Source organism: Bradyrhizobium iriomotense, from assembly GCF_018129405.1.
In the GTDB taxonomy this organism is placed as follows: domain Bacteria; phylum Pseudomonadota; class Alphaproteobacteria; order Rhizobiales; family Xanthobacteraceae; genus Bradyrhizobium; species Bradyrhizobium iriomotense_B.
In genome coordinates this window covers 171,336-229,006 of the sequence record NZ_JAFCLP010000010.1, presented here as the reverse complement: position 1 = coordinate 229,006, position 57,671 = coordinate 171,336, and the positions used below count along the sequence as shown (strand labels likewise).

General features: G+C 60.8%; 49 protein-coding genes, 3 pseudogenes and 1 other annotated feature (2 of these 53 cut by a window edge). Of the genes and pseudogenes, 20 read left to right on the top strand and 32 right to left on the bottom strand.

From position 1 onward, the window contains the following. A protein-coding gene (locus JQ592_RS21880) for an AAA family ATPase (RefSeq protein WP_211404840.1) crosses the window boundary here: on the top strand, positions 1-2,243 show its 3' portion. 220 nt of this gene lie to the left of the window's left edge; 2,243 of the gene's 2,463 nt are visible here — the last part of the coding sequence; its start codon lies off the left edge, out of view; the stop codon is at positions 2,241-2,243. A 761-nt stretch (positions 2,244-3,004) separates the two neighbouring features. Here JQ592_RS21880 and ribB read toward each other — a convergent pair. From ribB to JQ592_RS21865, 3 genes are all read right to left on the bottom strand, one after another. Continuing rightward, a complete protein-coding gene (gene ribB / locus JQ592_RS21875) occupies positions 3,005-4,081 on the bottom strand; it encodes a 3,4-dihydroxy-2-butanone-4-phosphate synthase (protein ID WP_211404839.1) in 1,077 nt (358 codons plus the stop codon). 180 nt (positions 4,082-4,261) lie between these two features. Then, positions 4,262-5,044, bottom strand: coding sequence for an SDR family oxidoreductase (locus JQ592_RS21870; RefSeq protein ID WP_211404838.1), 783 nt, complete (start codon positions 5,042-5,044; stop codon positions 4,262-4,264). A gap of 12 nt (positions 5,045-5,056) precedes the next feature. After that, a complete protein-coding gene (locus tag JQ592_RS21865) occupies positions 5,057-6,013 on the bottom strand; it encodes a sugar-binding transcriptional regulator (protein ID WP_211404837.1) in 957 nt (318 codons plus the stop codon). A gap of 772 nt (positions 6,014-6,785) precedes the next feature. Between JQ592_RS21865 and JQ592_RS21860 the strand changes: the two genes are divergently transcribed. The 8 genes from JQ592_RS21860 to JQ592_RS21825 all read left to right on the top strand — a co-directional run bounded on the left by JQ592_RS21860 (position 6,786) and on the right by JQ592_RS21825 (position 14,634). Then, complete coding sequence (locus JQ592_RS21860) at positions 6,786-7,574, top strand: transketolase (RefSeq protein ID WP_246820585.1); 789 nt, start codon at positions 6,786-6,788, stop codon at positions 7,572-7,574. Further along, positions 7,574-8,530, top strand: coding sequence for a transketolase family protein (locus JQ592_RS21855; RefSeq protein ID WP_211404835.1), 957 nt, complete (start codon positions 7,574-7,576; stop codon positions 8,528-8,530). Before JQ592_RS21860 ends, JQ592_RS21855 begins: the two co-directional genes overlap by 1 nt. A 2-nt stretch (positions 8,531-8,532) precedes the next feature. Continuing rightward, positions 8,533-10,056 (top strand): FGGY-family carbohydrate kinase, encoded by a 1,524-nt coding sequence (locus JQ592_RS21850; RefSeq protein ID WP_211404834.1) that lies wholly within the window; start codon positions 8,533-8,535, stop codon positions 10,054-10,056. A 25-nt stretch (positions 10,057-10,081) separates the two neighbouring features. Then, entirely contained in the window at positions 10,082-11,047 is a 966-nt protein-coding gene (locus JQ592_RS21845) for an ABC transporter permease (protein ID WP_211404876.1), read from the top strand. Positions 11,048-11,187: 140 nt separating this feature from the next. After that, a complete protein-coding gene (locus JQ592_RS21840; RefSeq protein WP_211404833.1) occupies positions 11,188-12,123 on the top strand; it encodes a sugar ABC transporter substrate-binding protein in 936 nt (311 codons plus the stop codon). A 58-nt stretch (positions 12,124-12,181) separates the two neighbouring features. Continuing rightward, positions 12,182-13,696 (top strand): sugar ABC transporter ATP-binding protein, encoded by a 1,515-nt coding sequence (locus tag JQ592_RS21835; protein WP_211404875.1) that lies wholly within the window; start codon positions 12,182-12,184, stop codon positions 13,694-13,696. Positions 13,697-13,715: 19 nt separating this feature from the next. Beyond that, positions 13,716-14,480, top strand: coding sequence for an SDR family oxidoreductase (locus tag JQ592_RS21830; protein ID WP_211404832.1), 765 nt, complete (start codon positions 13,716-13,718; stop codon positions 14,478-14,480). Then, positions 14,467-14,634, top strand: a complete 168-nt coding sequence (locus tag JQ592_RS21825) for a hypothetical protein (RefSeq protein ID WP_211404831.1) — start codon at positions 14,467-14,469, stop codon at positions 14,632-14,634. Before JQ592_RS21830 ends, JQ592_RS21825 begins: the two co-directional genes overlap by 14 nt. A 357-nt stretch (positions 14,635-14,991) precedes the next feature. On the opposite strand, the gene JQ592_RS21820 is transcribed toward JQ592_RS21825, so the two are convergent. Next, complete coding sequence (locus JQ592_RS21820) at positions 14,992-15,582, bottom strand: PIN domain-containing protein (protein ID WP_211404830.1); 591 nt, start codon at positions 15,580-15,582, stop codon at positions 14,992-14,994. 2 nt (positions 15,583-15,584) lie between these two features. After that, positions 15,585-16,043, bottom strand: a complete 459-nt coding sequence (locus JQ592_RS21815; RefSeq protein WP_211404829.1) for a helix-turn-helix domain-containing protein — start codon at positions 16,041-16,043, stop codon at positions 15,585-15,587. 363 nt (positions 16,044-16,406) lie between these two features. Between JQ592_RS21815 and JQ592_RS21810 the strand changes: the two genes are divergently transcribed. Continuing rightward, on the top strand, positions 16,407-16,808 hold the full coding sequence (locus JQ592_RS21810) for a BlaI/MecI/CopY family transcriptional regulator (protein WP_211404828.1): 402 nt from the start codon (positions 16,407-16,409) through the stop codon (positions 16,806-16,808). Further along, a pseudogene (locus tag JQ592_RS38325) lies at positions 16,809-17,095 on the top strand (DNA -binding domain-containing protein). A gap of 682 nt (positions 17,096-17,777) precedes the next feature. Here JQ592_RS38325 and JQ592_RS21805 read toward each other — a convergent pair. From JQ592_RS21805 to JQ592_RS21760, 10 genes are all read right to left on the bottom strand, one after another. Continuing rightward, on the bottom strand, positions 17,778-18,425 hold the full coding sequence (locus tag JQ592_RS21805) for a glutathione S-transferase family protein (RefSeq protein WP_211404827.1): 648 nt from the start codon (positions 18,423-18,425) through the stop codon (positions 17,778-17,780). Further along, positions 18,425-19,168 carry an SDR family NAD(P)-dependent oxidoreductase gene (locus tag JQ592_RS21800; RefSeq protein ID WP_211404826.1) on the bottom strand — a complete coding sequence of 248 codons (744 nt, stop codon included), beginning with the start codon at positions 19,166-19,168 and terminating at the stop codon, positions 18,425-18,427. The genes JQ592_RS21805 and JQ592_RS21800 overlap by 1 nt, the downstream gene beginning before the upstream one ends. A gap of 23 nt (positions 19,169-19,191) precedes the next feature. After that, entirely contained in the window at positions 19,192-20,394 is a 1,203-nt protein-coding gene (locus tag JQ592_RS21795) for a CaiB/BaiF CoA transferase family protein (RefSeq protein WP_211404825.1), read from the bottom strand. A 41-nt stretch (positions 20,395-20,435) separates the two neighbouring features. Next, complete coding sequence (locus JQ592_RS21790; RefSeq protein WP_211404824.1) at positions 20,436-21,137, bottom strand: ABC transporter ATP-binding protein; 702 nt, start codon at positions 21,135-21,137, stop codon at positions 20,436-20,438. After that, positions 21,130-21,876: an ABC transporter ATP-binding protein gene (locus tag JQ592_RS21785; RefSeq protein WP_211404823.1), complete on the bottom strand. Its 747-nt coding sequence runs from the start codon at positions 21,874-21,876 to the stop codon at positions 21,130-21,132. Before JQ592_RS21785 ends, JQ592_RS21790 begins: the two co-directional genes overlap by 8 nt. Then, positions 21,873-22,877, bottom strand: coding sequence for a branched-chain amino acid ABC transporter permease (locus JQ592_RS21780; protein ID WP_211404822.1), 1,005 nt, complete (start codon positions 22,875-22,877; stop codon positions 21,873-21,875). Before JQ592_RS21780 ends, JQ592_RS21785 begins: the two co-directional genes overlap by 4 nt. Further along, a complete protein-coding gene (locus JQ592_RS21775; RefSeq protein ID WP_211404821.1) occupies positions 22,874-23,752 on the bottom strand; it encodes a branched-chain amino acid ABC transporter permease in 879 nt (292 codons plus the stop codon). The genes JQ592_RS21780 and JQ592_RS21775 overlap by 4 nt, the downstream gene beginning before the upstream one ends. Before the next feature lie 53 nt (positions 23,753-23,805). Next, positions 23,806-25,011: an ABC transporter substrate-binding protein gene (locus JQ592_RS21770; protein WP_283816159.1), complete on the bottom strand. Its 1,206-nt coding sequence runs from the start codon at positions 25,009-25,011 to the stop codon at positions 23,806-23,808. A gap of 193 nt (positions 25,012-25,204) precedes the next feature. Next, a complete protein-coding gene (locus tag JQ592_RS21765; RefSeq protein WP_211404819.1) occupies positions 25,205-26,074 on the bottom strand; it encodes an AraC family transcriptional regulator in 870 nt (289 codons plus the stop codon). 529 nt (positions 26,075-26,603) lie between these two features. Next, positions 26,604-27,491: a helix-turn-helix domain-containing protein gene (locus tag JQ592_RS21760; RefSeq protein WP_211404818.1), complete on the bottom strand. Its 888-nt coding sequence runs from the start codon at positions 27,489-27,491 to the stop codon at positions 26,604-26,606. A gap of 179 nt (positions 27,492-27,670) precedes the next feature. Between JQ592_RS21760 and JQ592_RS21755 the strand changes: the two genes are divergently transcribed. Together JQ592_RS21755 and JQ592_RS21750 are read left to right on the top strand one after the other, a co-directional pair. Continuing rightward, the gene (locus tag JQ592_RS21755) at positions 27,671-28,660 is read left to right on the top strand and encodes a helix-turn-helix transcriptional regulator (RefSeq protein WP_211404817.1); all 990 of its coding nucleotides are present in this window, start codon (positions 27,671-27,673) and stop codon (positions 28,658-28,660) included. 140 nt (positions 28,661-28,800) lie between these two features. Next, a complete protein-coding gene (locus tag JQ592_RS21750; protein ID WP_211404816.1) occupies positions 28,801-30,579 on the top strand; it encodes a tannase/feruloyl esterase family alpha/beta hydrolase in 1,779 nt (592 codons plus the stop codon). 304 nt (positions 30,580-30,883) lie between these two features. On the opposite strand, the gene JQ592_RS21745 is transcribed toward JQ592_RS21750, so the two are convergent. The 4 genes and pseudogenes from JQ592_RS21745 to JQ592_RS21725 form a co-directional block, all read right to left on the bottom strand. Then, a protein-coding gene (locus tag JQ592_RS21745; RefSeq protein ID WP_211404815.1) for an IS3 family transposase occupies positions 30,884-32,115 on the bottom strand; the annotation gives its coding sequence in 2 pieces (ribosomal slippage) (positions 30,884-31,824 and positions 31,824-32,115; 1,233 coding nt in all). Next, positions 31,715-31,831: a sequence feature (AL1L pseudoknot), on the bottom strand. Its footprint overlaps the gene before it by 117 nt. A 619-nt stretch (positions 32,116-32,734) precedes the next feature. Then, the gene (locus JQ592_RS21740) at positions 32,735-33,082 is read right to left on the bottom strand and encodes a transposase (RefSeq protein WP_246820597.1); all 348 of its coding nucleotides are present in this window, start codon (positions 33,080-33,082) and stop codon (positions 32,735-32,737) included. Between the two features lie 37 nt (positions 33,083-33,119). Continuing rightward, positions 33,120-34,222, bottom strand: a pseudogene (locus JQ592_RS21735) (IS256 family transposase); the annotation flags it as partial. Between the two features lie 318 nt (positions 34,223-34,540). Further along, a complete protein-coding gene (locus tag JQ592_RS21725) occupies positions 34,541-36,136 on the bottom strand; it encodes a sensor histidine kinase (protein ID WP_246820596.1) in 1,596 nt (531 codons plus the stop codon). 827 nt (positions 36,137-36,963) lie between these two features. Between JQ592_RS21725 and JQ592_RS21720 the strand changes: the two genes are divergently transcribed. Both JQ592_RS21720 and JQ592_RS38315 read left to right on the top strand, forming a co-directional pair. Next, positions 36,964-37,164, top strand: a complete 201-nt coding sequence (locus JQ592_RS21720) for a hypothetical protein (protein WP_211404813.1) — start codon at positions 36,964-36,966, stop codon at positions 37,162-37,164. A gap of 75 nt (positions 37,165-37,239) precedes the next feature. Beyond that, positions 37,240-37,588 (top strand): annotated as a pseudogene (locus tag JQ592_RS38315) (hypothetical protein). A 1,154-nt stretch (positions 37,589-38,742) separates the two neighbouring features. Here JQ592_RS38315 and panC read toward each other — a convergent pair. The 11 genes from panC to JQ592_RS21665 form a co-directional block, all read right to left on the bottom strand. Beyond that, complete coding sequence (panC, locus tag JQ592_RS21715; RefSeq protein ID WP_211404812.1) at positions 38,743-39,591, bottom strand: pantoate--beta-alanine ligase; 849 nt, start codon at positions 39,589-39,591, stop codon at positions 38,743-38,745. Positions 39,592-39,593: 2 nt separating this feature from the next. Beyond that, entirely contained in the window at positions 39,594-40,478 is an 885-nt protein-coding gene (panB, locus tag JQ592_RS21710) for a 3-methyl-2-oxobutanoate hydroxymethyltransferase (RefSeq protein ID WP_211404811.1), read from the bottom strand. 17 nt (positions 40,479-40,495) lie between these two features. Beyond that, entirely contained in the window at positions 40,496-40,948 is a 453-nt protein-coding gene (gene panD / locus JQ592_RS21705) for an aspartate 1-decarboxylase (protein WP_211404810.1), read from the bottom strand. A 725-nt stretch (positions 40,949-41,673) separates the two neighbouring features. Continuing rightward, entirely contained in the window at positions 41,674-42,189 is a 516-nt protein-coding gene (locus JQ592_RS21700; protein ID WP_211404809.1) for a 3-hydroxyacyl-CoA dehydrogenase family protein, read from the bottom strand. Between the two features lie 130 nt (positions 42,190-42,319). After that, positions 42,320-43,339, bottom strand: a complete 1,020-nt coding sequence (locus JQ592_RS21695; RefSeq protein WP_211404808.1) for a branched-chain amino acid ABC transporter permease — start codon at positions 43,337-43,339, stop codon at positions 42,320-42,322. A gap of 2 nt (positions 43,340-43,341) precedes the next feature. Continuing rightward, positions 43,342-44,220 carry a branched-chain amino acid ABC transporter permease gene (locus JQ592_RS21690; RefSeq protein WP_211404807.1) on the bottom strand — a complete coding sequence of 293 codons (879 nt, stop codon included), beginning with the start codon at positions 44,218-44,220 and terminating at the stop codon, positions 43,342-43,344. Between the two features lie 13 nt (positions 44,221-44,233). Next, positions 44,234-44,947: an ABC transporter ATP-binding protein gene (locus JQ592_RS21685; protein ID WP_008135694.1), complete on the bottom strand. Its 714-nt coding sequence runs from the start codon at positions 44,945-44,947 to the stop codon at positions 44,234-44,236. Beyond that, a complete protein-coding gene (locus JQ592_RS21680) occupies positions 44,944-45,741 on the bottom strand; it encodes an ABC transporter ATP-binding protein (RefSeq protein ID WP_211404806.1) in 798 nt (265 codons plus the stop codon). The genes JQ592_RS21685 and JQ592_RS21680 overlap by 4 nt, the downstream gene beginning before the upstream one ends. 194 nt (positions 45,742-45,935) lie before the next feature. Then, a complete protein-coding gene (locus JQ592_RS21675) occupies positions 45,936-47,036 on the bottom strand; it encodes an NADH:flavin oxidoreductase (protein WP_211404805.1) in 1,101 nt (366 codons plus the stop codon). A 413-nt stretch (positions 47,037-47,449) separates the two neighbouring features. Then, positions 47,450-48,250 carry an SDR family NAD(P)-dependent oxidoreductase gene (locus JQ592_RS21670; protein WP_211404804.1) on the bottom strand — a complete coding sequence of 267 codons (801 nt, stop codon included), beginning with the start codon at positions 48,248-48,250 and terminating at the stop codon, positions 47,450-47,452. Positions 48,251-48,326: 76 nt separating this feature from the next. Continuing rightward, positions 48,327-48,905, bottom strand: a complete 579-nt coding sequence (locus JQ592_RS21665; RefSeq protein ID WP_211404803.1) for a TetR/AcrR family transcriptional regulator — start codon at positions 48,903-48,905, stop codon at positions 48,327-48,329. 215 nt (positions 48,906-49,120) lie between these two features. Between JQ592_RS21665 and JQ592_RS21660 the strand changes: the two genes are divergently transcribed. From JQ592_RS21660 to JQ592_RS21640, 5 genes are all read left to right on the top strand, one after another. Then, complete coding sequence (locus JQ592_RS21660; protein WP_211404874.1) at positions 49,121-50,224, top strand: efflux RND transporter periplasmic adaptor subunit; 1,104 nt, start codon at positions 49,121-49,123, stop codon at positions 50,222-50,224. Beyond that, on the top strand, positions 50,224-53,391 hold the full coding sequence (locus JQ592_RS21655; protein WP_246820582.1) for an efflux RND transporter permease subunit: 3,168 nt from the start codon (positions 50,224-50,226) through the stop codon (positions 53,389-53,391). The genes JQ592_RS21660 and JQ592_RS21655 overlap by 1 nt, the downstream gene beginning before the upstream one ends. Continuing rightward, positions 53,392-53,649 (top strand): DUF3551 domain-containing protein, encoded by a 258-nt coding sequence (locus tag JQ592_RS21650; RefSeq protein ID WP_349630483.1) that lies wholly within the window; start codon positions 53,392-53,394, stop codon positions 53,647-53,649. It abuts the gene before it with no gap. Between the two features lie 304 nt (positions 53,650-53,953). Beyond that, entirely contained in the window at positions 53,954-55,114 is a 1,161-nt protein-coding gene (locus JQ592_RS21645) for an iron-containing alcohol dehydrogenase (protein WP_211404802.1), read from the top strand. Between the two features lie 148 nt (positions 55,115-55,262). After that, on the top strand, positions 55,263-56,141 hold the full coding sequence (locus JQ592_RS21640) for an alpha/beta fold hydrolase (protein ID WP_211404872.1): 879 nt from the start codon (positions 55,263-55,265) through the stop codon (positions 56,139-56,141). Here the strand turns inward: JQ592_RS21640 and JQ592_RS21635 are convergent, their stop codons facing one another. Continuing rightward, complete coding sequence (locus JQ592_RS21635; RefSeq protein WP_349630482.1) at positions 56,142-57,305, bottom strand: lactate 2-monooxygenase; 1,164 nt, start codon at positions 57,303-57,305, stop codon at positions 56,142-56,144. Between the two features lie 19 nt (positions 57,306-57,324). Beyond that, positions 57,325-57,671 carry the 3' portion of a ketopantoate reductase family protein gene (locus JQ592_RS21630; protein WP_211404800.1) on the bottom strand. The gene runs 598 nt beyond the window's last position, so the window shows 347 of its 945 coding nt (coding positions 599-945); its start codon lies off the right edge, out of view; its stop codon occupies positions 57,325-57,327.

Sequence of the window (57,671 nt, the reverse complement as noted above, 5' to 3'; positions counted from 1 at the left end):
ATTACCTGAACCGCTTCCACACGAAGAACACGGGCACAATCCGGTTGACCGTGCGGCCGGATGGAGGAGGGCCGCCTGTGGCGCTCACCATAACCCGGAACGCCGCTGGCGTCAGGAAGGTGACCGCCCCGGCGAATGTTGATGGCGAGAAGCTTCTGGACTCCCTTAACCGCGATTTCGTCCTGCTCGATCACAAGACGCTGCAGTCCTTCATCGATGACAAGGCCCTCGAGAGGGGACGAGCCTTCGCGGGCTTGCTGGGGCTTGCCTCATACTCGACCCTCCGTCAGGAACTGCAAGGGCTTGCCAACACACGGGCCTTCAACAACCACTTCGAGGTCAAGGTCCTAACGCAGCAGGAGACCTCGCTGAAGGCCTCCATCGCCAAGCAACAGGCGGAGGCGGTCGCGGCGTTTCAATTGCTGACGCAGACCTCCCTCCATGAGCAGAAGAATCACGCGGCAGCGGTCGCAAAGGCACATGACGCCTTGCATCAGATCGCGGTTCTCATGCCGCACTGCGCCGGCAAGGACTTTGCCGATATCGCACTCGACGATTGTGTGGAGTCGATAAAGAAGGCTGAAGGAGGCGATGGCCCGGCGCGGTTGGCCACCTTGCGGCGCCAGGAGACCACGTACACAGGCCAAATCTCCACCGGGCCGACCGACGAGGACTATCAGCAATTGCTCGCCCTCGCGCAACAGCGGGACGTTGCACTGTCGAAGACCACCGGCCGACTGCTGAAGGATCTCTATGTTGCAAGCCGCGCCGTCCTCACTGATGACGGGTGGGCCAACAAAAACAAGTGCCCGGCTTGCGAGCATGAGGGCTCTGGACCTCTGCTGCCCGAGTTGGATGTACGCCTGGCCGCATTCCAAGAGCTCGAAGACTGCACAGTCAACTTCGATGGCGAATGGAAGGCCAAGTCCTGGGCGGATCTCCGCAAGCTGGAGGAGGCTCATGCCGTCGGGGATGAGAAACGTCTCTTCGCAACGTTTGCGCCCAAGGCTGAATTGGCCCTGACCGCGGCCGACGTTGTCGAGCTTTGGGTTTGGCGAAATAGGTTGGTCGGCCGAGCATCGGCCGCGCTCCACGATACAAAGACCAAGCGCGAGGCCTTGGAGAAGGAGCTTCCGGCGTCCCTCGTTGCGGTCACGACCGCGGTTGAGGCCGCCAGGCGCCTGCAGAAGGCGTGGAAGGAGATCGACAGTGCACAGGCATCGCTCGCGGAGGTCAGCAGCAAGCTTACGGTCATAGCGCGGATCAAGAGCTTCCTGGACCGGGCAAGCGAGACCTTCGCCACTGCGGAGGCTGATCTTTCCAAGCGTCGGTTGGCCGCGGTCGAGCCGCTCTGTCAGAAGTTTTTCGGTTCGATCATGTACCAGCCCGTCAAGCCGTCACTGGCCAAAGCCGACGGTTCCGAGTCCCTTTCTATCGGCTTGTCTGAGTTTTTCACCCTCAAGGACGTGTCAGCACAGGCTCTCCTCTCGGAGAGCTTCCGCAATGCGTTTGCCGTGTCAGTCTATCTTGCCGCCGCGACGCTCTATGGAGGCGAGCCGCGGTTCGTGGTTCTTGACGACGTGACGTCCAGCTTCGACGCCGGACACCAGTTTCATCTGATGGAGCTCATCCGCACGCAATTCGCGCGCCCCATGCAGGTTGACGGCCCGCAAGTCATTCTGCTGAGCCACGATACTCTGCTCAAGAAACTCTTCAACCGCCACAACGGGCAGGGGTGGCGACACCAGCGGTTGGAAGGAACGGCGCGCACGGCCGTCTTACCGCAATCCGACGCCGTCAATCGCGTTCGTGACGCCACTGTGCGTTTCCTGCAGGCCGGTCAGATCGACAACGCCGCGCCGCGCCTCAGGCAGTATCTCGAGCATCGGTTGCTGGAAATTATTCAGAAGGTGAAGATCCCCGTCCCAATCGACTTTGCGCTTGACGATAATAACAAGCAGGTGGGCAATGCGGTGGGCGCGATTGAGGCCGCCGTGAAGCTGCACAAGGCCGCCGGCGATCTGGTCCTCGATGCAGCGCAGCAGACAGGCCTGCAAATCCAAATGGCGAGCATCACGGGCAATTTCGTGGCCCACTACGCGACGGGGACGACCAACGCGTTCTCCAGCGCTTCTTTGCAGGGCGTGATACAAGCGATCGACAACTATGCCGAATGCTTCATGTGCGAGGATCCGCCAGGCAGCGGCAATACGCGGTTCTATCGCTCGCTGAGTCGCCGTTGATATTGAAGCAGCCGGATCTTGCGATTCGGCTGCTCTCGTTTATAGACGCCCGGCCAACCGGATGCCCTGCGTCGTGAAGGAGGCAAACGCCTCAACCACTTCTTGAGTTGATGGGCTTCACGGGACGTATTGACAGGCTCGGCATCAAGCTCCCAAAATGCTGCGAAGCTCTTGCCACGTTGATGGTGTGCATCGAAGTCGTCGCAGAGATTTCCTCGCCAGCGAGCGGCTGCATGTTCGGATGGACAGGCGAGACCCGGCCATCAATTGTTTTCATAGATACTCCCCAAGGGGAACCCATGGCGACCACGATAGCTATTTCGGATATTCCATAATCTATAATACGCGAGCAGGAGTACGCTGCTGGCGTGCCCGTCTACAACGCGTCAGAGCCTATGAAGCGCGGACGATGTCGCCTGCAGCTGGCAAAGTGGTGGCTCTTCTTGTGCTCGGCCATTGTCGAGCACGCGGCTCGAATGACGGACTTGTTCTTGAAAAGGGGTTCGGCGTCTCCCACTTGCGCGGCTACGAAGGCGGGTGGCGTGTGATCATAGGCTTCGACATCCCGAGATCCCGGAGGCCAGACCAATCAAGATCACCAGATATCAGGCCGTGTCGATCGAGGACAACGAAGCTGGCTCGATCCACTATCGTGTAGTCGAGTTGTGCACCGGACAGCTAGTTTAGAAGGCCGGTAAGACGAGAAAGGCGGAGCGGGCAAAGCACCCGCGCCGCCTAAGCTCACGACGATCGACCAGCCATCATCCGTCGAAAGGTTCGGTTCCGGTAATTTCGATGCCGAAGCCCGATAGTCCCTTGTAGTCGTGGACGGATGAGGACAAGTTGCAAATCGAGGAAACGCCAAGGTCCCGCAAGATCTGTGCGCCTACGCCTACCTCGCGCCACTGCTTGTTTCGCTCGGCATCGGCGGAATTCTGTTCGGCGATGGGGGCCACGGGCACGCCAGCAGCACCATCTCGAAGGTACACAAGCACGCCGGACTTGCGCTTCTTGAAGTGCTCCAGAGCCTGCAACACCTTTTGCGGACCACCAAAGAGGTCCTTCACGATGTTTGGCTTGTAGAAGCGCGTCAGGACGTTCGTACCGTCGCCGATGTTTCCGTAAACGAGAGCCAAGTGATAGATCTCATCGAATGGAGACCGGTACGCATGCGCTTGCAGCGGGCCGATCGGACTATCGATCGTGAAGGAAGAAACCCGCTCGATCAACTTCTCCCGCGCCTGGCGATACGCAATCATGTCGGCGATCGTGACATGCTTGAGATTGTGCTTCTCTGCGAACGCCGAAACCTGAGGACCTTTCATGACGGTGCCGTCGTCGTTCATCAGCTCGCTGAGAACGGCGACCAACGGCAGACCCGACAGCCGACAAAGATCGATCCCGGCTTCAGTGTGGCCGGAGCGCATCAGGACGCCGCCGTCACGCGCGATCAGGGGGAAGATGTGCCCGGGGCGCGCGAGGTCGTTCGGGCCGACGTTCGAATTGACGAGAGCGCGGCAAGTCGCGGTGCGCTCTTCGGCCGAGATGCCGGTCGTCATGCCCGGCTTGTAGTCGATCGAGACGGTGAATGCCGTCGAATAGTTGGAGTCGTTGTGTGCGACCATCGGATCAAGCCGGAGCCGGCGGGCGTCTTCAGTCGTGACAGGTGCGCATACGATCCCGGAGGTGTGGCGGACGATGAACGCCATCTTCTCGGGCGTGCAGAGGGACGCGGCCACGATCAAGTCGCCTTCGCCTTCGCGATTGTCGTCGTCGGTAACGACCACCAGCTCGCCAGCGGCAAAAGCCTTCAGAACTTCCGGAATGGAGTGTGCCATCGTCGTAGAGTCCGTTTGTTGCGATAGGAGCGTGCCGTATGGCCCAGATCGCCGGGGGGTGCAATGGGCAAGCTCCCCCAGAGCTGATTGCCGGTCCGGACCATGGATTCCGTTCGCGTTTCGATGAATCGGGAGCAGAGATTTTCCGTGGGGCGGCAGTTCGGAGCAACATTTTATCCGTCAGGACATGATGAGGCCGCCGTCGACATTGATAGTTTGGCCCGTGATGTAGGCGGCGTCGTCGCTCGCGAGAAACGTCACCAAACCGGCGACGTCCTCTCCGGAGCCCGCGCGAGCCATGGGAATGTTGCGGACCCACTCGGCCATCAGTTCACCGGGCTTGTAGTCTCCCAACAGCTTCCCCCACGCCTCGTCATTGTAAGCCCACATGTCGGTCTCGATGATGCCTGGGCAGAAGGCGTTGACGGTGATCCCTTCTTTGGCGACCTCCTTGGCAAGGCTTTGCGTGATGCCAACGACGCCGAACTTCGAGGCGGCGTAGTGCGGTGTGAAGACGAAGCCCTGCCGCGCCTGGCCCGAAGCCGTATTGATCAGTCTTCCGCCATGCCCGTGTTTGCGCATGCGAGCTATCGCTTCCTGACAGCAGAGGAAAACGCCTTTGGTGTTGACCTCTATCACCTTGTCCCATTCGCCCTCGGTCATCGTCTCGATGCGAGCGATCGTGATGACGCCGGCGTTCTGTACCGAAACGTCGACGCCCCCGAATGCGCGCTCGGCCGCATCGTAGAGCGCGACGACATCGGGCTTCTTGGTCACGTCCGCGACCTGCGCGATCGCCTTGCCGCCTGCCGCGGTGATTTCGGCGGCGACACGTTCGCAGGCCGGTTCGTTTGCCGAGACGACGACCGCACCGCCCTCACGAGCAAAGCGACGGGCGAGGGCCGCGCCTATACCGCGGCTGGCCCCAGTGATCACGACGGTCTTGCCGGCAAAGCGATTCATTTTCGTCCCTTCCTAGGCGGGCTTCAGAAGCCTTTCGGCGGTGAACTTGTCGGTTATAAGCACGTTGATGAGGCCGCCCTTCAGGCAGGCGCGGATCGCTTCGACTTTGCGTTCGCCGCCAGCCACGCCGATGACGCGCGGGGTCTGCTTAAGCTCTTCCAGGGTGACCCCAATCACTCGATCATCCAGCGGCCCGTGAACGGGCTTTCCGTCGCGATCGAAAAACCGCACGCATATGTCACCGATGGCGCCGCTTCGTGCGAGTTCCTGCAATTCGGCGTCCGTGAACGAATTGCCGGAATTGGCCAACATGACGGAGGGTTGAAGCGCGCCGATGCCCACGAGCGCTACGGTCATGCGGCGAAATTGATCCATGGCAGCACGCACATAGGTGTCGCCGAGCATCACAAGCCTTGCTGCCGATGAATTGACGACGCCTTGCGCCGGCAGCAGTTGCGCCTCAGCTCCCGTCAGCGCTGCGAGCCGTCCGGTCAATTGAGTGGCGTGGGTTTGAACCGACGGATTGCCGATGCCGCCGAGGATCTGTACGACGCGCTCGGCGCGGGGCCTTTTGATCGGATGGATCGCGTCGACCATTCGCAGGAGCGAGGCGCTCCACGAAGAAATTCCGATCACATCGCCCTCGCTGAGGGTCGTCTCGAGGTAGTGCGCGGCCGCCGCGCCGATCGCGGAGAGGATGGGCTCTTCCCGATCCTCGAAGCATTCCGCCACGATGGCTTCGGTGACGTCATATTGCTGCCGCAAGGCGCCTTCGAACTGCGGGTATGTCCCTCGTGGGGCAACGATGGTGACGCGTACGACGCCCTCATCTTCGGCGCGCTTCAGCAGTCGTGATATCGTGGCTTGCGAGACATGAAGCCGCTGCGAGATCTCGGCCTGCTTCAACCGATCCTCGTGATAGAGCTGCGAAACACGAAGCATCATTCTCAGTTCGTCTGTTCTGCTCATCGGTCGCTTCGCTTTCGTTCAGCCGCTCGGTCGAGACCTAGAGTGAGCTGAATATTTGTTCAATCTCCGCGAAATGACTGACGGGCCCTTCGCACGCTTGCGAGCTCATCGGCTCGACAATCATCGCAGCGCGACAGAAGACTGAAAAGAGATACATGAATGAATAATTATACAGATGATAAAGCAGGCATTCAAGCATGTGCGTTCGCCCCGCCGTAAACTCCAATCAGCAGGGACTTCGGTCGCCGAGACGCAAGTGCGCCTCGTACACTCAAGGTGTCCCGATCGACGACCGGCCGCGCGACGAAGCGAGGTCAAAAAGCAAATTCAAGAAAGGGAGGAAAACGTCGTCTCTCAAGTCATCAAGGCTGCACGGAGCAGCGATGACGTTCAGGCAACGCGCGAACGAAGCACGGGCCCTTATCCGGCCGGCAAACCGTTCCGATCGATCGACATAAACGTCGCGCCACATTTCGTTTGCACGACACGCACTAGGCGCTGCGGCGCCGGCGCTGACGAGCGGCGGTTCGTCGCGGTGGCTTTGTACCTTCCGGGACGCCTTGAGGGCGCGCTGCGCCAAAATAGCTGTCCGGAACGTCAGGCATGCTGCTTGACAAGCAAGCAGCTCTGGCGTTCTTTGTGAAAAGAAATGCAGCTAAGAATAAATATTCAGGGAGTAGCTGTGACTGTCCCAACGACCGACGCCGAGCTGAACACCAAGTTGGCTCCGCCTATCTCCGCGACGCTCGACTCCACCGCCCGGGTCGATCTCTTGCGCAAGGAGGCGACCCGCATCCGCCGCAGCGTCATCGAGATGATCGGTCGCGCGCGCATGGGTCACATCGGCGGGGATCTGTCGACGACGGATATTCTCGCGACCCTGTTCTTCGCGGTGCTTCGGATCGATCCCAGCAATCCGACCACGCCGGAGCGAGATCGCTTCATCCTCAGCAAAGGCCATTGTGCCGCGGCCCTCTATTCGACGTTAGCGCTGCGCGGTTTTCTGCCGGTCGAGGCTCTATCAACCTTCATGCAGCCTCTGTCGGCGCTCAACGGCCATCCCAACCGTCGCAAGGTACCTGGCGTCGAAGCCAACACCGGTCCGCTCGGTCACGGTCTTCCGATCGCGGTCGGAAGTGCCGTCGCGTCCAAGCTGAAGAGTTCGCAATGGCGCACCTTCGTCGTTCTCGGTGACGGCGAATTGCAGGAAGGGTCGAACTGGGAAGCGGCCATGTGCGCCGGCCATCGCCGCCTCGACAACCTCGTCGCTATCGTCGACCGGAACCGGCTTCAGCAGGGCGCGCGCACCGAGGATACGAACCAACTTGAGCCGCTCGCATCGCGCTGGACCTCCTTTGGTTGGGAAACGGTCGAGATCGACGGGCACGACCTTGCCGCGCTCTACGACGCGTTCACGTCGCCGCGAAATGGCAAGCCGAAGTGTGTGATCGCCAAGACCGTGAAGGGCAAAGGAATTTCGTTCATCGAAGACCGGGTCGAGTGGCATCACAAGGTGCCGACCGTCGAACAGATCGAACTCGCCCTGAAGGAACTCGCATAATGGCCGCCCCAAGCGCCGCAAATCCGTCGCTCTTCGATTGCCGTCAGGCCTTCGCCGACACGCTGATCGCGCTCGCCAAGGAAGACGAGCGCATCGTCGCCGTCTGCAACGACAGCGTCGGCTCAAGCAATCTCGGTGAGTTTCAGAAGCTCTTCCCCGATCGCCTCATCAACGTCGGCATTGCCGAGCAGAACATGGTGGGCGTGGGTGCGGGCCTGGCGAACGGCGGTTTCATTCCTTTCGTGTGCGGCGCGGGTCCGTTTCTGACCGGCCGCGCCCTCGAGCAGATCAAGGTCGACGTCGCCTATAACGGGTATCCGGTCGTGCTTTGCGGCATGAGTCCGGGAATGGCCTACGGCGAACTCGGTCCGACCCATCATTCCATCGAGGATCTGAGCTGGCTGCGTGCGATCGATGGTCTCGCTGTCGTGGTGCCGGCGGACCCAGCGCAAACCCGCGCCGCCGTCCGCTGGGCTGTCGCCGCCGAGACGCCCGCCTATCTGCGGGTCGGCCGGACGAAGGTTCCATCCGTATCGCCCGATGAGACGAACGCCTTTGCATTCGGAAAGGCCGACAGGCTCCGCGACGGCAAGGATCTGACCATCGTCGCGACCGGTGTGATGGTGTCCCGCGCCCTAGCCGCAGGTGCGGCTCTCGCCGATCAGGGTCTTCAGGCCCGCGTGATCAATATCTCGTCGGTCAAGCCGCTCGACGACGCCGCGATCATAGCCGCGGCGCGCGAGACCGGTGCGATCGTCACCGTCGAGGAAGCGATGATCGAGGGTGGCCTGGGCGCCGCCGTCGCCGAAGTGGTGGTGCGCAATGCTCCCGTCCCCATGCGGATGCTCGGGGTCAAGGGCTTCGCGCCCACGGGTTCGGCCGAGTTTTTGTTCGATCACTTTGGACTGAATAGCGAAGGCATCGTCGCGGCGGCGCGCGAACTCAAGGGCAGATAGGAATGTCCGGCGGGCTGGTTCTGGCCATCGATCAAGGTACGAGTTCGACAAAGTGCCTCGTTGTCGACGATCGAGGCGCCGTGGTCGGTCACGCCCAGGCCCCGCTTTCCGTCACGACGCCGCAGCCCGGTTGGGTTCAGCAGGACGGGAACGAGATCTGGGACAGCGTTCGCGGCGCCGTCGCAGACGCTCTTAACACGATCCCACAGGATCGCATCACTTCGGTCGGGTTCAGCACCCAGCGCGAGTCGTGCATCATCTGGGACCGGCGCAGCGGCGAAGCACTTACGCCCGTGTTGTCCTGGCAAGATCAGCGCACCGAAGCGATTTGCGCCCGATTGCGGACGAATGGCGCCGCGGCGACGGTTCGTTGCAAGAGCGGGCTTCCCCTCGATCCGATGTTCTCGGCGGCAAAGGCTCGCTGGCTGCTGGACAACCTCACCGCCGGTCAGGCGCGCGCAAAAGCGGGCGACGTCTGCATCGGAACGATCGACGCCTTCCTTCTGTCGCGGTTTGGAAGCGAGGCTGTCGTCGAAGCCGGCAACGCGTCTCGAACGCAACTCTTCGACGTCGCGACGGCGCGATGGGACGAGGAATTGCTGTCCATCTTCGACGTACCCCTCGCTGCACTTCCGCGGGTAACCGCATCGAAGGGCCCATTTCCGTCCGTCAAGGGTCTTGCCCCGCTGCGGGACGGCACGCCGGTCGGTGCTGTCCTTGCCGATTCTCACGCGGCACTGTTCGCGCATGGCGCTTTCGCTCCAGGGCCCGTGAAGGCGACTCATGGCACGGGCGCTTCGGTCATGGGACTGGTGGATCGCGGGACTGTCAGAGATGGGAATGCAGGCGCACCCGGCGTGTGTCTTACGCTGGCGTGGGAGCTCGACTCTCCGGTCCTTGCGTTCGAGGGCAATATCCGCAGCGCCGGCTCGACGCTGGTATGGACGGCGCAGCTGCTCGGCATCTCCACGAAAGAACTGGCCGAGCTTGCCGCAACGGTCGGCGCTCCAAGCGGAGTGCACATCGTGCCGGCCTTCGGCGGACTTGGTGCGCCGTGGTGGGACGCGAACGCAATTGCCACGATCTCCGGTCTTAGCTTCGGACCGAGCCGTGCCCCGCTGGCGCGCGCGGCGCTCGATTCCATTGCGCACCAGATCGCCGACACGACCGACGCGGTGCGTGCAGGGGGCGCGACGATCGATTGCCTTCTGGTCGATGGTGGCCCGACGCGAAATCCGCAGCTCATGCAGTTCGAGGCCGACATGGTCGGCGTGCCAGTCGAGCGCCCGGCAGTGGCCGAACTTTCAGCGATGGGCGCGGCGCATCTCGCCGGTCTTTCGAGCGGTCTCTTCACTTGGGACGGCTTGCGTCGGCTCGACCGCGGATCGGAGCGCTTCATGCCGCGCATGGAAACGGAGGCGCGCGCGAAGGAGCGCGCGGCCTGGTCGAGGGCGGTCGCGGGATCGCGGGGACTGCCGATAAAGGAAACCGCCAACGACCCCGTCAGCACATCGCGAGGGATCTAAAAAAATGGCCATCGAGGGAACGGCAATGGAGGCGAAAAGCAGCGGTGGCGGCGGGGTGTTGCGTTTCATAAGGGGCGCGACGGGACCCTTGATCGGCCTCGTCTTGCTCTGCGCATTCCTGTCCATTGCGACCGATACTTTTCTATCGGTGCGCAACATCCTGAACGTGATGGACCAGATCACCGTTCTGGGCGTGATGGCGGTCGGGATGACCTTCGTCATCCTGATCGGTGGCATCGATCTTTCGGTCGGTTCGGTGCTGGCGCTGTCCGGCATGGTGATGGGCTATCTCGGCAACAATCTGGGCTGGCCCTTCGGCCTCGCGATCGTTGCCGCCTTGGTGGCCTCGTCCGCCTGCGGCTTCGTCTCCGGTCTGATGATCACCCGCCTGGCGATGCCGGCATTCATCGCAACGCTCGCGATGATGTCGATCGCCCGCGGAATTGCGAGCATCATCACGAACGGACAACAGATTATCGGTTTTCCCGACTGGTTCTCGAACCTCGCCATCATCCGGAATTTTGGATTTCTGACGGTAACGGTCGGCGCGATGATCGTCATCACCGTCATCGCGTGGGTGATCCTACAATACCGTCCGGCCGGCCGCTCGCTCTATGCGATCGGCGGTAGCGCCGAGGTCGCCCGTCTTGCCGGCATCAACGTGCGCAGGACGACCCTGTGGGTCTATACGATCTGCGCGGCCTTGGCGGGGCTCGCCGGAGTCATCCTGTCGGCGCGCTTGGATTCGGCTCAGCCCAGTTCGGGCATCGGCTACGAGCTGGACACGATCGCCGCGGTCGTCATCGGCGGCGCCAGTCTTTCCGGAGGCGTGGGCAGCATCGGCCGCACCGTGATTGGTGTCCTCATCATCGGCTTTCTTCGCAACGGTCTCAACCTGCTGCAGGTGTCGCCGTTCGTGCAGCAGATCGTCATCGGCGTCGTGATCGCAGTCGCTGTGGCCGCCGACACGCTGCGGCATCGCGGTGAGTGAACGAACTCGGGGTTCGCGTCGATGCTGCGCGCCCCTTTGTTATCGCTCCGCGAGGAGTGAACTGAGGTTCCAAGAGGGGACCGCAACGAAGACGCCGGCGAAACTTTCGCCGCAAAAGAGAGGAAAGAGGAGGAACGACTATGAATCTACGCAAAGCATTTCTAGTTAGCGCTATTTCGGCACTTGCGGTGTTGCCGGCCGTTACCGCACAAGCAAAGGACGCCAAGAAGGTCGGCTTGGCAGTCGCCAACTTGCAGGCCGACTTCTTCAACCAAATCAAGCAATCGGTTGAGGCTTACGGTAAGGAAAAGGGCCTCCAGGTAATTACCGTCGACGCCAAGGGCGACGCAGCGACCCAGGTCAATCAGATCCAGGATCTGCTGGCGCAGAACATCGACGCTCTGATCTACATCCCGGCCGGCGCCACCGCCGCCTCCGTGCCGGTGAAGGCCGCGAAGGCCGCGGGCGTTCCGGTGATCAACATCGATCGCAACGCCGACGGCGCTCCCGGCGATACCTTCATCGCGACCGACAGCGTCAGCTCTGCGCGCGCCGTCTGTGACCACATCGCCAAGGCGGCCGGCGGCAAGGGCGAGATGCTGATCATTCACGGTCAAAAGGGAACTACACCAGAGGTGGATCGCACCAAGGGCTGTTCCGAGGCGCTCAAGAAGTATCCCGAGGTGAAGGTCGTCGGCGAGCTCTGGAGCGAGCAGTGGCACCAGGACGAGGGCTTCAAGCTGGCGCAGGACCTGCTGCAGCAGCATCCGAAGGCGAGCATCATCTTCGGTCAGGCTGATGCCCTTGCGCTGGGCGCCGCCCAGGCGGTGAAGGTCGCTCATCCGGGGCAGAAGGTTTGGATCGCGGGCTTCGACGGCGATACAGAAGCTCTGAAGGCTCTCAAGGACGGCGCTTTCGACGTCACCGCGACCCAACAGACTCAGAAGATGGGCCGTCTGGGCGTGGACGCGGCCATCGCGATCGTGAAGGGCGAGAAGCTGCCGCCCGTGCAGTTGCAGGACGCGACGTTGACGACGAAGGATAACGTCGCGCAGTTCGTCGCAAAGCATCCGTAATCGAAACTGAAGACCCGGGCGGCGCCCATGGGTGCCGCCCGACCGCTAGGGCATGGCGATGACAACCGCAGCAAAACAAGCCGAACAGCTCGAAGTTGGCCTCACGCTGCATCGGGTTGGCAAGCAGTATGGGCCGATCACCGTTCTGACGGGGATCGATCTGACGCTGCGCCCGGGCGAGGTGCTCGCGCTTTTAGGGGAGAACGGCGCCGGAAAGTCGACCGTCGCCTCGATCATCTCCGGACTCGTCGCTCCGTCGACCGGTTCTATGACCTGGCGCGGAGCGCCGTATGCCCCGGCCGCGCCTGCTGACGCGCTGTCCGCCGGGATCGGACTCATTCACCAGGAGATGCGTCTCCTGCCGGACCTTTCGATCGCCGAGAACGTCTTTGTCGGCCGGCTGCCGATGCGCGGCGGGCGGATTGACCGCGCGGCCATGAACGCACGCGCCGCCGAGCAGCTGAAGCGCCTCGGCCTGAATGTGCCGCCGACGACGCTCGTGCGTCACCTTCGAGTCGCGGCACAGCAGCAGGTCGAGATCGCGAAAGCACTGACGCTGAACGCGAAGCTGCTGATCTTCGACGAGCCGACCGCGGCTCTCGGCCTAGACGAGACGGATCGACTGTTCGAGCAGATTCGTCGCCTCAAAGGCGAGGGCGTGAGCTTCATCTACATCAGCCATCGGCTCGACGAAATTCCGCGCATCGCCGATCGCGTCGCCGTCATCCGCGATGGCCGCATGGTTGCCACGCACGATACCGCTCAAGTGCCGACGAAGACACTCGTCGAACAGATGGTCGGTCGGCCGCTCGACCGCATGTTTCCGACGATCGATCCTCCCCCTCTCGAAACCGCGCCGCTGCTTGAAGTCGATGGCCTGACGAGCGCGAGGGGGGACTTCGCAGATGTGAGTTTCTCGGTCCGGCCGGGAGAAGTGTTCGGCTTGGCCGGCATCATCGGTGCCGGCCGCACGGAGCTGGTTCGAGCGATCTCCGGAGCCGATCCGGTTTCATCGGGCACGGTCAAGATCAACGGGCAACTGGTCCGTCTCGATGGTCCCCGCGACGCGCTATCGCGAGGCGTGGTCCTAGTGCCGGAAGATCGCAAGGGACAGGCGCTCATTCTGCCGCAAACCATCGCCGACAATCTGGCGCTCGGCAACTACGCTCGTGTTGCTCCGTCGGGGTGGATCTCTCGAGCGCGGACGGAGGACTTCGCCCGGCAGGCGATCAAGCGCTTTCTGATCAAGGGGACGGCGGGGCAGCGGGTCGGACAACTGTCTGGAGGTAACCAGCAGAAGATCGTCATCGCCAAGAGCATCCTGCGCGACCCGAAGGTGGTCATCCTCGATGAGCCGACGCGCGGCATCGACGTTGGCGCGCGCGCAGCGATCTACCAGATCGTCGCCGACCTCGCTCGCGAGGGTATGGCGGTGATCGTGGTGAGCTCCGATCTCGACGAAGTTCTGGGTTTGGCGCACCGAGTTATGGTGCTTAGCAGGGGCCGGAATCGAGGCGTGCTCGACCGCGAGACCGCGGGTCGCGTGTCGGTCATGGAACTTGCGACAACTTGAATGATAGCGGAGAAATTTGATGAGCAGGTTCAGCCTGAAGGACGAGGTCGCCCTGGTCACCGGCGCCGGCAGCGGCATCGGTCAAGGCATCGCTGTAGGATTGGCCGAAGCGGGAGCCAACGTCGGGCTGTTCGATCTTTCGGATAGCAAGGGTCTCGAAGATACGGCTCGAAAGATCGCCGAGTTGGGTCGGAAGTCGATCAAGCTTGGCGGTAACGTGACGAATGCCGACGACCTCAGGAAGGCGGTCGCCGATGTCGAAGGCAAGCTCGGTCCGCTCTCCCTGGCAGTCAATTGCGCGGGCATCGCAAACGCGCGGCCGGCCGAGGAAATGCCGCTGGACCAGTGGCAGAACATGATCGACGTCAATCTGACCGGCATCTTCCTGTCATGTCAGGCCGAGGCGAGAGTCATGCTGACGCGCAAACGCGGCGCCATCGTAAACATCGCCTCCATGTCGGGCTCGATCGTGAATCGCGGATTGCTGCAGGCTCACTACAATACGTCGAAGGCCGGCGTGATCCATCTCTCCAAGAGCCTGGCGATGGAATGGGTCCAGCGTGGCATTCGGGTGAACGTGATCAGCCCGGGCTACACGCTGACGCCGATGAATCTACGTCCGGAAGTTGCGGAGCAGCGAAAGATATTCGAGCGTGAAACGCCCATGGGCCGCATGGCGACGGTCGAGGAGATGGTCGGGCCGGCCATCTTTCTGTTGAGCTCGGCCGCTTCTTTCGTGACAGGCGTCGACCTTCTCGTGGACGGGGGCTTTGAGTGCTGGTGACAAGCTTCTAAGGCGCGACCGGAGACAACCCAGCGCGCAAAAAGATTATGGGAAGAAAATCGAGAACGTGCGTGAGCTCATCGGTGCTGCGGTCGGCGCGACCATCGCTCTGAATCCTGCGGATGACCGGAATGCCGTCATCACCGACATCTAGTAGGCGCCGCGGAATGCCCAGGGGAGGGTAGAGGCGGTCGCGGACTGGCACGTTGCTGCTCGACGTCCCGAACCGCGGCCTTAAACTGACGCAGCAATTGTTCGACGATTCTCCGCAACGCGGAGCGCGCAAACCTCGAGACCGCGAATGATGGCGGCATCGGAGCCCCCGAGCGTCAGGGATACACGATGGTCTACGTGGGAGATCTCCTCCAAGCCAGGGCAGTTAGCGCTGAACGCTTCGTGGCTTTTGACCGCTCAGTTATTGATTCGCATAACCTTCATTATGGAATATCCGAAGTCGAGTTTGCATCAAGATCGTGTTGCCAAAAAAAAGCCCGCCTGGTTAGTTACTGAGCTAGAGGGATTCCACGTGTGGCCTTAGCACGTCAACCGTCTCAATCAGCCCCGCAGCTTCCATCACGAGCAAGAGGTCCGCCGGCGTCATTTCCGGTTTCTTGAAGCGTTCGCGCATACGCCGAATGGCTGCAACAGCGCGAGCTTCGTCGAGTGCGATAGTATCCGCAATGAAAGCGTCGGCCGATTTCGCCTCCATGTTCAGATCGGAAAGAACTGCCGCCGGAAAGTCCTTAAGGTTTTCCGTTACGATCATTGCGGCTTGCGTCTTGGCCGCCGCAGCAACAACGTGATGATCGCCAGGATCGGGGAACCCAGCCGCAACGGGCAAGAAGTTGTCAAAATCCGTAACCATGGCATCTTCAAAGGCAGCTTCCATGCTGGCGCGCGCCCGCTCTGCACGCGCCGCGGCATCGGCAAAGCCTTTGGCGTTCAGGATCTCCTCGATAGCTGTTTCGGTCTCATCCATAACGCGGCTTGACCAGCGGAGACGAAAAAATTCCGCCTCCGCCAAGGAGAGAAGCAGGTTCCTTTTGAGCGCGCTTGCAAGCGAGCACGCATCGACGAATGCGGTGAAGCGGTTTGCAAACAAGCTTACAGGTGCTCCGCGTCCTGCTCAGCGAGCTTCGCAAGCGCTTTGCCCCGCTTCTCATCACGCGTGCGCTTATAGGCGAATAGGTCCTCTGCCCTAACCCTGCGATGACGCCCCACTGTCACGTGCTGAATTTCGTTCTTCTCGAGCAGCGAGACCAGAAACGGACGCGAGACATTCAGAATGTCGGCAGCTTGCTGCGTGGTCAACATCTCATGCACAGGCACAAGCGTCACCGCATCGCCGCGACCGATATGCCGCAGCAATTCCATCAAGAGACTCGACAGTGCCGGCGACAAGGTTATCTCAGCAGCCTGCTGTGCATCGTCGAGCACTCGCAGTTTGGCATCTCCCGTCGCATGCGAAGCGAGTATCTGACGAAGCTGGTTGGCCGCCGCCTTCTCGCTCGCGGAAGGCAGGCGAGTACCTCCCAGCTCTTCAGCGTAGGCTGGCATCGTCATCGTATTTTCTCCCCTGTACGGCCTTTTGTATAGGCTATATTCGAAATAAACGCAACAGGTGAAATAAACGAAAACGTCTAAAGTTCCTGACCAGCTAGGCTCCCTACCCTTTGTTCCAGGCCGATCCTTAGGAACTTTTGGCGTTGCCGCGCCTCATGAGGTGGTCGGCTGGGAATAAACTCCAAAATCTATGTTATGCGTATAAAAATGTCTGCGCTCTCGCCCGACCCGAGATCGGCTTGCGCACGCCTTGCATTCTCGAGCTCCGAAAAACTATCGACATCGATGTTGCACGGCCAGTTACCCGTATGTGGCCTTCATGCGTAGCTTATAGTTTGGATCAATAATATCGGCGTACTAAACATGGCCGACGACGTGCCTACACTTGGCAACCTTGAGCGCGATCCGATGCAGTTGATGTGGAGTCACGGCCCGACCACGGCCGAGACGTTGCGCGAACGATTCCCGCGTCGCTTGAAGGAGTCCACGATTCGAACTGTCCTGAGAAGGCTCGAGATGAAGGGTCTTACGAAACACACGGTGAGTGGACGGACCTTTGTCTATCACGCGACTGAATCGCGGGGGTGCATTGCCGCAAGAGCAGTAAAGAGTATTATCGACCGGCTGTGCGATGGATCTTTAGAAGAGCTGTTCGCGGGCATGGCCGCTATGAGGATGATTGATGCTCTCCAATTGCGAAGACTTGCCAATGAGGTTTCCAACGCTAAATCCAAGCCGATACGTCTGCGGCTTGAGGCTCGATGAATGCGAATTATTCCTGCCAATCCAGATGTCGCGGACGCGGCGCCGACTGATACTGCCGCCCTCACCCCTTACGACCATGAACATGCCATCACCTATCTGCGCCTGCTAGACGCGAACGCGGAGGGGCCGATTGGCGCGAAGTGGCACGACTCGTGGTGCACATCGACCCCGAGCGCGAACCGAGCCGGGCCCGGAAGGCTTACGAGGGTCATCTCGGACGCGCCAAATGGATGACTGAGCACGGCTGTAGGCTACTGCTGCGGAATGGCTGGCCGGCCTCAAACTAGCCCTACCCACCCCACCTGGACGGCGTGCGCCAAAGGCGCATCGCCCCAATGCGGCTCTTTCCCCTTGGGGTTAAATTCCGGGACGTAGTGTCGGTTCAGTGTCCGCATATTGCCGATCCGCGCGAACAGCGTGGGCCGCCTCGCTCGACCACCAGGAGCAAAGCTTCCATCGCAGCCCGCCCACTCCGGCGCATCGTGCTGCTTCTTCGGCAGCGCAGCGATGTACTCGCCGGCGTCGAGTAGCTCAGCAGAGCGCGATCACCAATTCTGATCGGGTCCTCGAAAGGTCGCCGCCAGCTCGTTCGGTCACACCGCCCCCGGTTACCGATAGCCCATCCCGCCGGTAGGCCCTTTGGCGTTCCAGTTGAAGTCAGGCCGCGCGTCAGCCCCGGCCTCGCCACAGGCGCTGCAGACGAAGCGAGGATGGCGACGATCCTCCAAAACCAAATGACGCTGCGCGGCGTGTATCCCTACGGAAGAAATGCCGCTGCGCGACGGCTACCGTTGCGAGTAGGGCCAAACCGCGGCGCTGCCGGAGACCGAGGACACCAAGGAGGCGCTTGCCGCCTTCCGCGAAAAGCGAAAGCCGATCTTCAAGGGCCGGTGAGATCATGTCCCGAGGTGCCAAAGCGGAAGAGCTAGACAGCCTCGAAGCCCTGAGCGATGACGCCTTTGTTTCGTCCTAGATCTGCGCGAGATTTGCCCTTTCCCCGGTCCGATATCCCTCGCGCGAGGTGACGCGCCCAAGATACGGAACGGCACTGTCGCAGATGCCGACGCCGTATTCGATCGCCCATGTCAGGCAGGTCGTTAGCAAAATATCGGCCGTGGTGAACTGATTTCCCATGAGGTATTGACGGCCGTCGGACAGCGCAACATCGACATGGCGGAGTTGCCCGCGAAAATACTCGGCCGCCTGGGTAACGACCTGAGGAGCTTCGCCGTAGATGTGCGCCAGACCCTTGTTGGTGCCATGCCGTCTCATGACATACAGGCTCGTTGAATCCAGTTCGGTTACGATGAAGAAGCACCACTCCAGCCACTTCGCGTAAAGCTTCGGGCAGCTCGGAACGAGTCCGCCATCGGACGTCCGGTGCTTCCTGGCGAGATACGCTACGATCGCAGCACTTTCTCCAATGGTCAGGTCTCCGTCCTGCAGAAGCGGAATCTTCTGGCGCGGATTCAGCGCCGTATATTCCGCCGTCTTGGTCTCTCCCGATCGCGGAAGGATCGGCCGCGACTGGTACGGAAGATCGAGTTCATGAAGCGCCCAATGCGCGCGAATGGTGCGTGAGGTGCCGACACCCCACAGGATGAGACCATCTGTCATCACCATGTCTCCACCGATGGACGCAGATCGAGTTCGTGAGTCCAGCCGTCTCTGGATTGTTGGTGGGCAAACCAGTACGCTTCGGCGATGGACGCCGTTTTGGTAAGGCTATCAGGTGGAATTTCGTTGGCGCTGATTCCAGTTGCCGCCTTCATGCGCTGATGAATGGCTTCGCTATCAACGCCCGCGTCAATCAAAAGATGGACGACATGAATGTTCTTCGGTCCAAGCTCACGAGCCATCGCTTGGGCGACGGCCCGCAAGCCGAACTTCGCCGCCGAAAATGCTGCAAAGCCCTTTCCGCCTCGTACGCTTGCGGTCGCGCCGGTGAAAAGCATCGTACCCTGTCCACGTGTGGACATGTGCTTCGCCGCCTCACGGCCCACTAGAAAACCAGCGTAGCAAGCAAGTTCCCAGGCCTTGAAAAACAGCTTCTCTGTTGTCTCTAGCAATGGCTTGTTCACGTTCGATCCAGCGTTGAAGAGACAAACTTCGATCGGACCGACATCTTTCTCGACATCCGCGAAAAGTTTCTGAATTTCCTCTTCCTTGCGCGCATCGACGCTGTAGGCGCGCACCTCATGTCCAGCTGCGCCGAGTTCGTCAACCAGTGCCTGAGATTTGGCGGCCTCTCGCCGTGCGATGCAGACCTTATACCCGCCTTGCGCAAAACGGCGCGCCACGGCTGCGCCTATGGCGTCCCCTGCACCGACCAGAAGGGCTACCCCGTTTGACTTCGTCATTGCTATCTCCACAACATCAGATTTTACTTGGACGCCGCGCGGACAGACTTGTTCGCGATCATTGCATCGATTGCGCTGTCACTGTAGCCGAGCTCGCGCAGTACCACGCGCGAGTGTTCACCTACCCGTGGCGCCGGACCACCGATGGCGGCCTTGTTGACCTCGAAGATGGCCGCAGGCTTGGGCTGCCGCACCCGCCCCACCGTCGGCTGGTCGAACTCTTCGATCAGGCTGCGCGCCACGACCTGCTCGTTCTGGACGATCTCTCCGCGACGCAAGATCGGCGCGCACGGCACATCGGCGGCATCCAGCCGCTGCAGCCACTCAGCGGTGGTTCGCTCAGCGATGTACTCCTGCATCTTTTTGATGCGCGCGGTGGCGTTTACGAAGCGCGCCCCCGGGGTCGCAAACCGCTCGTCCTCGGCCAGCTTCGGATCGCCCGACGCCTTGCAGAAGCCCTGCCATTCGGAGTCCGAAATCGTGCCGCAGGTGATATAGCCGTCGAGCGTCTTGAATACGAGGTCCGGCCGGTCGTTGGGATCCGTGGTCGTGGCCTCGGCGCCGACTACCGTATATTGCATCATGCCTTCCGGCCACAGATACGAGATCATGGCATCCAGCATTGCCACCTGGATGTGGTCGCCCTGCCCGGTCTTCTCCCGTGCATAAAGCGCCGAGGACACCGCCTGCGCAGTGAACACCGACGTTGTTTTGTCGCAAACGATGGTGCGGATCATCTGCGGGCGATTGGTCACCGGCTGCGACTGAATGTCGGCAAAACCGGACAGCGCCTGCACGATCGGATCATAGACGCGCTTCTTCACATACGGCCCGCTGTCGCCGACCCCGCTGATCGAGACATAAATCAGCCGCGGGTACTTCTTGCGCAGCTCCTCCTGGCCGAGTCCGAGGCGCTCCATTGTGCCGGGACGGAAGTTCTGCACCAGCACGTCGCTCTGCGCCGCCAGCTTGGCCAACACCTCGCGGCCCGTCTCGCTCTTGATATCGATCGAAAGGGAGCGCTTGCCGCGATTGCACGAAACGAACAGCGCCGAGAACTCGCCGGCCGCGTCGATCAGCGTCCGGCTCCGGCGCGTGCCGTCGCCGCTCGTCGGCTCGATCTTGAGCACATCCGCTCCCTGATCCGCCAGAAACATGGTCGCGTATGGACCCGACACCACCGCTGTCAGATCCAGGACGCGCACTCCACTCAAAGGTCCTGGCATTTCCTCACTTCCTCCGTTGGTCCGTCGTCTTCAGCTCAATGTCACACGCTCAAATACATGCGTCTGATATCGTCGTTTGCGATCAGGGATTTCGTGTCGCCGGCGAATTGAACCCGCCCCTGGCTCAGCACGTAGACATAGTCAGCCAGTTGGGTCGCGAGGTGATAGTTCTGCTCCACCAGCAGAAGCGGGGTCCCGGACGCCTTGATGTCCATGAGCACGGCTTCGAGCTTCTCTATGATCACCGGCGCCAGGCCTTCGCTGGGTTCATCGAGAATCATGAGGTCTGGACCTGCCACCAGCGCCCGCCCGATAGCCAGCATCTGCTGTTCACCGCCAGACAATTGTCCGCCGAGACTTTTGCGCCGTTCGGCGAGGCGGGGAAAGATCTCGAACACATACTCGATGGGCTTACGCCGGGGCCGGCGTTTCGACGCACCATAGGCAATGGCAAGATGCTCTTCGACAGTTACGGTGGGGAAGATGCCGCGATCCTCCGGCACGAAGGCAATGCCGGATTTCACGATCCGATGCGTCGGCAGCCGTGTGATATCAATCTCATTGAAGACGACGCGGCCACGCCGCGCGGGCGTCAGCCCCAATATTGAGCGCAGCGTCGTCGTCTTGCCAGCACCATTGCGGCCGAGCACCGCCACGCACTGCGCGGTGGTTACGGAGAGATCAACGCCTTGCAGGACATGGCTTTCGCCATAGTAGGTGTGGAGATGCTCGACTTTAAGCATGGCGCTGCCCCAGATAAGCCTGGATCACCTGAGGATTCGACTGGATCTGATCCCTCGTCCCCGTTGCGAGCACCCTGCCGTAACTCAGCACCGTGATGATGTCGCAGATCGCAAACACGACATCCATGTCATGCTCGACAAGCAGAATGGTCAATTCGGGAGACAAGCCGTTGATCAACTTGATCAGACTGGTACGCTCGTCAGGCGACGTGCCCGCCGCAGGCTCGTCCATCAGCAAGATCTTCGGCTCCGCACAGAGCGCGATCGCGACCTCGAGTTGACGCTTCTGTCCGTAGGAGAGTTCGTTGACCTTCCGGTGCAGCACGGTGTCCAGATGCATCTGCTCTGCCGCAAGCCGCGCTTTCCGGACGACGTCGGTAAATGACCGGCACGACTGGAATATGGAACGCCGCGAGGCATCAAATGCTTGACATGCAACACGCAGGTTCTCAAGAACAGTGACACTCTCAAGCAGCATGTTCTTTTGAAAGGAGCGTGAAAGACCGCCTCGCGTGACGAGATCGGGCCGCCCCTGCTTCGCCGGAACCCCCTGGATGAGAATTTCGCCGCTGGTCGGCGGCTGCCATCCCGTGATGATGTTGAACAGCGTGGTTTTGCCGGCGCCGTTGGGGCCGATCACCGCATGGCGTTGACCAGACGGCACCTTCAGATCGAGGTCACTGATGACCTGCAGCCCGCCGAAGGCCTTGCGCAGGTTTCGAATTTCGAGGGCGCTCATTGCCGTTTTCCGATCAGCGCGCTGATGGAGCCGAGAACGCCACCGCGGAAGAACGCGACCACAAGCATGAAGAAGATACCGAAGAACAAATTGTATTCTTCCGTAATCATGCTCAGCGCCTGCTTGACCACGACGAAGACCGCGGCTCCCACAAATGGCCCTAGAATTACATTGGCGCCGCCGATGATGACCATCAGCACTCCCTCACCGCTCATCTGCCAGCTCATCGCATCGGGATTGACGAAATAGGTGTACTGTGACTGAAGAATACCTGCGACCGCACAGATCACGGCAGCCAGCGCGAACGATCCGACCTTGTAGTTGGCGACCGCATATCCCATCGACATCATGCGACGCTCGTTTTCACGAATGCCGACGAGGACGCTGCCAAAGGGCGAGGTTACGATCCGCCACAGCATCAGCAGGGAGAGAACCGCGACAACGAGTACGTAATAATAGAAGACGGTGGGGTTGTCCGCGCTCATGCCGAGCAGCGACAGATCGGGGCGCGGAATTCCCGTCATTCCATCCGACCCGTTGGTCCAGCGCAACTTGATCGCGGCGCCATAGAACATCTGCGAGAACGCCAGTGTGATCAGGAGGAATTCAACGCCACGCGTCCGGGTGCAAATCGCGCCGATTGGCGCCGCGATTGCGGCCACGACTACTAACGTGACCGGGGCAGAGATCCACAGCGGCCAGCCCAACAGAGCCGTTCCGATCGCGATGCCGTATCCCCCGAACCCGAGAAACATCGCCTGTCCTAGAGAGACGAGACCGGTGTATCCGGTCAGAAGATTGATGCCCGATGCAAATATTCCCGCGATCATGACTTCGACTGCCAGTGTCATGACGTAGCCGGACACGAACGATGGCAGCGCGCATAAGCCGAAGCCAATAGTGACGAGCAAAGCGGCGTACGCACGACGTGAAGCGGGAAGCGGCAGAGGCTTCATTGCGCCGGCTCTCCGCTCGCTCGTGAGCATGACATCTGCGCTCATGCAACCCTCCCGACCGCGCCGAAAAGTCCCTGCGGGCGAAAGATCATCACAGCTATCAGAAGGATGTAGATTGCAAACAGCTCGGCTTCCGGAAGATAGGCCTGAGCAAATGTATCCGTCATGCCGACGATAAGCGAGGCGTAGAACGACCCCTTGAGATTGCCGAGGCCGCCCACCACCACGACCACAAAGGTCGTGACGACAATGCCGATGCCCATGCTGGAGTAGATGCTCATGACCGGCGCCGAGACGACGCCGGCAAATCCGGCTAGCGCGGAACCGAACCCGAATACCAGCGCGAACAAGAAAGTGATGTTGATGCCGAGCGCCGTGACCATCTCGCGGTTGTCGACCCCGGCCCGCAGCGTGGCCCCGACCAGGGTGCGATCGATCACCAGGATGAGCCCGACGGCGATGGCGATGCCGATCGCGATGATGAATAGCCGATAAATCGGATATTCAATTCCCAGCAAGGCGACACGGCCCATCAGGACATCAGGCGTGACAATGCTGTGAAACGCCGATCCAAAAATATACTCGACTGCGCCCGCGGTGGCGAACAGAAGGCCGAACGTCAGCAACGCAAGATCGAGATGCGTCGAGCGGCCGCGCTGCGCCAGGGGCTGCAGCACGAAGAACTGGAGGATGAAGCCGGCCGCGAACGGGAGCAGTGGACCAACGAGCAGCGCGAGCCAGAACGAACCCGTGTTGTTGGCGACGACCAACCCGAAATAGGCCCCCATCGTAAAGAAGGCGCCGTGAGCCAGATTGAGAATGTTCATCAGCCCGAAGATCAACGTGAGGCCGACGGCGAGAAGGAACACCAACATGCTCAACTGCACGCCGTTGAGAAGTTGGATCAGGAAAGGCTGCATGCTTCACCCAAATTCGAGAGACGCGGGCCCGCCGGGGCGAAGCCCGCCTCGGATCAGAACGATTTCGTGCAACCCGGCAGATCGCCAGCGCCAGGAAACTGGTCCAGAGGCTTACGCTGCATCTTGCCGTCGGGGCCCTTGACGATCTCGACCACATAGACCTTCTCAAGCAATGCGCTGTTCTGCGCGTTGAACTTGATCTTCCCGCGCGGCGAATCGAACGTCAGGTCTCGCATGGTCGAAATGAACTTCGCGCGGTCTTGCGGCATCTCGCCGCCGAGCTTTTCGAGAGTGAGCATGATGGCCTTGCCGTTGTCGTAACCAAGCGCCGCGCTCACGTCGGGATCCTGCTTGTACTTTGCGTTATAGGCCTTGACGAACTTCTGATTCACCTCGGTTTCGATGCTGGGGTAATGCGTGGCGACGTGCTGGGCATTGAGCGCCAGATCGCCGAGTGCGGGCCACAGCGCCTCGTCGTAGACCCAGTGATCGCCAATAAACGGAATCTTGGTGCGAAGGCCGAAATCGGCGTGCTGCTTGACGACCTGGATTGCTTCCGCGCCCGCATAGAATGCGTAGATGATTTGCGCGCCGGAGTTGGCAGCCTGCGTCAGTGCCGCGCTGTAGTCCTTTGTCTTCTGGAACGGCGTCCAGATTTCCTCGATCACCTTACCGCCGTTGTCTTCGAAGCCGCGTTTGAACCCACCGATAAATGCGCGGCCCGCAGAATAATCAGGCCCCATCGTCACGGCCGTCTTGACCCCCTTGCTCGCCCAGTACTTGCCGGAGGCATATTCGAATCCGTTGGCGCTGAACGAGGTGCGTGCTATGTATGGGCTGCAGAACTTACCGGTGATCTCGTCCGCAAAGGCGTTCACGAACACCATCGGCATCTTGTTCTTGTCGGCAAGCTCCGAGAGTGCAATGCCGACATTCGAGCCGACGACACCGGCAACCAGAGCGACCTTGTCCGACTGGACGAACTTGTTGAATCTCTGAACGCCCACGCTCGGCGTCAATTCGTCGTCCGCGCGGATAATCTCGATGGGACGACCGTTACTCTTGTTGCCGAACTCTTCCAATGCGATTTGAAAGCCGCGATCGATGCTTTCCGCCGGAACTGCATAGACGCCCTTGTACGGCAGCATCAGGCCGATCTTGATGGCGCCCTTCTCCTGCGCGTAGGTCGGCACGCTGGCCGATGCCGCGAGACCGATCGCCCCGGTGAGCCCAATAAGCGCGTATCCCTTGAAAGACATTGCCATTTCGCTCTCCCTTGTGCCGGGCGGTCCCGCCCGGAAACTCCCGCTTGAGCCACAGCAAAGCAGCCGCGGTCTGCGTGTTTATGGGAGAGTGTTAGATCCCGAAGCTGATCCTGACTTGCAGGATAGCGCCACGGCTTCCGTAAAAGCGCCATGTAGTCCCGAAGGCCGACGGCGCACTCAAAGCGGCCTATGACAGGCAACGCTGACGGAACGCGGATGGAGGGATGCCGGTCGCTTTCTTGAAACTCGTGGAGAAATGCTGGGCGTCATTGAAACCGATCGCAAGGGCTACATCGACAATACTGTCTTCCGTTTCTGAGAGCCGCCGCTTCGCCTCGTCTATCCGAAGCGAAAGAACGTAATTGTACGGCGTCACGCCGACGCTTTCCTGAAATGCGCGCAGGAAGTGCCGCTTGCTCAGCCCGGCGATTTCGGAAAGTTCCGCAAGAGATATCGGCCGGGTAAGGTTCTCGCGCACATACTCCTCAACACACCGTAGGCTTCGGCCCGGCAAACCACCGCGCAGTGTGTTGGATGGCCGCTGACTTCGGTCGCTGATGCGAGAAATGTGAGCCAGCGCCTGGATCGACCACCCCTCCGCCATGAGGCCGAAAACATTGTCGGGCGAGGCCGCTTCGCGGCAAAGTTCGGCGAGGCCACGTGTCAATCCATCGTGCTCAAAAGCAATTGTCGAGTTCGTTATCGCATGCTGGAGGCGTTCGCTCACAAAAGACGGATTCAGAAAGACCACGGTGTAATCGAGGGTTGGTCCGACGTTCCACTCACCTTCGATCTCGATTGCGGCAGGAAAGATTGCGAGCTTCGATTTCCCGGAAAACCGTCGCTCGACCGGACGCCCATCAATCGTCGCTCTTAAACGTTCGGCCCCCTTGCCGAACCAGAACAATGACAGCTCAGGCTGACGAAAATGCCAATGCATGCGCCCGACCGTCTCCCTGCGAAGGATTTCGATCCGCATACTCGGGGTATCGGTGATGATGGATGACACGAGATCGCCGCCAACTAACCGAACGTAGTCCTGACCGATGGTTCCCATCCCCAAACCTCATTCGAACGCGCGTTCCAATATAGAATGGACTCAAATGAAGGGAAGAGCGAGGCCCTTTCGTGGTGCGGTGCAGCATAGTCCTTATTGATGTCCGCGGCTCGCTCATGGTGCGATCTTGGACATTGCGGTACGTTCGGGATCAACGAGTCAGGATTGGTTCACCCGCCCATCAAGGGGCGTTTCGGGGTAGCGTGTGAATCGGCGCCGAACTGAGCCCCTTGAACTAAGCCGGCAGCTCCCTGTGGCGAATAAAGGAATCTGCGTCGTGATGGGGTCCCGACCCGCGCCGATGGTGACCCCCATCTCGACTGACGTTTCTCAGTTGCCTTCAGGGCGTTACCGCCGATACCTGCAACAACCTGACCCCACGCCGATTCACACCTTCGTCGATGACGCGCTTTGCCGCGGTACGGCCGATGCCGATAGCGCCGCCGTCGAGACCCGAAACGACGCTAACGACTCAAAAGCCGCGAGAACCATCACGCCGACTCCAGTCGTCTCGTCTCCGCGATCCCTGTTACCCGGTGGGCCAAAGTGAACCGGCCCGCCTCTGGCGGAAGGTTCGCGGGGTGACGCCCGTATCCTTGCGAAAACATCGCACGAAGTGGGAGGGGTCGGCGTATGCGAGGTCATATGCGATCTCATTGATCGGCTGGTCGGAGAACGCTAGCAGCCGCTTTGCCTCGGTTAGTACCCTTTGTCTTATCATCTGACCGGCCGTTAATCCGGTGATGCGCTTCACGTGCTTGTTGAGGTGATCAGACGTCATTGCGAGCTTCGCAGCATAGAAGTTTAGTAGTCGTTGGCTGCGAAAATGGCTTTCTATCAGGATTAGGAGTTTCTCGACCACCACATCGTTGAGGTGGGCGGCCGATTGATCTCTGCTCGTCACGAGACGCCTCACCTCGATTGCGATCAAGGCCAGATAACCGTTCATGGCGATCCGGAATCCGTCGCGGGATAGAAGGCCCTCTTCGTTCAAACAGGCGCACAGTTCGGACAGGCGGGCAATGCCCGCGCTCTCCGCAACCGGGACCACGGGGTCCATCGCAGGCCTCTTGAGGCAGGCGATCGCATCTCCGGAACCATCCCCGAACATCCGCGCGACATCCTCCGTGAAGCTCACGACCCAGCCTGCCGTGGAGGATTGAAATCGAAATCCATGGGCGACCGTCGGAGGCACCACGATCACGGCTGGGGCAGAAAAGGCGGCGGACGCCGCTCCATACTGGATCTCGCCACCGCCCCGCTCGATCACCAGAATTTGCAACAGATTGGCATGACGATGGACTGATATGCTCCAGTGATGAAGCGAGCAGCGTGCGGGGATCGTCTCTGCGTGAACGAAATTGAACGCACGCGGGTCAGGAGGGTCGCCGTAGAGGTGGAAGAGCGGCAGCTCCATCGACGGTCCTTCTGTTCTCACCAAAGGAGAGCCTTCCGGGACACCATACTAAACCTTGAGACCAGGATAGTAATATTCCTATTGGCGCCGAATTGCGCTTGCTGGACAGGATTGCGCGATTGGGATTGAATTTCGGCGCACGCTGGCGGCAGATGTCTCAACCTGGGCGGGGTGGCCTCATGTACACTGATCTCAACAGCCGCGATGAAAGCTTTGAGAGGTTTCTGAGCACGTTCAATCTGCTCGTGCCTCATGGGAAGATCGAGCTGAGCGGCAGCCGCAGCGCATTTCGCTGGCACGGCACATTTGCCGCCACTAGCGGCTTTTCCTGGTGGGACGTCGAGTCCGAGATCGACTGGGTGTGCCGGCTCTCGCACCAGAAGGAACGGCTTGGCCTCGTGCTCCCGGGTGAGGGAGCCGTAAGAGCCAGGATCCGGGACCGGAGCTTGGTCATCGACCGCGACCATGCGCTTGCGCTAAGCGTGCCGGAGGTGAACGAGCTCTCGTATTTCGGCCACGGCAGCCACGGGCACGTCACGCTCGAATTCGATGTTCCGACCGTGCACAAGACGCTTTCCGATATTTTCGAGGGGGCTTCGCTGCGCGCCGTCGATCTCAGCCCGCAGCTCGGACTTGCCAGTCCGGCAGGCCAGACGCTCAAGGCGCTGGTGAAGGCCGTCGGGGCCGGGATGCGTGACGCATCCATTCGATCCGAAAAGTCGATGGCGCTGCTCGGTGAATCCATTTTGCGACTGATTTTCCTGAATTTGCCGCATGGCTCGAACAACCAATTGCGTCGGCACCAGAGGGACGCCACGCCGCGCCAGATCAGAGATGCGCTCGATTTCATGCGCGCCAACATGCATCAGCCGCTGACTCTGCGCGACGTGGCCGCAGCGGCCGGCATCAGCGTGCGATCGTTACAGTATGGATTTTGCCGATTTCGGAATGTCACACCCCTCGCATATCTGCGCGAGATCCGCCTTCAGGCGGTGCAGGCGGAATTGTCTTCGCCTCTGAATGCGCTGTCGATCCGGGAGGTCGCGCTGAAATGGGGCTTTGCACATATGGGACATTTTGCAGCGCGGTATCGTGCGACCTATGGCGAAGCGCCTTCCGAGACGGCGAGGTCGGCGCGAGCCGAGACCTCGAGAAGCTCGCGCAGATAAACTGTGCAACCTGACGATTGCCTGAGAAAAATCTCGCCGTTGAAAGATTTTGTTCTATTTGAGAACGGTCTCGTTCTAGAGCGGCTCTGCATCGTGATGCTACGGATTGCCGACACTCACGGCAAATCAGGGAGGGCATCATGAAACGTCTCAGAGCAATCTTGCGTCTTTGTGCATCGATCATCGCGCTTGCGGTGGGAGTCGCCGCGCTGCCGGGCAGCGCTGCAGCCAATGAGGCGCCGGCATGCGCGAGTTTGGCGACCGATCCGCATTTTGAGCTGAAGAACAATCCCGCGATCAAGTCGGTGACGAGCACCGTCCAGAAGACGGCCGCGCCGGCGAACATTCAGTACTGCAACGTGACGTTTGTCTATGGCACCAATCCGAAGCAGAACATCACGATTTCGGTCGGCTTACCGCTTAACTCGACCGACGGCGGCGCCGGCGGAATTGAAGGCGCGTGGAACGGTCGAACCGAAGGCTTGGGCGGCGGCGGCTGCGCGGGAAATCTCAACGTTGATGCGGCGGTGAACGCCGGTTACGTCGGATCTGGCACCGATGGCGGCCACACCGGCGGTGACTGCACGCCGGGCGTGAACGCAGACCACACCTTCAATTTCGAGTTCATCCAGGATTTCTTCCGCGCCGGGATCAAGCAGCAGATCTTGTGGTCGAAACGCATTGCGACATCGTACTATAGCAAGCCGCCTAGTTATAGTTATTGGAACGGCTGCTCGACCGGCGGTCGTCAGGGATATCTGTTGGCCCAGGAGCTCGGCAGCCAGCTCGATGGCGTTCTCGCAAGCGCACCGGCGATGTACTGGACGCGTTTCCAGACCGCACAGATGTGGGGGCAGATCGCAATGTTCGAGCAGGCGGGCGAATCTCCAAGTGGCCCTATCTCTCCGGCCAAGCTCGCTGCGGTACAGAAATCGGCGGTCGCGGCTTGCGATGCAAACGATGGCGCGGTTGACGGCATCATCGACGATCCCCGCACCTGTCATTTTAGCGCCAAGGCCAACGTCTGCGGGCGACCGGGTGCGCCGGCGGCACCAAGCTGTCTGACCCCGGACGAAGCGACGGCCGTGGACAAGATATGGGACGGACCACGCAACAAGCACGGCGACCGCATCTGGTTCGGGTTGGATCGCGGTAGCGACTTCTCCATCCTCGACGGGACCAACCCGTTCCCGCTTGGCGTCACCCAGTTCGAATGGAACCTGATCGATCCGAGCTTTGCGCCGCCGTCAACCCAATGGAACACGGTCAGCCTTGGCGGCAAAGGCCTGTCGTACCCTCAAGTGGCGCAAGCGGGCTCTCGCAACATCGCTGATGTGACCGACACGTTCGGCCCGGTCGACGCCTTCAGGGCGCGTGGCGGAAAGATGATCACCTTCCTCGGCGCGAACGATCAGTTCATTTATCCTCGTGGCGTGCTCAATTACTACCGACAGATGGCGGAGCGTTACCAGAGGATCGGCGATCGAACTGGCTTCGAAGGCGTGCAGAGCTTCTATCGCCTGTTCCATGCGCCAGGCGTCGGCCATTGCGGCCTACCAGTCTTCAGCCTCGGTACCACAGGTCCCTGGCCGCAGAACGGTGCTGACTTCAAGGCCCTCGTCAATTGGGTAGAGAAGGGCATCGCGCCAGATCAAGTGATTGGTCAGAGCCTTTCGCCGACTCTGTCACGACCGCTCTGCCCTTACCCGCAAACGGCGAAGTACAAGGGCGCGGGCAACGTCAACGACGCCGCCAACTGGAGTTGCGGAGGCAATCTTGAAACTAAGGAAGCCGTCTGTCCGGACGTTCTCGTGAAGTACAAGGACGAGGTTGACGGGCCACTCGACTACAAGGCAAGCGCGGTCGACCCAAGCTTTTGCAAGAGCGGACGCATAGCTCGAGACGACGGGTCCGATTAAGGACAGTTCCACCACAAGGAAACTATACTCATTGAAAACACACAGGAGGCGTGCGCGATCAGCGCACGCCAGCCTCGAACAGCTCGTGACGCATGTGTTTGTGGCGGACGACTGGCATTCCGGCCCCGGCGTCGGGTTCAGCCTAATGACAGCCAAAGGGAGAACGAATTCGTCTTCGTGGAAATTCGATCAACAGCTGATCTTGCCCCGGCGCAGATCCAAACGAACAGTGTGGACTTGATCGAGAGGCTCGTCTGGATCGCACTGAACCGCCCCGGGATTGCCGGAGGCCATTCGGTTTGAGTTATGCCGCCATGGTCGGAGTTTCCAGCATGGCGTAGTAGCGTTGTTCGGCCTCGGCCGGCGGGATGTTGCCGATGGGCTCCAGGAGCCTTCGGTTGTTGAACCAATCGACCCATTCCAGGGTCGCAAATTCGACGGCCTCGAAGCTGCGCCATGGTCCACGCCGGTGAATCACCTCGGCCTTGTAGAGACCGTTGATGGTTTCGGCGAGAGCATTGTCGTAGGAATCTCCGACACTGCCGACGGACGGCTCCACGCCTGCTTCAGCCAGGCGCTCGGTATATTTGATCGAGACGTATTGGCTGCCCCTGTCGCTATGGTGCACGAGCCCGCCGCGATGGACCGGCCGTCGATCGTGCAGTGCCTGCTCCAGCGCATCGAGCACGAAGCCCGCATGCGCGGTACGCGAGACTCGCCAGCCCACGATCCTGCGGGCATAGGCATCGATGACGAAGGCGACGTAGACGAAGCCGGTCCAGGTCGCGACATAGGTGAAGTCGGAGAGCCACAGGACGTTCGGCCGTGGCGCCTTGAACTGGCGGTTGACGTGATCCAGCGGGCATGGCGCGGCCTTGTCGCTGATCGTGGTCTTGACGGATTTGCCGCGGATAACCCCTTGCAAACCCATGTCCCGCATCAATCGCGACACCGTGCAACGGGCAATATCGAAGCCTTCGCGCTTGAGTTGCCGCCAGACCTTGCGCACGCCATAGACGGAGAAGTTCTGATCGAACACCCGCCGGACCTCGATCTTGAGCTTGGCATCCTGCCTGGCGCGCGCCGACAGCTTGGCCGGATCGCGCCGCTTGGCCACATGGGTGTGGTAGGTCGAGGGGGCGATCGGCAAGACCTTGCAGATCGGCTCGACCCCATGCGCCCCACGATGATCGTCGATGAAGGCGATCATGGCTTGGACCGGCGGTCGAGCTCCGCCATCGCAAAATAGGCGCTTGCCTTGCGCAGGATCTCATTGGCCTGCCGAAGCTCGCGGTTCTCCCGCTCGAGGGCCTTCAGCTTCTCGGCCATGTCGGTCGGAACACCGGCTCGCTGCCCGCTGTCGATCTCCGCCTTCTTGACCCAATCATGCAGCGTCTGCGGCGTGCAGCCGATCTTGGCCGCAATCGAGGTCACCGCCGCCCAGCGCGAGGGATGCTCGCTGGCGTGATCCAGAACCATCCGAACCGCACGGGCCCGGACTTCGGGTGAAAACTTGCTCGTCGTCTTGCTCGTCATGGCTCCACCTTCTCAAGAGTTGGAGCCTCCGGCAATCCCGGGGCGGTTCACACGATCAGTTGCTCCATTTCGAAGACCAAAGTCATTTAGCGCTCTAGTCAACGTCGGCACAGGGCGAGCGGAATATGCGGCCGCCGGGCTCCACGTTGAATTGCTCGGCGTCTACGACGGCGTGCGCGCTGTTTAACTCTAGAATGAAGCGCGAAGCCGATATGCTGCGGCGTACTGGCGTGATCACATCGGGCATCCCACTCTGATGTCCCCAGTCAAGCACACAGCGCACGGTTTCCCATCTCCACGAGGACTCATCGTGAAGTTCTTGTGCCGATGGATCGTGCAGAGGAGAAGGCGGGACTCAAAGACGTCGGTGAACAGGCTCTGATGCGCGGGTTGGATACCGCATTTCCGTTTTTTCGTCTGGGGCTGTCCCTGGTCTAGCGTCGGGCGTCGATCGGATGATCGGCCACATAATGGGTTTCAGGAGTTCCCCTGCCGTGGTCCCACCTTCACCTCTGCACGATTGATGTCCGCAACTGCCCTCCTGATTGTGATTGCAACAATGGGGCTGCGGGCCGGTCGAGCGCATCTCACGACTCGAGCGGTCCACAGCCCAACGACTTTACGCCTGTCGAAGTGGCACGACCTCGCGATTGATCGCCCAAATGAAGGCGGATAGCTCTCGGGCAATCGCCGTGACGATTACGGTTCGCCGCTTGCCCTTCCGCTCGAGTGAGCGAAAGCGTCCGCACAACCTGGTTTGCGCTTTCCACGCAATCTCGCGCGCGACTCTCGGTGCGGCCTCCACCTTTGGCTGCTTGTCTCGGCTCACGCGCGGCGGATATCGATAGCTCCAGGCCGCCTCCACAAGAATACGTCGCGCCCGCCCATTACCGGCTTTGGTGATGCTGCCTCGTTTGACCCTGTCACCAGTCGAGTTTTCTGTGGGCACCAGACCCAGATAGCCCATCAGCTCGCGCGGATTTTGAAAGCGAGATAGATCACCGATCTCGGCCATCGAGCAGGATCGCACCGACCAGGCGGACGATGGCGTCTTCATTGGGGAAGATGCCGACCACTTCGGTTCGGGCTTGATCTCGCCATTGACCCTTTCGAGCGGATTGGTCGAGTGCAGCTTGGCGCGGTGCGCGGCCGGGAAGGTCATGTAGGCGAGTACGTCGGTCTCGGCCTCGTCGAGGAAGGCGGCAAGCTTCGGCAGCTTGGGGCGGAGCTGGTCGGCAATGCGCCGCCATTGCGCCCGCGCCGCCTCCGCATCGTCCTGGGCAAAGGCGGTGGCGATGAAGGCGGAGACGACGCGCCGTCCGCTCTTGCCGGCATGGGCCAAGGCGTTGCGCAGGAAGTGCACACGGCAGCGCTGCCAGGTGGCGTTGAGCACCTTGCCGACCGTGGCTTTGATCCCCTCATGGGCGTCGGAGACGACGAGCTTGACGCCGCGCAAGCCGCGGCGGGCGAGCTTGCGCAGGAACGCGGTCCAGAACGTCTCGGCTTCGGAGGGACCAATATCCATGCCGAGCACCTCGCGCCGGCCGTCACTGTTGACCCCGACTGCGATGATCACTGCGACCGAGACGATCCGCCCGTTCTGGCGGACCTTCACGTAGGTGGCGTCGATCCACAGATAGGGCCAATCGCCCTCGATCGGGCGATTGAGGAAGGCCTTCACCTTGTCGTCGATCTCACTGCACAGCCGCGACACCTGGCTCTTGGAGATGCCGCTCATGCCCATGGCCTGCACCAGATCGTCGACGGAACGGGTGGAGACGCCCTGCACATAAGCCTCCTGTACCACGGCGGTGAGCGCCTTCTCGGCCATCCGCCGCGGTTCGAGGAAGCCCGGGAAGTAGGAGCCTTTGCGCAGCTTGGGGATACGCAGCTCCACGGTGCCGGCACGGGTCTCCCAGCTCCGATCGCGGTAGCCGTTGCGCTGGACCTGGCGCTCCTGGCTCTTCTCGCCGTAAGCGGCCCCGGTCAGGCCCTCGACCTCCAGCTCCACCAGCCGGTGGGCGGCAAAGCCGATCATCTCGCGCAACAGATCGGCATCAGGGGTCTTCTCCACGAGCGTGCGCAGGTTCATCATGTCGTCGGTCATCGGTGGTTCCTCGAATCAGGTTGGTGTCGCAACCCAAACCTTACCGACGAATCATCGGTGACCACCCGCAAAGCCGCTCGCTCGCTACGGCGCTATGTGGGGCGCGCGTCGCGAGCGGCTTTGCTAATCAGCTACACCACTCCTTGGGACACGACCCCACGCTCTGTTAGCCCTTTTCGAAACAGTGCGCTGAGGCTGTATCCTGCATCCGCCAGCACACATCCAAAGCGCACGTTGGCTGCTATCGCGCCCCCGCGCGCCGGCTTCCGATCTCGGTTTTCCTCGCTCATTCAGATTGGGCCAACTGCTCTGGAACTATTAGTCGTCCCTAAGCGGGATCCTGTGGAGCGCATGGCTCCCGGTTCGGAACAGGAGGGTGAACGAGAAACGGGCACCTCCCGAGAGGTCCACGTTTTCGGCGCGGATGTGCCCGCTATGCGCTTCGACTATCGAGCGGCAAATCGGAAGTCCCATGCCCATTCCTTCTTGCTTCGTCGTAAAGAAGCTGTCGAACAAGTGGGCAAAGTGGTCGGGATGGATGCCGGGGCCGCTATCTTCGACGATGCAGGTAATTTTATCGTCCGCGACAATCGTTTGAATCGTAATTTTACGCCGAGAACAATCTCGCTGCGCCAACGCTTGCGCGGCGTTGATCGCTAAGTTCACGATCACCTGCTGAAGTTGCGTCCGGTCCGCAAGGACTATGGCTGGTTCAGCAGACGCGTTATGGACTGCGGTGACGGAGCGCGCCTGTAGCTCGTATCGAATGAAGAGAAGCGCCTCCCGGATGATTTCGTCGAGAGATATCAGATTGCGCTCAGGCGGGCGATGCGCGGCCATGGAGCGGATTCGGGCGGTAACATTGGCGGCGCGATGTGCATCCTCCATGATCCATCTAATCGACTCGCGCGCTCTGTCGATTTCTGGCTGAGCCGTTTCAAGCCAGCGCAAACCGGCGTCTGCATTCGCAGCAATGGCCGCAAGCGGCTGGTTCACTTCGTGAGTGATGGAGGCCGTGAGTTCACCCAGCATCGAAACGCGAGCCGCATGCGCGAAATCGCTCTGCACACGCTGCAACATCTCCTGCGCGCGATTGCGTTCCGTAATATCGATAACGGCGACCATGCTCGTCCATCCGCTGAGGTGAGGCGGATAGGCAATAGTGAAGAGCGCATCGAAGGTGCCGCCATCGATCCGGCGCAGCTTGCATTCAGTCCAGTAGTGAGGCTTCTGCGCGATGCCGCTCAGCATAGCTTCGGCGAAGGCGTTAGTGCTTTCGTCAGGCCAAAAAGGTTTGAGATTACCCAGCAGTTCCTCCTTATTACCTCTACCGAAAAGAAGTACCGTGTGCTCGTTGACGTCCACCACACGCGCTGCCGTCATCATTTCGGAGACGACCCGAGGGTTCTCAAAGAAGTACTTGCGGAAATCCGAGACGCCCGAGTTGCGCAGCGCTCGCAGTCTCTTATTTGCCTCCGAGAAATCGAGCTCCCAAAACGAAACCGCCATGGCTTGGAAGAGGCTCCGGTAGCGAGCTTCACTAAGCCGCAACTCCTGTTCGAAGCTCGTGGCTTTGGCTTCGCTCCCCGTTTCCACGATGTGGATGGGAGTACCCGCCAGATCGCGTTCCACCGACAGCCAAACGTGCACCAACATTTGATTTCCGCGTGCCGATCTTCGCTTTACCTCTCCTTGCCAACGGCCGGTCGCGAGGCAACTCGCTTCGATATCGCATGACGATATGGGATATACGCTATCAAGAAGGGCATCTGCCAACTGGCCGATCGCAGCGTCACGAGAGTAACCGTACAAGCTTTGGGAGGCTTTATTCCAAGCTCTTATGCGGCCATCAAAGTCGCGAACGAAGACCGCCTGCTCGACATGATCAAGTATTTCGAAGGACTCAGATGTCATTGAAACACCGTGAGTTCGCTTTTGCGCTGCCCCGGCTAAGAAAGCCAATTAGTTCCTCCGCGCACTAGCTCAACGATCCCCCGGCAAACTCCTGCGCCCACCGCGCTGGCGCTGAATCCATCGCCATCCGAGGCCCTCCGGTGATGGTTACGTAGACCGCAGAATCGACCGCGACGAGAATATCCTGATGGAAAGGCTCGGCGGATACCCAATGGTGCCTTCTCATCACCCTGACTCATCGGAGTCACCCTGACCGGTTGTTAGAACGACAGAGAGCTGATGGCCATCGGCAAGCTTCTCCTTGAAGGGAAACTCTGGCGCAATCCAGAGGAACGTGTCTGCAGCCCACGAAACCGAAACCGGCAATCCATCTTATGCGGCGATCGTGATCGATAATGCAAACAAGCCTCGACGTTCACGTTCTGCGGAGCTTCCGAAGACCGACCTTAGCACGCCGTCTGGTTCCCACCAAGACGTCCGAAATTTCGCGGACGCTAACGGGCTCTAAGCAAAGGTTTCTTCCTCGAGTATTTTGCGCCGCAAACTTGCTTTGAAACGCCACTTTCGCTGCTGATTGTCTTCACCCTCTCCTAGCGGTTGTAGGACTTTCGCCAGTGCTGAACGTTCCTCAGGTGCCGGCGAACGAGTAGCGTAAAGCTCGCCTGTAGGCTGCTTTGGCGCCGTCCTTCAACGTGGAGCGCAGGCACGCCGTCTAGGTACGGCGGCACTGCTTGCCTAAGGAGCGCATTCTCAAAGCGTTTAATATGTCTGAATTGCCCCACCGGGAAACTCAGCTAGAATGGGATGTTCCCTCCTGGGGGCAACTCATGTTCGACACGGCAACCACCGCGCTTTTGCGCGCGGTTCTCGACGAAGTCTGCGAAAGCGTCTCGCACCGCGAAATCGGAGCACGTACTCACGTTGCCGCGAAGATCCTGGAAGCCGTCACTAGAGGCGAGGTTTCGGCAGATGGTCTCAGGCAGGTCGGCCGTGAAGCCCTGTCCCGCGCACCCACGATGTGGCGCTGATCGATCTGGAGTGGGGCGTGCTTCCAGGTTACGGTCCTCAAGATTCTGGTGAGCTATCCGGATGGCTTTGCCGTCATGGAGGACCTCAAGCGCGACATGGCCATCCTGGCGACCAGCGGCCGCGATTGGGCGGACCGGACCAAGCTCCTTGCGGCGCGGGTGCCCGGCCTCGACACTTGTCGAACGCATAAGCGGAGGGTGGATGATCACGGCCAAGGGCCGGGACGTGCTCGAATTCATGGAAGCCCGCCCGGCCGCGCCTGAATCGGTTCAAGAGACTTCCATGGATAAGACTACCGGATGGGTGTCCACGGCAGCGCCGGTTCCTCCACTGCGGCAGCCCCCTGACCGCGCGAAGCGGCGGCGCGAAAGCCGCGAGCGTCGTCGGGAGGCTCGCGAACGAGCGAGGGCGAACGCTTCCTGAGGATAGTCCGGGACGCTAAGAACGAAGCACAGTTGTGCACCGGTCCTACAGAGGCGGTAAGGCGCGAAAGGCGGAGGATGGAAGTCGAACCCGCGCGGCATCGGCAGGGGTGACCGCTCCGCCGACCCGCACCAACGCCCAGTACCCCACATTTGAATGGGAGACCCGTTTCCGCCGACGAGAGCACCCGCCGTTTTAGGCCCGTTCGGAAGCGGTCGATGAGGACGCAGGGCGTTGGGAGGACAGTCAGTTCTACGATCGCAGGAGACTTGCCGCAGAGCGAGCATCGAGCGAAGGCACTCAGCGAGCCTCCCGCTGTGCGCTTTGCGACCTCGACGGAGCAAGGCGACCTTGAGAGCCCAGGTAGTCAGCTGGCCGACGATCGAGTGGAGCTCTCAAGCTTCTGGGCTGCTCGGGCATCCTCGAGGTGCTGCGTGTTCGGGCCGTAGTCGGCCTCTTTCTTGAGAGGATTATAGATCCGACCGGCCACCAGCTGCAGATGCTTCATCTTGCCCCGCGGCATCGATCTGGCCTTGCAAAGAGCGCGCACAGCATAGGCTCGGAAGTAGTCAAAAGCGTCTGACATGATCTTCGTAAACGCCAGTTTTCGCCTATAGTTCTGCAACGTTGGAGAGGATTGGAGATCTGCCCGGGTCGCCTGTTTTGGAACCTCGGGGCCCGCCCAGTGCTGGGATCTCTCACGGGGAGCGCAGGCCTTCGCGGCGACGTGTCGTGCTCCCGCGGAGCAGCGAACGGCGGCGAGTCGAGTTGTCGACAATACAGCTATCGCCGCGACATTCACCCGACGCAAGACCGAAATTCCCTTAGAGGCTCCAGACGCGCTGACAACTGCCTTTGCGGAAGACCCAACGAAAGCTCAGCAGTGGAATTCATTCAGTGAAGACGTCGCGTTTCGGCCCGGCACACTCGCTAACGTGGTCAAAGACTTGTCCGCATTCCTAATGCCTCAGGCGTCGGCGGCGCGCTCGCTCTGTGAAACAAGCCCGGCGTGAATGGGCAGTTCGCTCGTGACCACATGTAGCGGGCTTCCCTACGACGATCCCTTCAGCCGCCCCACGAAGATGAGGACGGCCTACGGGAGGCGCTTCGCGTCGGACAGCTTCTATCAAGACGATTCTTTCGCCTCTGTCGCGCTACGGAGTTGGCTGAAGGATCACGTTGTCTATAAGCCTCGTCGAGCCGACATAGGCCGCCACGCACAGTGCCGCGGGGCGGCGCAGCGGACTTGCGGCGGGCTTGAGCGTGTCGCCGTCGACGAGCTCAAGGTACTGCAGCCGATCGACCGTTTCCAAATGCCTCTTGGCGATTGCAATCAGCTTGTCCACATTCCGCTCTCCCAAGCGGAACTCCTCTGCCGCAGCGAATAGTCCACGACTGATGGCGAGGGCCCGCCCTCGGTCTTCCTCGCTGAGATACCGGTTGCGGCTGCTCATCGCGAGACGGTCCGCTTCCCGAACGGTCGGCACGGTAACGATCTCGATCGGCATGTTCAGATCGATGGCCATCCGACGCACGACCGCACACTGCTGAAAATCCTTTTGCCCGAAGAACGCGACGTCCGGCTGTACCATGTTGAACAGCTTGCTTACGACCGTCGCGACCCCACGAAAATGTCCCGGCCTGAAAGCGCCGCACAGCGGCTTTGCGAGCTCGCCTGGTTCGATAAAGGTCTCAAATTGAGCCGGATAGACTTCCTTTGCACCCGGCGCGAAGACGATCGCAACACCGGCATCGCGGCACAGTTTTTCATCGCGCTGGAAGTCGCGCGGATACGTGCTTAGATCCTCGTTTGGCCCGAACTGAGTGGGATTGACGAATATGCTAACCACGGTGACGGCGCATTGCGCCCGGCTGGCCTCGATCAGTGCCAAGTGGCCGTCGTGCAGATAGCCCATTGTCGGTACAAATCCGACACGTTTGTCGGCTCTGCGAGCCTCTGCGAGAGCGTGGTGAACCTCGGCGACCGTCGTGATTGTCTGCATTGCTACGATTCTCTTGAAGATCGGTTTGAAGGCGCCCAGTTTGCGATCGTCTCGCCTATGCCTTCGGGAAGCCGATACGACTCTTGCGGCGCTGGGAATGTACCGCTGCGGACATCGGCAACCCAACGGGACAGCGCCTCCTGCAATACCCGAAAGCCGTCGGCGTAGGTACGAACGAATCTTGGGACATGGCCTTCAATCAAGCCAACCACGTCGTGGAACACCAACACCTGCCCCGAACAACCAGGGCCTGCGCCAATCCCGATGGTAGGTATCCTCAGCGTTTCTGTCGCTCGCGCAGCGAGCTCGGCTGGGATGCCTTCCAGGACCAGAGCGAAGCAGCCGGCCTCCTGCAGGCGATGGGCGTCGTCGAGCAGGCGCAAGGCGTCATCGGCCTTGCGGCCCTGCACTTTAAAGCCCCCCATTGCGTTGACGCTCTGTGGGGTCAAGCCGAGATGACCCATCACCGGAATCTCGCACTCGACCAGGGCACGTATCATTTCTACGCGTTTGGACCCGCCCTCGAGCTTTACGGCGTCAGCGCCACGCTGCAAGAAGCCTCCGGCGTTGCGTATCGCGTCCTCTGGACTGAGATGAAAGCTCAGAAATGGCATATCAGCCACGAGCAAGGCTCGAGGTCTCGCACGCGCAACCGCCTCAAGATGATGATTCATCATCGCCATGCTTACGGGCAGCGTATTGTCGAATCCGAGGCAGACGTTGCCGACGCTGTCTCCGACAAGGATCATATCCACGATGGGATCCGCAATGCGTGCAGTGACCGCATCATAGGCGGTCGTCATCACGAGGCGCCGCCCCTCGTCCTTCCACAGTTGCAGCCTTGGAAGCGTGACCCGCTCGACCGCGGCTTCCGACGTGTGGCTCATTTCCGATCCCTATCCCTTCAATCGGCCTTAGTTCGAAGCGGTATGGATTTCACGTCGCCTGCCTCACCTAGGATTGCGAAGCAACAGCGCTCCGCACCGTCGCGCGTGACCGAATAGGTTATGCGTTCGGAAATGTCGTTGTTGCCATCGAAGATAAGAATTTTGGGGCTCAGCCCGACGATCTGCGCCTCGTCCACGTAGGTCGAACTGCAGACGATGATCTGGTCGCCTACTTGGCAGGTGCGCGCGGCGGCGCCGTTTAGGACGCAACAACGCGAGCCGGGCGCACCAAACATTACATATGTCGAAAGTCGTGCCCCGGAGTTCTTATTCCAGATCTCCACGAATTCCATGGGCAGAATGCCTGCCTCATGGCATTGATCCGGATCGAGAGTGATTGAGCCGTGATAGTGAAGATTGGCTTCCGTAACACGGATGCCATGGAGTTTGGCAGCGAGCACTTTTCTCATCTGAACAATCCGTTGAAAGTTGTACGCATCTGCGAATGTCATCGATTTCCTACAGACGGCAGTAAAAAATTGTCAACGGCAGCGAGAGAAAAGAAAGTCTCATCTCCAAAACCATGGTGAACGCACCGAATCATCCAATGGTCGCGCGATCATTGAGGGATAACTTCTACTTCTCGTCCGAAGTCATCCGTTTTCGTCAGTGTCCGATCAGCAGGCGCGCCCTGCAAGAGGCCCGCGAGCTACCGCTTGCGACTGGAATCCCCTGAAGACAGCGGCACAGCCTTTCATCGCTGGCTGCAAGGAGCTCACTTGCCTCCACGCAGCATTCGATATCCGAGGGTCGCAGCCATGCGCGATCGATGAGCGCTACATGACAATTTGCTTCGGACACCTGCTACAACCTTCTTGTGCATGCCCTATCCAGAAATGAATTCCATGAGGCGGACAGGGACGCCCCAGTTCAGGGCAAATGACTCACCGGCTGCATCCATTGGGAGGCGACCGATAACGACTAACCTAAGTCCGATACATGATTGGCTTGAGAGTCGGATCACGCCCACTTCTGTTCCCACAAGAGTGGCGCATTGTTTCATATCGATTGCTAACATACTCGAACCTCTATGGCTGGCGATACGTGCGCGGGCCAGCCTCATTCCACCACCCGCGAAGCTTAGGAATAGCCAACGCCAGGAAATCAAGACTTCCAGTGCCTAATGGATGTGACATTATTGATAGTCATAGAACCCTCGACTGCTCTTCACGCCAAAGCGGCCCTCAGAGATCATCTTCTTCAGTAAAATGCGTGGCCCCTCGGGCAGGCCGAGCCGATGCTGAGCATAATTCTCGTCAATGCTAAGCACCACGTCCAGTCCCACCGCGTCCATGAGGCGGAACGGGCCCCGCTGCGAACCCGTGGCTTGACTGTAAATGGCATTCACCACCTCCGCCGACGCGACACCCTCCGATACCACGGCCAGCGTCTCGCGTTTGAGCGCGGCCCAGATTCGGTTGAAGATGAAGCCCATGCTCTCGCGCTGCACCACGTAGGGCGTCAGGCCATAGCCGGGCAGCACGTCGGCCAGCAGTTGGATCACAGCCGGGTTGGTGTGGCCGCACGACATCACAATTCCACGGGCGTGATGCCGGGCGGCATGAGGAAGTGCATATTTAGCCGCCGACAAGGCGTCGGCAGTCTGTAAATTCACCACGTCTTCGTCGACGCCGCTCCAAACCGAGTGCATGACCCAGCACGTCGCACCCTCACCTTCCAATGAGCAATATCATCGCGTCCAGAAGCAGCAGGACGCCGGCGCCGGGCGCGATGATCCAGAAGGTCTCGTCTCTAAGAGTCATGCGAACGCCTATGCGCCCCTAGTCTTTCGTTCGTCTTGGGAGCAGATTCTGGGAAAGTAGAGCGACCTGCCTGGCTCCGTGCGGTACGAGATAGATGACGAGGAACAGGAGCACGCCGAACACTGCCCCTGAGAGGCCTTTGGAGATTCCTTCCGCGATATTCGGCACGAATATGATGAAGGCCGCGCCTACGATCGAGCCAGGCAGCCAACCGACCCCGCCGACCACCATCCCGAGGAACAGCGAGATGGCGAGCGTGAAAGTGAAGCTGTCTGGCGCGACGAACTGCACGGCGATGGCGCCGAGCGAGCCGGCGACACCGGTGATGCCGGCGGACACCCCGAAGGCCAAGGTCTTGTAGAGTGCGACGTCGACGCCCATCGCCGAGGCCGCGATCTCGTTGTCGCGGATCGCCATGAAGGCGCGGCCTGAGCGGGAGCGCAGCAGGTTCACCGAGAAGATGTAGATCGCGAGCACGATCGCGAGAGTAAAGTAGTAAAACCAGGTATCTTGGCTTAATGGAATGCCGAATGGAGCATCCGGTTTGGTCACGATAAGGCCCTGCACGCCGCCGGTCCAATGCTCCAAAACATTCAGCTTGAGGAGCTGAGGCATGGCTGTCGCGAGGGCGAAGGTCGCAAGCGCAAGATAGACACCGGAAAGCCGCAGCGCCGGCTTGCCGAACAGGAAGCCGACTGCGAAACAGATGACCCCAGCGGTCGGCAAGGTCAGCGCGTAGTTGACGTTGAAGTGCTCCATCAGCACCGCGGTCGTGTAGGCGCCGACGGCGTAGAACGCGCTCTGGCCGAGCGAGAACTGGCCGCTTCCGCCGGTCAGGATGTTGAGCGCCAGCACGGCGAGCCCGTAGATCAGGAGCATCGTCATCTGGAAGATGATGAAGTTCTTGACGAACATCGGCACGATCAACAGCGCCGCCAGCACCACCAGCGAGGTGCCGGTACCCAGCGTCATGGCCCGCTTCGGAACCGCCTCGACCGCCTGGTGGCCTTCGGCAACGACTTCTTCTGCTGCGCTCATGATCAAACTCGCTTGACGATGTGCCGGCCGAACAGGCCGGCGGGTTTGACGACCAGGACGGAGATGATCAGCGCGAGCGCGATCGGGAGCTTCAGCTCGTTGCCGACGCCGGGGATGTAGGTGCCGGCGAGGTTCTCGAAGACGCCGACCAGGAAGCCGCCAACCACGGCACCGAACGGGCTGGAGAGCCCGCCGAGCACCGCCGCGGCAAAGCCGTAGATCAAGACGCCGCCCATCATGTTGGGCTCCAGGAACACCACCGGTGCGATCAGCATGCCGGCGATCGAGCCGATCGCGGTCGCCATGCCCCAGCCGAGCGCGATCATCCAGCTCGTGTTGATGCCGACGAGGCGGGCCGATTCAGGCACCGACGCGGCGGCGCGCATCGCAAGACCGATCCGCGTATACTGGAAGAAGAAGTAAAGGCCGAGCAGCAGCAGCACGGTGACGCCGATCATGCCGGCCTGGTGGGTCGAGATCAGCTGGCTGCCCAGGAACGGCGCGGAGCCGAACGGGGTCGGATATTGCTTGATGGTGAAGTCCCAGATCAGGCCGGCCGACGAGTTGATGATCGCGAACAGCGCGATGAAGCCGGCGACGTTGGTCAGCACCGGCGCCTTCGCAAGCGGCTTGAACAGGATACGTTCGATCGCGATGCCGGCGACGAAGGAGAATGCCAGCGTGATCAGGAAGGCGGCCCAATAGGACACACCCCACTGCATCAGCTGCCAGGAGATGAAGGTCGAGAACATCGCCATCTCGCCTTGCGCGAAGTTGAGATGGTCGATGGCCTGGTAGATCATGACCACGGCGAGCGCCATGCAGGCATAGATCGCGCCCGTGGCGATGCCGGCCAGGACCTGGTTGGTGAACAGCTCCATTGTCCCGGCTCCCTCAGTAACCCAGATAGGATTTGCGGATTTCTTCGTTGTTCGCGATGTCCTTGGCGTTGCCCGACATCACGATGCGCCCGGTCTCGATCACATAGGCCTGGTCGGCGAGCTCGAGCGCGAGCTGGGCGTTCTGCTCGACCACCAGGATCGATACCTTGTCCTCGCGGTTGATCTTGCCGAGGATGCCGAACAGGTCGCGCACGACCAGCGGTGCGAGGCCGAAGGACGGCTCGTCCAGCAGCATCAGCCGCGGCCGCAGCATCAGGGCGCGGGCGACCGCGAGCATCTGCTGCTCGCCGCCGGACAGCGTGCCGGCCTGCTGGGTGTGGCGCTGCTTGAGCACCGGGAAATGCGCGTACATGCGCTCGATGTCCGAGACGATGCCGGCGCTGTCCTTCCGAGTGATGGCCCCGAGCTGGAGATTCTCCTCCACCGTCATGGTGGTGAAGGTGCCGCGGCCCTGCGGCACATGGGCGATGCCGAACCGCACGATGCTCTCGGTGGAGCGGTTGTTCAGCGGCTTGCCGTCGAACTCGATGCCGCCGGTCGAGCGCACCATGTTGCAGATCGCGCGCAGCGTGGTGGTCTTGCCAGCGCCGTTGGCGCCCAAGAGCGTGGTCAGGGAGCCTTCGTTAAGGGAGAAGGACAGGCCATGGAGCGCCTGGACCTGGCCGTAATAGGCGCGCAGGTCCTTGACGTTGAGCAGTGTCGTCATTGGTCCTTGCTCCCGAGATAGGCCTTGATGACGTCGGGGTCCGCCTGCACCTGGGCCGGCGTGCCTTCCGCGAGCTTCTTGCCGAAGTTCAGCGCGACGACGTGATCGGCGATCGACATCACGAGCCCCATGTGATGCTCGACCAGCAGCACGGTCATGTGGCGCTCGTCGCGGATGCGGCGAATGAGGTCGCCGAGCACATAGACTTCCTCGTGATTGAGGCCGCCGGCGGGCTCGTCGAGCAGCAGGATCTTCGGATCGGCTGCGAGCGCGCGCGCCAGCTCCACGCGCTTCTGCGTGCCGAAGGGCAGGCCGGACACGACGGTATGGGCGACGTCCTCGAGGTCGAGATAGGCCAGGATCTCGTGCACCTTCTTGTTCACGTCTGTCTCGCTGCGGCGAATCCAGGCCAGGCGTAGCGAGTCGCTGATGATGTCGCTGGAGGTTCGGGCGTGCGTTCCGACGCGGACGTTGTCCATTACCGACAGGTTCGGAAACAGCGCCACGTTCTGGAAGGTGCGGCCGATGCCGATCTCGGCGATCCGGTGCGGCGGCCGCGACAGGATGCTCACGCCTTCCATCAGGATGTCGCCGGACGAGGGCTGATAGAGCCGGGAAAGGCAATTGAAGAGCGTGGTCTTGCCGGCGCCGTTGGGGCCGATGAGCCCAAGGATCTGGCCCTTGTGCATGTCGAAGGACACGCCGTTGAGCGCGATGATGCCGCCGAACACGACGCTGACGTCGCGAACCGCGAGCAGGGGCGATGTCCCCTGCGCGAGCTGTGCCTGCGTCATCTCGTCTCGCCCTTGTCGCTCGGCGAACTGGTGGGCGGCCACGCTCCGCAACGGCGGCTATCCGATCCCCTCCGCTTCTCGCGCACCTTTCCCTCCTGATTGTGTCATTGTTCTTTCGGGACTTGACGCCGCAAACTTGCGCATCGCCTCCAATTCCGCGGCTGCTCTACAGAGCAATCAACGTGTTTCGACGTTCAGCTCAAGGTCGCAAAGGCAGACCGATCGAAAGCCATCAGCTCGTCGCCTCGTCCGTCGCGCACCTTCAAGAGCCATTGCGGATCCTGAAGTAGCGCCCGGCCAACGGCCACGAGATCGAATTCCTCTCGGTCCAAACGACGGATCAGTTCGTCCAAGGATGCCGGTCGCGAACTCTCGCCGCCGTACGCGGCAATGAACTCACCCGTCAGTCCCACTGAGCCGACCGAAATCGTCGGCAGCCCGGTCACCTTTTTCGCCCACCCGGCGAAATTCAGATCCGAGCCCTCGAATTCCGCCTCCCAGAAGCGCCGCTGCGAGCAATGAAGAATGTCAACGCCGGCTTCGCGCAGAGGCACCAACCACGCCTCCAATTCGCGCGGCGTTCTGGCGAGCTTTACGGCGAAGTCCTGCTGCTTCCACTGGCTGATCCGAAGCAATATCGGAAACTCCGGGCCGACCGATTTACGCACCGCGCGCACTATATCGGCGGCAAAACGCGCTCGCCCGGGTAGATCTCTGCCACCATACGCATCTTCTCTGCGATTGGTCCCTTCCCAGAAAAACTGGTCGATCAGATAGCCGTGCGCTCCATGCAGCTCGACAGCATCGAAATTCGAACACTTGGCGGCAAGAGCGGCATCCGCGAAAGCCCGAATGGCGTCCGCTACATCCGCATCGCTCATCGGAACGCCCAGATTCTTCTCAGGTCGCGAAAGACCCGAAGGGCTGTCGTAGGCGCCTGGAGGCTGCCAGTTTTTCTCGCGCGTGCGGACGGCGCCGACGTGCCAAAGCTGGGGCGCCATCAGTCCGCCGGCCCCATGCACTTCGTCCACGACGCGACGCCAGCCGGCGAGTTCCTGTACGCCGTGAAACCGAGGGACGTTCGGGTCGTTCAAAGAAGCGGGGCGATCAACCCCCGTGCCCTCCGAAATGATAAGTCCGACCCCGCCTTCGGCCCGGCGGCGGTAATACTGCGCTACGTCTGCGGTAACAATGCCATTTGGAGAGAACGAGCGGGTCATCGGCGCCATAACGACGCGATTTGGCAGGTTCAGGCCTTTATAGGTGAACGGCCGAAAAAGAACGTCGATCGCCATTTGCGCTCCAGACTCGCTCTAACCCAGCGACGTTCGGTGCGAGCCATTGATCTCGCGGTTGCGATTCGGAGTACGCCCATCGACGATCATCACCTTCCCCCCGCTTCGGCGAATTCTTGGATGGCTCGTTTTTGGGGAGTGCTTACAACTCCCCACGAGCTTTGCTCCAGCGAATTCAGCGGAGCCAAGCTTCTATATAGTTCTAAATAAGAACCGTCAATGATACTACTTAAAGCGATCAGCTATGGACGTAGCCTGCAGGCAATATGCCGCAGTTCCTTTTGGGAATTTTTATGATCGAGGCCGACTTCTCTTCCAGTGATTTCAACCACGCTGGTCGGGGCGTGCGGCGCCTCACGAACCTGTCGGCGGCGCTCTTCGAAACTACCTGCGCGAACGCGGGTCGTCGCCCGTCAGGTGTCCATTATTCTCTTCATCGTAGCCCTTTGCATTGATCGCGGCGTCAAACGATTTGAAAAGGCAGCCATCTTGTTCGACAGACCGGCGATCACCGTGGCCTTTCCTTGCATGAGCGCCCGAATACCGCTCGCGGCGACCGGACGCGGCTTCATGGTGAGGAGGCGCAGCAAGCTCGATGCGGTTGCGCCGGCTGCCGCATCGAAGCCTGTCGCGGTGTGTCCTGGGCAGAGACTGGTCACGACCACACCGTGCGAACGGAGTTCGTCATGCAGAGCCTCGCCAAAGGCCAGCACGTAAGCCTTGGTCGCTGCATAGGCCGCGTAGCTGGGAACGGCCTGGAAGGCCAGAAGGCTGGCGATGAGAAGGATATGTCCGGATCGCCGCTGAGCCATGTCGCGGCCGAAAAGATGCGTCAGCTCTGTGAGCGTCGTGATGTTGAGCTGGATCATGTTCGCGGTCTGCTCGATCGGCGTGTCCAAAAAATCGCCGTGCAAGCCGAATCCGGCATTGTTCACCAGGATGTCGATCGTCACCGATCTCGCGTCGAGACTGCTTTTCAGGCGGCTGGCCGCGCCCGGCGCGGCAAGATTGATCGCCTCGACCAGCACATCCACCCCGTATTTGCTGCGGAGATCGGAGGCAAGCTTTTCCATCGGCTCTCGCCGTCGAGCCGCCAACACGAGATTGACCTTCTGCGCTGCCAGGATATCTGCGAACTCGAGGCCGAGGCCACTCGAGGCCCCCGTGATCAGCGCCCATTTTCCGCCGAAACTATTCGTTGCTATGTCCGACATCGTTCTCTTCTCGTCTATTTGGAGTCAGCGAATGGGGCTCGGGCACATTCTCAATCCGAACACCGGCCGATCCTTTTCAAGTGGCAGCGGCGTCTCGAACCTGTTTCGCCGCCGCATCCAGAACGGCCTGAGCCAGATCAGGGTCGTTGATCACTCGCGATAGCGTCACCGCGCCAACCATCGTCGCGAGAATGGCCATGGCCTTGCTGCGCGAGGCCTCGTCGCCAGCCCCGGCGAGAAACCGATCGAGCACGTCGAGATGCGCTTTGATTCCTGCTTCGAATTCCGCCTTCACCTCCGGGCCCTGTCGAGCGGCATCCGAACCAAGTGCCACGATCGGGCAGCCGTCCATCTTCTCTCCGCGATGGTCGCCACTGAGGTAGAATGCAATCACTGCGCCGAGTGGATCGTCAGGATGTGCCGCGGCCGCGTCTGACCATCGGCCGGATGCGCTTTCCAGTGCGCGCCTGGACGCCTCCACCGCCAGATCCTCTTTCGATGCGAACTGCTTGTAGAAGGCGCCTTGGGTTAGCCCGGCCCCCTTCATCAGATCTTTTAGGCCGATGCCATCAAAGCCGCGCTCCCTGAAGAGGCGGCTGGCCACATTGATGACGGTTTGGCGGTTCTCGGCCGCCTGGGTGCGACTCACTCGCATCGCGGGTCTCCATTTGGATTTCGTCCGACTTCTATACCCAGTATAGAGTTCAACTGCAATCTATCAATCCACCCGACCGGATTTTGCGTGCCTAGGGCCCAAATACCCCGGCTTTGGCAATCACGCTCCCGTGATAAGCCCTAATTTAGATTGCGATCGAAATCTAATCTCTTTATAGAAATCACATGCAATCTAAATTTCGAAAGGAGACGGTCATGAAAAGGGGTGTTGCGGTGCTCGCCGGTATTCTGGTCCCAGCAGGGGTGGCGACCTTCGTTGCTCTTGCGATCCCCGCCCATGAAGCCTCCGCGGTCATCGATCCCAGGCAGGAGCCCCCGATGGTCCGTCTGGTGACGGCCGCGCGTGTCAGCGGATCTGAACGTGGGTTCACGGGGACCGTCGGCGCGCGGGTGGAAAGCAATCTCGGTTTTCGCGTCGCCGGGAAGATCGTCGAACGACTCGTGAATGTCGGCGAGCAGGTCAAAGCCGGGCAGCCGCTGATGCGGATCGACGAAACCGATCTCCGCCTGGCAGTCGCAGCGAAGCGCAATGCGGTCGCCGCAGCGCGTGCAGTCGTCGTTCAGACCGACGCCGACGAGCGGCGCTACGCCAATCTGGTGAACGACGGATGGACGTCGAAGCAACGCTACGAGCAGGCGAAGGCCGCATCGGATACTGCCAAGGCGCAGCTTGCCGCAGCGGAAGCCGAAGCAGGGGTCGCCGAGAACCAGGCGACCTATTCCGTCCTGGTGGCGGACGCGGACGGAACGGTCACCCAAACGCTCGGTGAGCCCGGCCAAGTCGTCGCCGCCGGCCAGGCGGTGGTTCGGCTGGCACAGTCCGGTCCTCGTGAAGCTGTGGTCGCGCTTCCCGAAACGACCCGGCCGGCGATCGGATCGCTCGCCGAGGCAAGCCTCTACGGGAGCGACGGGCGCCGCTTTACCGCGCATCTGCGCCAGTTATCGGATTCTGCCGATCCCCAGACCCGCACTTATGAGGCCCGCTACGTGCTCGATGGGGACGCCGCGGCGGCCCCCCTCGGCGCGACGGTCACCATTCGGCTTGCAAGCCAGGATCATCAGCCGGAAGTCCAGGTGCCGCTCGGAGCCGTGCTCGATGACGGCAGAACGACCGGCGTTTGGGTCTTCGACGGCGCGACCTCGACCGTACGCTTGCAGCCCGTCAAGCTTCTGCGCGTGACCAGCGAGACGGCCGTTATCTCCGGATCGAAGTCCGGCGACCAGATCGTTTCCCTAGGGGCTCATCTGCTGCACGAGGGCGCTCGCGTCAGGACCGCGTCGGAAACCAGGAGCAACTGATGCGCTTCAATCTCTCCGCCCTGGCCGTTCGCGAACGGGCCGTCACCCTGTTCTTCATCCTCCTGCTGGCAGCTGCGGGCGCCTATGCCTTCTTCATGCTCGGGCGGGCCGAGGACCCATCCTTCACCATCAAGACCCTGACGGTCACCACGGTATGGCCGGGTGCGACGGCGCGCGAGATGCAAGACCAGGTTGCCGAACCGCTGGAGAAGCGGATTCAGGAGCTGACCTGGTATGACCGGGTGGAGACGACCACGCGGCCGGGTTATGCGTACATGACGGTGACGCTGAAGGATAGCACGCCGCCATCGAGCGTGCAGGAGGAGTTCTACCAGGCCCGCAAGAAGCTGGGAGATGAAGCCCGCAAGCTGCCCTCTGGCGTGCTCGGCCCCTTCGTCAACGACGAATATTCGGATGTGAGCTTCGCCCTCTATGCCCTGAAGGCCAAGGGCATGCCGATGCGCGAGCTCGCCAGGCAAGCCGAGATCATCCGTCAGGACCTCCTGCACGTGCCCGGCGTCAAGAAGATCAACATCCTCGGCGAACGTCCCGAACAAATATTCGTCGAGTTTTCCTATGCCAAGCTGGCAACTCTCGGTGTGTCGGCAACGGATATCGTTGCCGCCTTGCAGCGGCAGAACACGGTGACACCGGCAGGCTCGATCGACACCAAAGGACCTCAGGTCTTCATCCGGGTCGATGGCGCTTATGACAGCGTCCAGGCGATCGCCGACACGCCGATCGTCGCTGCCGGGCGGACGCTGAAGCTGGCCGATATTGCCGAGGTCCGCCGCGGCTACGAGGATCCACCCACCTACATCATCAGGCACCAGGGCGAGCCCACCATCATGCTCGCGGCGGTGATGCAGGAGGGCTGGAATGGTCTGGCCCTCGGCAAGGCGCTGGAGGAGAGGTCCGCAGCGATCGCCGGGACATTGCCGCTCGGAATGACTCTGGCAAAGGTCAGCGATCAGGCCGTCAACATCACCTCGGCGGTCGACGAATTCATGATGAAGTTTGCGATGGCGCTCGGCGTGGTGCTGCTGGTCAGCCTGCTGAGCCTCGGCTGGCGTGTCGGCATCGTCGTCGCGGCGGCCGTCCCTCTGACGCTCGCCGTCGTGTTCCTGATCATGCTCGAGACCGGCCGGTTCTTCGACCGCATCACGCTCGGCGCCCTCATCCTGGCGCTTGGTCTTCTCGTCGATGACGCCATCATCGCCATCGAGGTGATGGTGGTGAAAATGGAAGAGGGCATGGACCGCATCTCGGCGGCGGCCTATGCGTGGAGCCACACCGCGGCGCCGATGCTGTCAGGAACGCTCGTGACGATCGCTGGCTTCCTGCCGGTGGGTTTTGCGCGCTCAACCGCAGGCGAATACGCCGGAAACATCTTCTGGGTCGTGGGTTTCGCCCTCATCGTCTCCTGGATCGTCGCGGTGATCTTCACGCCCTATCTTGGCGTCAAGATGCTGCCCGCGATCAAGCCGGTCGAGGGCGGTCATCACGCGATCTACGGCACACCCAACTATCAGCGCCTGCGAGGACTCATCACCCTCGCCGTCCGCCACAAGTTCCTGACCTGCAGCATCGTCGCCGTGGCCTTCGCGCTTTCCGTCGTCGGCATGGGTGGCGTCAAGCAGCAATTCTTCCCGACCTCCGATCGCCCGGAAGTGCTGGTGGAAGTTCGCCTGCCGGAAGGCACCAGCATCGAGACGACGACGGCCGCCGTCGAGAAGCTCGAGGGTTGGCTGCACGATCAACCCGAGGCCAAGATTATCACGAGCTATATCGGTCAGGGTGCGCCGCGCTTCTTCTTCGCGATGGCGCCCGAGCTGCCCGATCCGGCCTTCGCAAAGATCGTCGTCCTGACGCCTGACGCAGAGGCGCGCGAGGCTTTGAAGCACCGGCTCCGACAAACCGTGTCGCAGGGCCTTGCACCCGAGGCCAATGTGCGCGTCACCCAACTTGTGTTCGGACCTTACACGCCTTTCCCGGTGGAGTTCCGGATCATGGGGCCGGATCCCGCTCAATTGTATGCCATCTCTCAGAAGGCTCTCGAGGTCATGCGTGGCGTTCACGACGCGCGGCAGGCAAATCGGGATTGGGGCGATCGTACCCCCGTGCTCCGCTTCATCCCAGATCAGGATCGCCTAAACCTGATCGGCCTTTCGCCGGCCGAGGTGGGCCGTCAACTCCAATTCCTGCTCACCGGCATCGCCGTGACGCAGGTTCGCGAGGACATCCGCAATGTCCCGATCGTAGCGCGCAGCGCCGGCGGCGAACGGCTCGATCCGGCGCGTCTGGCGGATTTCTCATTGATGAGCAGGGACGGCCGCGCGATTCCGCTCGACCAGGTCGGCCATTCGGAAATCCGGCTCGAAGAGCCGATCATGAAGCGGCGCGATCGCACGCCGGTCGTCACCATTCGCTCGGATATCAATGAGGCGACCCAACCCCCGGAGGTCTCCAAGGAGATCAAGACGGCCCTCCAACCGCTGATCGCATCCCTTCCGGCCGGCTATCGTATCGAGCTGGGCGGATCGATCGAGGAAGCAACTAAGGCCAACGATGCGCTGGCGACGATCTTCCCCGCCATGATCGCCGCGATGCTGATCGTCGTCATGCTGCAGGTGCGGTCCTTCTCGACGATGGCGATGGTCGTCCTGACAGGACCGCTCGGCCTCGTTGGGGTCGTGCCGGCATTGCTCCTCTTCAATCAGCCGTTCGGGTTCAACGCGATCCTGGGCCTGATCGGACTGGCCGGCATTCTGATGCGCAACACTCTGATCCTGACCGAACAGATCAAGGAGAATCTTGCCGCCGGACTCGACGACTATCACGCCGTCATCGAGGCCACCGTGCAACGCACCAGGCCGGTGATCCTCACCGCGCTTGCTGCCGTGCTGGCCTTCATCCCGCTCACGCACTCCGTCTTCTGGGGATCGATGGCCTACACGCTGATCGGCGGCACCGCGGTCGGAACGGTACTGATCCTGCTGTTCCTTCCCGCGCTCTATGCCACCTGGTTCCGGATCAAGCCGACCGCAGACGGGACGCATGCGGATACGACGGAAGAAGCGCAAGTACGCAACATGAATGATGCACACTCCGCAACCGCTTCCGAAAACGCGCTGTCGCCCATCGTCCAAGAACAGATGACAGCCTGAGTGCAGGAGACGACCTTGAGCAAGCTATTCACCCTCCTCTCGATTGTCTTTGCAGGCCTCGCTGGCGCAGACTACTTGAGCGTTGCACCGGCAGCCTCAACAAATGCCTACGGATACTGTCTTCAGGACTATTCGTCAGACATGCGGAAATGCCACTTCGATACGCTCGAGCAGTGCATCGTCCTCATCTCTGGTCGCGGTGGGAGCTGCGCTCGCAGCCCCTCCTCGGCCGTAGAAGCCGCGATGGCGACGAACTGACCAAAGCTGCCCGCTACATGTTCTGTCCGAGCGAGGCTTCCTCGAAGCGTAGCTGGGCTGATCGACCGTCCGCATCACGCGTCCGAACGTGATCCTCCCGGCAGGATCACGCTGCCGATTCAGAGGTGAAAATGCTGGAAATGCAATTCCCTGACTGCCCTCGGAAGCGCACGATCCCCAGCTCGGGTGGTGTGGCTCGCGACTAAACAAGCTGGCCTCGTGCCGGTGCCAGAAAAGATGGCCGTTGCACCCCGTAACTATTAATACTAAAGTGACTCACATTAAAAACGACGAGGGGAAACAAATGCGCAAGGTTGGGATACATAACTTTCCGGACATCGATCGTGTGGTTTACGGCAAGCCTGCAGCCGAGGCTTTGAATGATGAAGCGGTTCGGCTGAATGCCAATCGCGTTTTCCTCTTGGTCAGCCGTACCTTGAATACGAAGACCGACGAGATCGAAAAGATTCGCCGAGCGCTCGGCAACAAGCATGTGGCGACCTTCGATGGAATCGCGCAGCACACGACCCGGAAACAGGCCGCCGAGGTCGCCCGTCAAGCAAAGGAGGCGCAGGCTGATCTGGTGGTTGCCGTCGGCGGAGGCTCTGCGGTCGACCTCGCGAAGATCGTCATCATGGCCATGGAACATGACATTTTCGATGAGGCAGGCTTCGACCCGTTCGTTATGGGGCCTGGCGTGCCCTTCTCTCCATTCCGTGCGCCCACAGTGCGGCAGATCGCAGTCCCGTCCACGCTGAATGGCGGCGAATACAATGCCGGTGCGCTCGTCACGGACGAGCGCACCAAGCTGAAGCAGATATTCTTCCACCCACAGATGTCACCCGTGGCGGTCATTCTGGATCCCGACCTGAGCCTCCACACGCCCATGAACCTATGGATGGGATCCGGGACACGCTCGATGGATCACGGCATCGAAGCCCTATGCTCGCCAGCGGGCACGCCACTAGCCGATGAAGTGGTCTTGGCGGGCATCTGTCTTTTGCGCGAGGGTATGCTCCGCACCTTGCAAGAACCGAATGACATGGAAGCGCGACGCCAATCGCAACAAGGCTCATGGCTCGCCGCCTTCGGTCTGCAGGCACGCGTTCCGATGGGGGCAAGCCACGGCATCGGACACGTGCTTGGCGGCACTTTCGATGTTCCTCACTATTACTGCACGCCCGTCATCATGCCGAGTCTTCTTCGGTACAATAAGGCTTTTACAGAGGGTGCGCAGAAGCGCCTGGCGGCAGCCCTCGGCAGCCCTGATATGGAAGCTGGAGATGCTTTTGCTGGTTTCGTCAAGGCCCTTGGACTACCTACCCGTCTAGCTGACGTCGGCGTGGGCGAAGACAAGTTCGAGAAGATCAGCAAGATCGCGATCAATCATCGCTTCGTTCAAGCCAATCCGCGGCCGTTCAAGAGCGAAGCCGATATCGTCGATCTGCTGCGAATGGCCGCCTAACCGGCCCGGCTTGCGCGACCTCCAGAGCTGCGTTGCGCGGGATCGGCAGAGGGTTGGCTTGCGTCGGTTTGATGCAAGCCTCCTGCAGATGGCGATCTCGCGTGCCCCTTGCGCTTCTCTGCCCCTTGAAGACGGAGTGAAAGTCAAGATGACTGCTCTCGCTGATTTGTTTCCCGGATTTGAGTCGGTGTATGCCGAAACAAGTTCGGGACGCATCTTTGCGCGGGTTGGCGGCAAAGGGCCGCCACTTCTCCTGTTGCATGGTTTCCCTCAAACCCATGTAATGTGGCATCACCTTGCACCGGCACTCGCCGAACGGTTTTCACTCGTGATCGCCGACCTTCCGGGATACGGCGCGTCAGACGTTCCCGAGACCGACACGGACCACACGCCTTACACGAAACGGGCAATGGCCCGAACGATGGTCGAGGTGATGGAAAGTCTCGGCCACTCCCGCTTCTCTTTAGTCGGCCACGACCGGGGAGGACGTGTCGGCTATCGTCTGGCGCTCGATCATCCCGAACGCCTTTCGCGACTTATCGTCCTCGACATATTGCCCACCTACAATTACTGGACGAATCTTAGCCGTCTTTCGACGCTTCGCATTTATCATTGGACGTTTCTCGCTCAGCCTCATCCTATACCCGAGACGCTGATCTCGCGAGACCCGGACGGATTCTTCGGCCCCGTATTCGCGGAGAGCTTTGATTCCCGGGCAGTGGAACACTATCTCAGCGCGTTGCGCGATCCCGAACGGGTGCATGGCCTCTGCGAAGACTACCGCGCCGGCGCCTACGCAGACTTCGACCATGACAAGAGCGATCTTGATGCCGGGCGGAAGATCACAACGCCCCTTCATGTCATCTGGGGAAGCAGCGGCATCGCCGCTTCAGGCGCCCTACCGTTGATCGTCTGGAAACATTGGGCGACGCAGGTTACCGGAGAAGCCGTCGAGGCGGGGCATTTCATGTGCGAGGAAGCTCCAGATGCTACGGGGAGAGCTATCCTGAAATTCCTCGCTGGCTAATCAGGCGACCGGCAGCAGCGCGGATGGCCGAAGATCGGCGATACCAGGATATCCGTCCACTGCCATCAGCAAGTCCGCCTCCGCCAGAATGCATCGCAGCACGTGAACGATCCCCTCGACGCCGTCGAGTGCGAGTCCGTAGGCATACGGCCGGCCGACCCCAACAGCCGTCGCGCCCAAGGCCAGAGCCTTCACAACATCGGTGCCTGAACGAATTCCCGAGTCAAAAAGAACGGGCGTGTTGCCGGAGGCTCTGACAATGCCGGGCAGCAGATCCACCGCCGCGATGCCGCCGTTGGCTTGGCGGCCGCCGTGGTTCGAACAATAGATGCCATCGACGCCACCGTCGATGGCACGTCGCGCGTCGTCGGGATGACAAATGCCCTTCACGACCAACGGCAGCTTCGTCAACGAGCGCAACCAGGGAAGGTCGTCCCAGGTCAGAGGATGTCCGAAGATCGTCCCCCACTTCATGATGGCAGCGGCAACATCGCTCTCGGGCGGCTTTGCGAGACTGGCGCGAAATACAGGGTCCGAGAAATAGTTAGCGAGGGCATGCCCGCGCAGCTGAGGGAAATTGGCCTGATTGAGATCCCGTGGACGCCAGCCGGTCACCCACGTGTCCAACGTCACAACAATCCCCTTAAAGCCGGCGGCTTCCGCCCGGTGAACCAGGCTCTCGGCAAGCGCACGATCGGTCGGCGTATAGAGCTGAAAGAAGCCCGGCGTCTCGCCGAACTCCGAAGCAACCTGTTCGAGCGGAGCGTTGCTCAGAGTCGACGCAATCATGGGCACGCCGAGCTTGCGTGCGGCCGCTGCCGTCGCAATGTCACCGCGTCCATCCGGCGCGCACAAGCCAATGACGCCGATCGGGCACAAGAATAACGGTGTGGGAAGCCGCATTCCAAAGAGGTTGACCGACATATCGCGCTGCGCAGCGCCTACGAACATGCGTGGGATCAACCCCCAGCGTTCAAATGCGGAAACGTTGAGATTCTGGGTATGCTCGTTCCCGCAGCCACCCGCCACATAGGATACGACCCACGGCGGCATTGCGGCGTGAGCCCGTGACTCGAGATCACGAAAATCGACCGGAAGCTTCGGCAACACCCCGTGCAAGCCCGAACGATAGATCTCAAACTGGTAGCCGCCATAATCAACCACGCCGACCTCCCTTGCGGTGTCATTTTGCAGAATGCCGCTGCGGATGCTCGCGAGCCTGACGCGCCTCATACGACTTCACATGGGCATAGGCGGTCCTGAGGAGCATCGGGGCCTCGCCTGTACCGACGCGACCGAGCAGATCACCGAGAATATGATCGCCCTCGGTCGGTGCTCCTCGCTCGATATCGCGTGCCATGGATGCCATGAGCGGAGAGCCCGGCATCGTGAGAATGGAACGCACGCGCTCGATATAGGCCGGACGCGGTTCAAACCCCTGCTTGGCTGCGATTGCGCTGGCTTCGTCAAGCAACCCGATCACCACGTCGGATGCGCCGGCAGCTACGATGTCCCCCATCGAGGCGCGCA

Excerpts from the sequence above, each read along its gene's own strand:
- ribB (WP_211404839.1), bottom strand. The coding sequence starts at position 4,081 with ATGGCACACTCCATTCCGGAAGTTCTGAAGGCTTTTGCCGCTGGCGAG.
- JQ592_RS21870 (WP_211404838.1), bottom strand. The coding sequence starts at position 5,044 with ATGAATCGCTTTGCCGGCAAGACCGTCGTGATCACTGGGGCCAGCCGC.
- JQ592_RS21865 (WP_211404837.1), bottom strand. The coding sequence starts at position 6,013 with ATGAGCAGAACAGACGAACTGAGAATGATGCTTCGTGTTTCGCAGCTC.
- JQ592_RS21855 (WP_211404835.1), top strand. The coding sequence starts at position 7,574 with ATGGCCGCCCCAAGCGCCGCAAATCCGTCGCTCTTCGATTGCCGTCAG.
- JQ592_RS21850 (WP_211404834.1), top strand. The coding sequence starts at position 8,533 with ATGTCCGGCGGGCTGGTTCTGGCCATCGATCAAGGTACGAGTTCGACA.
- JQ592_RS21845 (WP_211404876.1), top strand. The coding sequence starts at position 10,082 with ATGGAGGCGAAAAGCAGCGGTGGCGGCGGGGTGTTGCGTTTCATAAGG.
- JQ592_RS21840 (WP_211404833.1), top strand. The coding sequence starts at position 11,188 with ATGAATCTACGCAAAGCATTTCTAGTTAGCGCTATTTCGGCACTTGCG.
- JQ592_RS21835 (WP_211404875.1), top strand. The coding sequence starts at position 12,182 with ATGACAACCGCAGCAAAACAAGCCGAACAGCTCGAAGTTGGCCTCACG.
- JQ592_RS21830 (WP_211404832.1), top strand. The coding sequence starts at position 13,716 with ATGAGCAGGTTCAGCCTGAAGGACGAGGTCGCCCTGGTCACCGGCGCC.
- JQ592_RS21815 (WP_211404829.1), bottom strand. The coding sequence starts at position 16,043 with ATGACGATGCCAGCCTACGCTGAAGAGCTGGGAGGTACTCGCCTGCCT.
- JQ592_RS21810 (WP_211404828.1), top strand. The coding sequence starts at position 16,407 with ATGGCCGACGACGTGCCTACACTTGGCAACCTTGAGCGCGATCCGATG.
- JQ592_RS21805 (WP_211404827.1), bottom strand. The coding sequence starts at position 18,425 with ATGACAGATGGTCTCATCCTGTGGGGTGTCGGCACCTCACGCACCATT.
- JQ592_RS21800 (WP_211404826.1), bottom strand. The coding sequence starts at position 19,168 with ATGACGAAGTCAAACGGGGTAGCCCTTCTGGTCGGTGCAGGGGACGCC.
- JQ592_RS21795 (WP_211404825.1), bottom strand. The coding sequence starts at position 20,394 with ATGCCAGGACCTTTGAGTGGAGTGCGCGTCCTGGATCTGACAGCGGTG.
- JQ592_RS21790 (WP_211404824.1), bottom strand. The coding sequence starts at position 21,137 with ATGCTTAAAGTCGAGCATCTCCACACCTACTATGGCGAAAGCCATGTC.
- JQ592_RS21785 (WP_211404823.1), bottom strand. The coding sequence starts at position 21,876 with ATGAGCGCCCTCGAAATTCGAAACCTGCGCAAGGCCTTCGGCGGGCTG.
- JQ592_RS21780 (WP_211404822.1), bottom strand. The coding sequence starts at position 22,877 with ATGAGCGCAGATGTCATGCTCACGAGCGAGCGGAGAGCCGGCGCAATG.
- JQ592_RS21775 (WP_211404821.1), bottom strand. The coding sequence starts at position 23,752 with ATGCAGCCTTTCCTGATCCAACTTCTCAACGGCGTGCAGTTGAGCATG.
- JQ592_RS21770 (WP_283816159.1), bottom strand. The coding sequence starts at position 25,011 with ATGTCTTTCAAGGGATACGCGCTTATTGGGCTCACCGGGGCGATCGGT.
- JQ592_RS21765 (WP_211404819.1), bottom strand. The coding sequence starts at position 26,074 with ATGGGAACCATCGGTCAGGACTACGTTCGGTTAGTTGGCGGCGATCTC.
- JQ592_RS21760 (WP_211404818.1), bottom strand. The coding sequence starts at position 27,491 with ATGGAGCTGCCGCTCTTCCACCTCTACGGCGACCCTCCTGACCCGCGT.
- JQ592_RS21755 (WP_211404817.1), top strand. The coding sequence starts at position 27,671 with ATGTACACTGATCTCAACAGCCGCGATGAAAGCTTTGAGAGGTTTCTG.
- JQ592_RS21750 (WP_211404816.1), top strand. The coding sequence starts at position 28,801 with ATGAAACGTCTCAGAGCAATCTTGCGTCTTTGTGCATCGATCATCGCG.
- JQ592_RS21740 (WP_246820597.1), bottom strand. The coding sequence starts at position 33,082 with ATGGGCTATCTGGGTCTGGTGCCCACAGAAAACTCGACTGGTGACAGG.
- JQ592_RS21725 (WP_246820596.1), bottom strand. The coding sequence starts at position 36,136 with ATGACATCTGAGTCCTTCGAAATACTTGATCATGTCGAGCAGGCGGTC.
- JQ592_RS21720 (WP_211404813.1), top strand. The coding sequence starts at position 36,964 with ATGTTCGACACGGCAACCACCGCGCTTTTGCGCGCGGTTCTCGACGAA.
- panC (WP_211404812.1), bottom strand. The coding sequence starts at position 39,591 with ATGCAGACAATCACGACGGTCGCCGAGGTTCACCACGCTCTCGCAGAG.
- panB (WP_211404811.1), bottom strand. The coding sequence starts at position 40,478 with ATGAGCCACACGTCGGAAGCCGCGGTCGAGCGGGTCACGCTTCCAAGG.
- panD (WP_211404810.1), bottom strand. The coding sequence starts at position 40,948 with ATGAGAAAAGTGCTCGCTGCCAAACTCCATGGCATCCGTGTTACGGAA.
- JQ592_RS21700 (WP_211404809.1), bottom strand. The coding sequence starts at position 42,189 with ATGCACTCGGTTTGGAGCGGCGTCGACGAAGACGTGGTGAATTTACAG.
- JQ592_RS21695 (WP_211404808.1), bottom strand. The coding sequence starts at position 43,339 with ATGAGCGCAGCAGAAGAAGTCGTTGCCGAAGGCCACCAGGCGGTCGAG.
- JQ592_RS21690 (WP_211404807.1), bottom strand. The coding sequence starts at position 44,220 with ATGGAGCTGTTCACCAACCAGGTCCTGGCCGGCATCGCCACGGGCGCG.
- JQ592_RS21685 (WP_008135694.1), bottom strand. The coding sequence starts at position 44,947 with ATGACGACACTGCTCAACGTCAAGGACCTGCGCGCCTATTACGGCCAG.
- JQ592_RS21680 (WP_211404806.1), bottom strand. The coding sequence starts at position 45,741 with ATGACGCAGGCACAGCTCGCGCAGGGGACATCGCCCCTGCTCGCGGTT.
- JQ592_RS21675 (WP_211404805.1), bottom strand. The coding sequence starts at position 47,036 with ATGGCGATCGACGTTCTTTTTCGGCCGTTCACCTATAAAGGCCTGAAC.
- JQ592_RS21670 (WP_211404804.1), bottom strand. The coding sequence starts at position 48,250 with ATGTCGGACATAGCAACGAATAGTTTCGGCGGAAAATGGGCGCTGATC.
- JQ592_RS21665 (WP_211404803.1), bottom strand. The coding sequence starts at position 48,905 with ATGCGAGTGAGTCGCACCCAGGCGGCCGAGAACCGCCAAACCGTCATC.
- JQ592_RS21660 (WP_211404874.1), top strand. The coding sequence starts at position 49,121 with ATGAAAAGGGGTGTTGCGGTGCTCGCCGGTATTCTGGTCCCAGCAGGG.
- JQ592_RS21655 (WP_246820582.1), top strand. The coding sequence starts at position 50,224 with ATGCGCTTCAATCTCTCCGCCCTGGCCGTTCGCGAACGGGCCGTCACC.
- JQ592_RS21645 (WP_211404802.1), top strand. The coding sequence starts at position 53,954 with ATGCGCAAGGTTGGGATACATAACTTTCCGGACATCGATCGTGTGGTT.
- JQ592_RS21640 (WP_211404872.1), top strand. The coding sequence starts at position 55,263 with ATGACTGCTCTCGCTGATTTGTTTCCCGGATTTGAGTCGGTGTATGCC.